This is a genomic window from Gluconobacter sp. OJA (assembly GCF_039638325.1).
GTDB classification, from domain to species: Bacteria; Pseudomonadota; Alphaproteobacteria; order Acetobacterales; family Acetobacteraceae; genus Gluconobacter; species Gluconobacter cerinus.
Genome location: NZ_JBDIWI010000007.1, coordinates 1 through 48,132, shown reverse-complemented (window position 1 = coordinate 48,132; position 48,132 = coordinate 1). Strand labels below are relative to the sequence as shown.

Below are 48,132 nucleotides of genomic sequence, written 5' to 3'. Positions count from 1 at the left end.
TTGGCAAAGGGTTGAAGCTGGTGCGCCCCTCACCTCCTGAAGCGCCATTGGCGCCTCTCGATCCTGCGCTGAACCTTAAAGAATGGCGCGCACGATACGTGCGAGGCAACTCAGCTGCCCAGCTCCGTGAGACAACTCTTCAGGCGCTGGAGGCGCAACTTGGTCGTCCCTGGCGCGGGCCCCTGGAGGCGTCGGTCGCTGAAAAATGCTTGTTCGTCGCTTTCTCGTTCTTCATCCAACGCCGGAAAGATGAGGCACAGAGTGTCCTGGAGAACCTCTCTGTGCAGCTGAAAGGCACTTTGAAAGACGGAGCGCCATCAAACTTCGCGAAAGTGTCGAAATCCTTTGTGGCTACCCTTGATAAGCAGCTGAAGAAGGAGAGCTTCCGCTCGACGCTGAAGATCGCTGAGCAACATGCCTTTACGCGACCAGCACTCCTGTCGCTTCTCCAGGAGGCACGCCTCAAGGCCGGCGTCGTCAACCCAGGGCTTTTCGCAGCCATCCAGTTCCTGGACCGCGACCTCTGGCTCGTTCTCTCCGCAGCGTCCTATCCGCGTGACGGACTCCCACCTTATGTCATGGCGATTGCCTCTTGCCCGGAAGCGGCAGCAGCACTGGCACACTGGAAAGCAGAGTGCCTTGCCGGACGCCCTCTGACGACACCCCAGATCTCCAGCCTTCTCAAGACTTTCGGCAGACCATGACTGATTCCGTAATTTTTAACCTCATGCCTGATTTCATCCGTGCGCGCATTGCGGCTTACACGCTCCGGGACTGGGTGGCAGAGCATTATGCCGTGCCAGCCCTTCAGCTCGACCGGGCGATGACACTGACGCTTGTTCAGCTCGAACATGCAGCGTCTCGCAAGACCTTCTACGGGTATGACGTTTCCAAGGCTCCTGTGTCCCTTCTTGAGCCAATTTCGCGTTACATGGACGCGCTACTGGGTGGGGTGTCGCCCGGAGAAGACCGCGAGAGCTTTCCCAAGGATCTGGTCCGGACCCACCAGAGAGTGATCCATGAGTTCGAAACACTGAACCGTCTTGGGAACAAGGCACGATGAGCATGTTGTGGCCGCACGACGGCGAGCCTTTGCGGGGCAATATGCTGGACCAGTTCCTGATCTGGTGCTCAGAGGCCGAGTGCTCCCGGATCGAAATCCAGACAGACACCCCCGTGATGGTGCGCCTTCATGGCGAAAACCATCAGGTCACGCGTGATGCCAGTCTGCCGGGGGAAGTCGAGGACGCGGTCAACTACATCTTCCGGTCAGCAACGGGAGTAACCAACCTCAAAAACGGTGATCCTATCGACGTCGGGCATACAATCTGGCCTGATCGCAAAAAAAGGCGATATCCCTTTCGGCTGAATGCCGTCAGCTCGCAGGTCGGGGCGGATGCGGGCATTTCGCTGACCTTCCGGCCCCTGGTTGACATCCCCCGCCCGCTGGAGGACCAGCACGTAGAGCCTCAACTGCTGGACGCGCTCCATGGAGAACAGGGCATTTTCCTGATCTGCGGCGCCACGGGCTCAGGGAAATCAACGCTGATTGGCGGCATCAACCGGGCCCGACTTGAAGATCCGGATATCCACTGCAACCTGATCGAAGCGTCAGCCCCCCTTGAGATCCTCTATGATCGCGTCGCACGTCGCAACTCAGCGGTCACGCAACTCGAGATTCCCCGGAACCTCCGGAGTTTTTCCGAATTTGTCCGCGCGTCCATGCGTCGCGAGCCAACCGACATCGTCGTGGGCGAGTGCCGTGATCCCCAGACCATGGAAGCGTCGATCCAGGCCGGGATCTCTGGCCACCGCCTCCTGAGCTCTCTTCATACGAACAGCTGCTCTTCCACTGTCCGACGTGTTCAGGCGCTCTGCCCCGCTGATCAGCGGGACAGCCTGACAATTTCGTTCGTCGAGAACCTCCGTCTTCTGGTGAACCAGAGGCTGCTGAAGTCGACCGACGGCAAGAGGACACCCATTCGGGAGTTCCTGCCCGTGACCCGCGCCATTCGAACCCGCCTGCTGGACGCACCCCGGGATCGCTGGCCGAACATCACGCAGGCCGCTGTCGAAGAGCACGGACAGACTTTCGCTCAATCCATCGCTGCGGCTGTGAAGCAGGGCAGAATCACAGAAGCCGTCGCCGCCGCTGCCATGAAGGAAGAAAACTGATGTGGCGCTTTACCGCGGACCCGGTCCGCCTTCTCATTATCGACGCCCGTGCGCTTGCGCCATTCGCTCTGTGGATCGCTCACATGCGCGAATGGACGTTTATCCTCGCCATAATCGGGGTCCTGTTCTTCAGCATTCTGGCATGGCTCGGCCTGACGCTTCCCGTGGCCGTGCGCATGCTCCGGGTCATCCTGTGTGGCCCGGTTCGCCCTCGTCTTCCCTCCTGGAAAAAGCGTGATTACGCATGAGCGATCTTGATGACCTGGTGCGGTGCTGCACGACCCTGATTGAGACGCAGGGATACCGCTTCGAGACGGGCATTCCAGGCGTTGGCACTTTGCCTGCATGGCGTGTCACCCAGACAAACGTGTTTCTTCCGGTATTGCTCCGGCTCGCTGAGGAGTTCTGGAGATCTGAAACAAAAGGAGCCGGCTTCGGCCTCAAGCTTGAGCCAGACACACTAAGCGTGACGGGCTACACACTGACCGGGCTCTACCATGTCCCGCTCTCGATCGCTCTTCTGGCGCTCAACGCTGTGCTCAGAACCATTGCCGATGCTGAAGGACGCATCACCCTCGAAGCTCTGACGACCTACACACAAACGGTCACGGGCTGATCCGCACTCACAAACGCCTGTCAGATACTGCACAGGCGTCTAACTTGCTGAGGTCCGCGATGATCATTTCCGTTCCACCTGAGACACAGTCTGTTTCTATTCGTCGTGAAGGGGAACGGACCATCATCGTTCTCGACCACGACACGCTTTCTGAGGGGGCTGACAGTCCGCGCCCTCTCCCGGCAGAAGAGATCGCCACTGAGCGGCAACCACAAAGAGCCAGACGTATCCCCCTTCCGATGATCGCTGGCGTCTGCCTGATTGTTCTCGGTGCCGCTGTTGGCCACCGGTTGTGGTCGCCCGCGAAAAGCAGTGGTCCACATACAGCCGACACCTTGCAGATGCCACTACTCCGCGCCCCTGAATCCGCGACACGTCGTTCCATCCCCGCCGCGCCTGAAGGCACCCCGGTACCCAACACAGCGTTCGGGCTGGAATAATCATGGCGACGATCAGACGCCGCATAGACGGTCCGCAGGATTTTCACGAACAAAAGGGTGGGCTGGCATTCCGCGACACCCGAAGCGTTCCTCACCAGGTCGCGGAAATCCTGCGATCCGGGCTCTCGTCCATCGGGCTCGTTGCAATAGCCGGCGTGGCCGTCACTGTTCCCGCGCTGACAACCGCCATCGTACCATTGGCCGTCGCCTATGCCGGCTATGTCCTGACGCGGCCGGTGACTTTGCCTCTTCGCTTGCCGGCCAACGCAAAGGGAAAGGACTACGGCAATCCTCAGCCGGACCCAAAACGACCTGGCGTCGAAATCCCGGGCAAGCCTTCTGGAGACTGGCTGATAGGCTGGGATGAAGTCACGGCCCAACAGGTCTGGCTGTCCGGCAATGATATGACGATGCATGCCATTCTGCCCGGCTCCACCGGGTCCGGCAAAACGCAGTTCATTTACAGTCTTCTGTGCAATGCCCTGGCACAGGGCGGCGGGTTTACGATTGTCGACGGCAAAGCCTCAAACAACCTTGCCTTCTCCGTTGCAGCCATGGCGAGACGGTGGGGCCGAGAGGCAGACCTACGCTTCATCAATATGATGGTGTCAGCCGGCGACAGGAAGACCAACACCTGGAACCCCTTTTCCTCTGTCAATGCTGAGGGCATGACCGAGCTTCTGCTCACGCTCTTTCTGCCGGAAGACAAAAAAGGCGGAGGGGGTAACTCCGCGCATTTCCGCGACAGGGCCGAAGCGCTTATTCGCGGCATGTCCTATGTCTTCGTCTGGGTCCGGGACAACCTTGGTATTCCGATCATGTCCGAGACGATCCGCACGATGTTCTCTGACATCGTGAAACTGCGCGATCTCTACCAGAATCAGATCTTCACCTACTATGATGCGGATGCAGCCGAGACGCGAACAGTCGAGCTTCCGCCAGAATTTGACCGGACCCTGCTGAACCCGGTCCGCGACTACGTGACGGAGACGGGTGGCTTTTCGAACACCAAAAGCGTGGGAGACCAGGATAAGGTTCGGGAGCAGCATTCCTATGTGGTGGGTGGCTTCGGCAAAACCTTTACCCAGATGAGTTCCACGCTGGGGCATATCTTCCGGTGCAATATCGGTGATGTGGACTTCCGGGACGTCATCTTCAATCGGCGCATCCTGGTCGTTCTTCTCCCCTCGCTCGAAAACCACCCGGACACGAACGCCGCCCTGGGCAAGGCCGTCATCACGGCGCTTCGTTACGCGCTTGCGGCGGCACTCGGCACCTCGATTGAGGGCGACTATGAGGACCGCGTCGTAAATCGCGCGTCGTCCTCGACGGTGCCCTATCCTCTGGTTCTGGACGAAGTCGGTCAGTTCGCGACACGCGGGATCGACGCCATGATGGCGTTGGGTCGCGAGCTGAACATTTCCCTGCTGATCTCGTTTCAGGAAGTGGGCACCCTCTACGCCACGCTCGGTAAGGATTTGACCGTTCCGCTTCTCGGCAATCCCAAGCTGAAGATCTTTGAAAATATCGAAGACTCTGGTCCAACCCGGGAGTGGATCGAACAGTCAGGTGGAACGATGCCTGTCAGCGTCCTCCCCGGCTTCGACAGTTCCAACCCTCTGGGCGTCTATGCGGACCAGCAGCGCGCAGACATCCGCGACGTCAAGCGGATCTCCTGGAGCGATGTGCAGAACCTCCGACAGGGGCAGGCCATCATTCTCTTCCGAGGAAAGCGCATCTACACGCGACTGTTCTATGCAGGCATCAAGCCAGAGGGCGTGAACAGGGTGTTCCCCACAGTTTCAGCGGCTCCCGCTCTTGAAGCCCCTGTCTCGGAGGAACCGGCCACAGAAGCAGATGACGTGGCTCAACGTCTTCAGGAAGGGCGCGATCGGATCGAAAAGGGCGATCTCCGGCCGTTGACCGGAGTTCTGGGAGATCTGTATCAGCGGCTCGGTGTCGTTCTCAACACGGAAGGCACGCCACTGCAGGACGCCCAGGAACTCCTGAACCTTCTTTTTCCGGACGAGACTTCGGCAGAAGACAAACCTTTTGCAAAGCTGTTTGAAACTCTCGTTCCTCCGTCCGCTCAGTTGCCCCGCACGACGGAATCACTTCATCCGGATCTTGACCGAGCACTCCTGACCGAGCTGGTGACGTTCGAGACGGCGCTTGGACTGGATGAGCGGGCGGCCGTCGAGGCAGTCACGCACGCCCTGAATCTCTATGCGCGTGGCAAAGAACTCGCATAGGAGTTGAGGCAGCATGTCACGTGCCGCGTCTACTTCCCAAAGGAACTTTACGGCACGCGCTTCGCCCTTTCGGGTCGTATGCCGAACTAGACGCTTTCCTTACCCGGGTTTCAGTTTGCGGTTTGCAAATGCTCTCGTTCCGGAGTTCCGCACTCACATTGCCGACCCATATGCTGACCTCAACAGCAATGTCGCTGTGCCATTGGGAACAGACCACTTGACAAAAGATACACGCAGATTTAGCCGCATCTTCGCCGGTGCCATTCTTTTGGTTGTAGCCAGGGGTAGCGTAGAACCTGCGCTTGCAACGCAGCAATCTAGCCTTGGGCCCTGTGAGAAAGCTGCCGCGAAATTAACCGGTCCGGCCTGGATTCATCTGTCACTGCAGATCACACAGCTCGCCTCGATCCGTAATGGCGGACCGAAGAGCGCATCGATCCAGTTACCGACGACGTCTAATGTAGGGTTCGACGGCTATCTACCGGCCGACGGCTCTGACATCTCCATCCGCAGTGGACGGGAGACCAATTATTTATCAAAAATATCCTCCATACACCGCGAAGGAAAGCCCTCGGAGGTATCCCTCCAGCCTGGAACCGTTTTCACAGGCGTATTCGGGACATTCCGTGCCCTTCCGTCTTTGGATGGAAAGATCGTCGTGACCCCCGACATCACACTAATCACCGATCCCACGTTGCGGGGATCCAGATCAGACAGTAGCGACGTGGAACTACCTGACTATCAAACAATCCATATCGACAAGCCTATCATCGTTGGCGGATTGCGCTGTGAGACACACGCTGATCTGGCCCCTGTAGCCGATGGATCGAAGAAAAGTCAGGCCCTTGAATTTTACGGCATCCGGGTTTCGGCTTACCGGACACAGTAGAATTATCGTACGGACCGAAGTACCTCTGAATGCTGCGCCTAGATTTCGATCCCGGCTTGTGGCGTATGGATTGACTGTGATTTTGATGGCCTCTGATTTGCAGTTTGATCAAGTCGGGAGCCATTCTTCGCAAGGCTCAGGACTCTACCCAGAAGATGACGGTTGCCGCGAGGCCGATGGCGGAGAAAAAGACGGTCGGACATCGGCAATAGCGTGTTGTGACACGCCGCCAGCCCTTGAGGCGACCAAGCATGATTTCGATGCGGTTGCGTCCTTTGTGTTTCCTTTATCGTATTTGATGGGGTTTCTGAGCGATCTCCGTCCCGGAATGCAGAGCCTGACCCCGTTTTCATCCAGAGCATCCCCGAATCAGTCAGCATCATTGCCCCGGTCCGCCAGCATCCACTGCGCCATGAAAAAGCCGTCCTGCAGAAACCCCGGTATAGTCACTGACCTGTGTGGCTGTCATAAAGAAGCTGAGCAGTCGTCCATACTGATAGGACCTGAGGCGGCATGTCCCGTGCCGCCTCCGTCTTCGAACCTACATCCCCCGTCCTGCGCCACGAACCCGCGTGCGATCGCGCTCCCGCTCTTCTGCCTGTGCGGCGGCGCGAGCCCGCTGCAGCCGGTCTTCGGCCTGTTGCGTCCTCCGACGTTCCTGCAGATCTTCAACCCGCCGCGCCGCATTCAGGGCATCCTGCGCGGCATAGCCGGCCTTGCGCAGCTTGCGACTGATATCGTCCCATTGCGCGCGCGGGACATCCCGGATCGGGGCTTCCTCAACCTGACGACGCACCTGACCGCCCGGTGACTGCCCCTTCTGACGGGTCCGCTCATTGACGTGGTTCTGCCGGATCCACCGCGTATTGGCTTCTTCGTGTGCAAGACGGGCTTTTGCCAGATCGACGGCCAGCGACTTGTAGGGATGACGCCCCATGTCCGACGCCAGACGGTCATACAGATCGTTGACCGTCACCGGCCGGATATCACCCAAAGCCCGCGAAAACGTCTCGGCTTCCCGGAGAGATCCTTCCGACACGGCCGTCCAGCAGCGATGAACATGCCGGCTTTCGGCGACATAGGAGGTAAAGCCGGTCATGGCCGAAGATCCACGCGGCATGGCGTTGATATGCTCGTCGGACGTCACACCCTGTGCTGCATCGACCGTCATGGCGTGACCAAAGCCCAGACGGACGCGTCCGGTCTTCGGGTCGGCCAGCCGGGTCCAGGGCACCAGCCCTTCCCGGCCCTTCGCATTCTGTAACACCAGCCCCTCATCGGACCAGCCTTTGACGGTCGTGAAGTCGCCATTCGAACCCAGATCACGCCAGCGGCGCCCGTGGGCCGTTTCCATCCGGACGCTGGTTTTCGCAAACAGCCGAACCCGGTCGCCAACAGCAAGAGGCAGCTCATAAGTGACGCCACGCTGATCGATGGCGGCCTTGACGATTTCCGCCTGCCCGATCTCGCCGCGCTTGCGCAACCGGTCGCGAACGGCACGGCTGAGATCCATGACGTCTTCGTTCGTCGGCGCGGACATGGTGATACCCCGCTCCGATCCGGCCTGAGTCAGCATGTCGCGGCGTCGAAGATACAGGTCAGCGATCTGCTCGACGACCTGGTCATGGTCGCCCCCAACAAGTCGGATCGTGCCGTCCTTGCGCTTCATATCGATGGCTTCACGCGCCCGGGCGATATCTGCTTTCTTCTGCTCGTCCTCGGTCTGGCTCAGATCACGGCCAGGACTGCGGAACATGCTGGCGATCTGCCGACCACGCGCGGACTTCTGGCGGATCGTGCTCAACAGCTCCGGACGCGCCTCTTTGGGCATAACCCGCAAAAGCAGTTCTACAGCGTCGCCGGCCTCGATCGCCTGGGCCTGTTCCCGGTCGCCCACCACCCGAAGGGCAAAGCCTTTTTCCTGCTGAAGCTGGAGGATCTCAAGCAGCTGACGGGGGGAGACCTGACTGACTTCATCAAGGACCAGAACCGACTGCCGATCGAGGACAATCTTTCCCTGCGCCAGACCGTCCAGAAGGGGAGTCATCGCGTAGGTCTGGGAAATGCCCGCATCCTTCAGAGCATCGGCCTGGCGCCAGGCAATGGCCGCGCCAATGACGGTGCGACCATCCTCCTGCCAGGCGTCGACCAGAGGCTTCAGAAGCGTCGTTTTACCGGAGCCGGCGACACCGATCAGGAAGCCCAGACCGCCCGCCTGACCAAGCGCATTGATGGCCGCAAGCTGCGCGGCGCCGTGGGCCGGCTCGTGCGTAAAGTCGAGACCCGACCGGGCGACGGCTGCGGCGATCTGCTCGTCACTGAGCGCACCGTCCCGCGTCCGCGCAGACAGGCCGGCAAGACGGGCCATGTCCTTTTCGAGGGCGATCTGGGCGCTTGTCGCGACCCGGAGGCGGCCGTCCTGCTCGCGCTCCAGAAAGCGGACCAGTTGACCGTCGATCTCAATGCCACGCTCCTGGATCATATCGGCAACCCGCTCCACGTCCTCCATCCCTTCAATGCCAGCCGCAATGAGACCGTGCGCGGCATGCGTCCGGAAGGCATCCCGGTCGATGACAGCGGCCGTGCGAAATTCGTCAGCCAGCATTTTGGCCGCAATCCCGTAAGCCTTCTCGAAACGCTCGGCCTGGGACAGCAGAACTGTCTTCTCATCGGTCAGGACCGTGTCATGGTGCCAGCCGATCTCATCGGCTTCTTCCCGCCAGATGTCCCGCTCATTGCGTCCGGTATATTTGTTCGACCGGTAGGTCAGATTGGCCTGATGCAGGATCTTGAACTTCTGCTCGGCACTCATGGCCTTCCAGTCACCGCCCTGCCGCTTGACGAAGGCTTTGGCCATGCGCTCGGCCTGCTTGCTCCGCTTTGAAAACAGCTCGCGGGCTTCTTCGGGAATGCCGTTCAGAACGACGGCCTTACCGCGAGCATCCACGTCCACCCGGATACCCAGCTTGCGAAGCTCGGAGGCAAGCTCGGCCTGGAAGTATCCGCCAAACATATGCGACGTCATCCCGGTCACGCGCTTGCTGTCCAGAGACCCGAGGTGCCCGCTCTCCGTGGCGACCGCGTTGAACATGATATTATGGATATGCGCCTGTGGATCCCCCGGCACCAGAACTTCCACCGCCGCCGTGGGGCCTTGTGCGCCATCCTGGATCTTCATGACCGGTCGTGCCGTGTAATGACGGAACGAGACCCAGCCAACATCCCCGCCTTCGTTGTACGAGACGCCCCCCTTTCCACGTCGTGCAATCCCGATCTCCTTGGCGATAAATGCCATGGCACGGTCATTCGCCTGATGGATGGCGGACCAGATGAGGGCCTGCTCGGCTTTCGTGGAAGCAAACTCTGCCGCAAGGGTGACGCTCTTGTCCGGGGCGGCCGTGAAATCAATCCCGGAAATCTCCCGGTTCGCATGAGCCCCTGCCCATTTCTCCCCCGTGTCAGCGCGCTTGCCCTCAAACAGACGTGCGAGGGCTTCATCGGTCGGGCGCGTCGTCACATCAATGCCGAGCTGACTGGCAATCCGTTCGCTCATATCAGGGGCCCAACTTCCGCGGGCATCGCGTCCGGTGTAATAGGAGTTCAGGCGATCACCGGATTCAAACTGGCTCTTCTCGCCGTTCCGCTCGAACCGGGCATCCTTTTCCGGCTCCAGCTGATGCTCGCGCAGATAGGCGACGATGAGCTTCCCGGCCCCGGCCGCAGAAAGCTTGCGGTAAGTGATCATGCCTGCTCGGCCGCTTCGCCGCTCCCGCGCTCAAGCCTCGCAACCTGTTCGCAGAGCTGCTCAAGGACACTGCCCTGGCGGTCCAATGCGTTCGCCATGCGAACCATGACCTCGTGCAGGCCCTCTCCCTCCTGTGGCGTATCAGGCGGGCTGACCAGCTGATGGATCTGGGCAAGCATTTCCCCGAACTGGTTAAGACGGGTCATGACAAGCAGTTCAAACTGGCTCTGCCCCGTCAGGGGGGGAGGCAGCGTAAAGTCTTCGACGTCAGACACGGATGGTCAGCTCCTTCTTACTGAAAGAGGCATTCTCCCATCCTGGATTGTGAGTGCGGTCGGCCGGGGTCAGCAGGACGCGTCAGGGATAACGGGCCACACGCCTTGCCTGCGGGAACAGGCTGCGAAACTGCTCCAGAACCGTCCGCATGAACGCCTTGCTGAACTGCCCTGTCACGGCGGACTGCCGAAGGTAATACGAGCCCTTGACCGGATCGAGATTGTACTCATCCAGCATGAGCCACTGACTGCGGTTCTGATCGAGCGCCGCACGCGGCTTCTCCGTTGCCGGGATCTCGATGGCCTGTCGTCCCTCCGCTGGCTTCTGCGTGGTGAGAGGCAGCAGCAGAACATAGTCCTGACCATCCCGGCCGACGAACAGCACGGCTACGGCGACTGGCCGGTCCTTGCGCCCCTCTGTCTCACCCTGTGCATCCTGCCAGTGCCACAGATAGGGGTAGTGCAGAACCGTACCGGGCTCGAACACGGCGCTCACGGTCAGCGCTTGTCCGGAGACAGGAACGCATCAATCGCCTGCGCGACATCCTCTGCCAGATCGGCGGGCATATCGGCTGTAGCTCCAGACACGCGGCGGTCGGGCTGCGACTGTCTGAGCGCCTCGTACTGCTCGACACTCAACACCACCAGACGGGGCTTTCCGCGCTGGCTGATGGCGATCGGCCCCTGGAGCGCGCTGGCGATAATGTCTCCCGATTTCCGGGACAGATCACTGGTTGAAAAGGTACGCATTGTCGGGCTCTCCGCTCCGTTGGACATACATCAACGCTGTTGTTGTCGTAATATACAGCAATTACAGCACGACGAAAAGCACCCTCTCAAGAGCATCGAACGGCGTCCCCAGATCCGGTTGCCTGGTGGTCCCGCAGGGACCGCACCCGAAAGGGTGCATTTGTATATGGAAAAAGAAAAACTCTGTAGCTTTCTTGTAGTTGTTGGTAGTCGATGCGTAGCTCTAACGTAGTCGATTGTAGTCGTTTCGTAGTCGTGTTAGAATGCCCCTGAGAGATGCGTAGCAGCCGCACAACGGCCACAGGAGGCAGCACATGGCAGCGACAGGTATCGGGATCAGCGGGGCCATTGGCGCACTTGAAAACGTGTCTGGAGCGATGTCGCTGCGCGTGTGGATGGAAGCGAACCGCGAAGAGCTACTGCGGGCATGGAACGGGCGTCGTTTGAACTGGCAGGCCCTGTGCGCATGGTTCAAAGACGTTGGGTTAACCAATGCTGATGGGCAGGCACCGACTGTGCGATGTGCCAAAATGACGTGGTATCGGGCAGGCAAGACATTGGCTGCCCAAAAGGACCGCACAGTGGCAGAGGCGAACGCGCCTGCTCGTGATCAGGCGGCTTGCAGGACAGTCGTGCCAACAGACAAAGCGCAGTCTGGCCCCTCCGATGAAGAGATCCTTGCGCTCATGGCTGAGGCCGATACCGAGGAGCGCCTCAACAGGGAGCGCCGTGAGCGGATCGCAGGGTATGAGGCACAGCGCAGAGCCAAGGTGGCCCCAGATCAGGCCAGCATTCAGCCGACGGTACTTGCCGAGGTCGTCGAGACCGCGCAGTCCCAGCCTGTCCCCTTAGAGACCGCCACGCGGCCCCGGGTTAAAGTCGGACAGATCGCCAAGCATGTGACGATGCTCACACAAGCCCCCCGCTATGGTGCGGACAAGGACAAGCCGCTTCCGCCGCCTTATGTTGGTCCTCGACCTGACGGAATGCCTGAGTATCTGCCGCTCGACGCTCTCATGCCCCTTGACGCGACAGGGCGTCAGCCTGATGGTCGCATCGACTACGAAGCGTTGCCGGGACTGCCTCGACGCTCGTTTTTTGAGAGAGATCGAGATTGGGCAAAAGCGTGTATTCCGATGGTGGAGGCTATCCCACATGAAGATCGATCACTGATCCTGAGAGGATTGTTGATGCGTGCACGTGATCAGATGAAGACGCTGTACTAGCCCCCTGTTCGCACTCACAAACGGCGTCCTTACACTGAAGGTCTCTCCTCTCTGAGAAGGAGAAGGAATTGAAAGTAAGGACCTGTCATGAGTGAAAAGCCTATCCCTTCCAAGTTACCCCGTAACCCTTCTGCGACAGTCAAAGCAGGCCGCGGTAATCTGGGAGGATCTACGGCTGAGGCGGCGCTTGCGGAAATTGCCATCATGCAGGGGCGCCCGCCTCTTCTTGCGGACGGGGACGCACGCAATCCCGGGCTCTCTGCGTTCAAATCAATCTATGAGCGTTATGGTCTCACGCGCCCCAAGAACGAGGATGCTGGCGTGTTACGCGAGTGGTTCTCAGAGGCATTTGGAACGGCTGCCGAGCAAAAAAAGTCTCTTCTTGTCGATGTCGGTGGCGGGGATCGGACACTTGAACTCTGGGCGAAAGAGGAAGGAATTATCGCTCTGGCGGAGAGTATTGGTCTCGAAGTCACCGGCCTGTTCATGTGCGGGCCCCAGCCCGGAGATGTCGATTACATCAAACGCCTTTGGGAAAGCGAACTCTTCCGCCCGAAGCGAGCTTTGCTGGTATTTAACGACTGGACTGTGCCCGTGGGACACGACCCGGACCGAGCTTTTGCTCGCCTAATTGAGGAGCCACTTTTCGAGCAGATGCAAGATTGCGAAGTCCGCTTTCTGAGAATTCCGAGACTAAGCGTCCTGCCCGCCATTATTGAAAGTGGGCTGTCTTTTCAACAGGTCATGGAAAGTGCGCCACGTCCTTGCGGAACACCGTTTGACGTGTTGCGTCGCGCACAGGTCAAACGCTGGTTTGACCTAATTCAAAGCAACATCATTGCTGAAAAAGTCGAAGGCTGGCTCCCATGAGTGACGCTGAAACACCTCTTTCCACCCTGCACGCGTTGCAAGACGCGGGCCGCCTGATGGAAGAGGCGGCCCGACTGGAAGGGATGGACCAGTATTCGCCGTTCGGGAAATGGGTTTCCGCCACCCGTGCCACCATGGACGCCTTCGCGCGGCTCGCTCTGTCGTGTGCGGCTGAAATGCAGGATTTCAGAGGGGAAGCCCGCGACATCATCGAGATGGCGAAGCAGGAACAGACTACCCTGCGGGACCAGTTCATCGAAAGCCGTCAGCAGGTCGAAAAGCTGGGGGAAGTCGCGGCGCGGAATGTCGAGAAACAGGAACTGTTTCGAGACCGCGAATTGCAGGCTACCCTCGGGCGGATCGTCTCTGGCGTGACCTCGGAGCTGCGCAAGGAAGTTTTCGACCAGCTGCGGACGGAAATTCCGACGCATGAGCGCCAGTTCTACAAGGAAGCGCGATGGCGCGCCTATGTGCGGATGACACTGGCTGGGGCGATGCTGATAGGGCTCGGCTTTGCATCCGGTTACACATATGACGGCTATGCTGCGCGTGTAGGCCGTTATTGCGAGGAACATCAGGCGTTCGACACGAAGGGCGCGTCATGGTGTCAGATTGTCCCGCCGCCGATCCTGCCGAAGTCCTGAGCGAACTCTTGCACACCCGGGCCAGGGCGAAGCCCTGACGCAATATACGTCACAGCCGCGCTTGCGCGGTTGTGTCCATTTTGGCGCGGTCTGACCGGACAACAAAAAAGGCGGCTCCCAGGGGAACCGCCTTTTGCGTGTGTGGACCTGGCCGAGGCCGATCAGGCGAGGCCGTTCGAGGCGGCCCGGATCTCGGCAGGGGTGGCACCAGCGGCGCGCGCGTCGTCTGCGGCCTTCTCAATGCTGGAATCGAAGCGGGTATTTTCCAGAAAGGTCATGAGGGCGTCCGCGATGGCGAAGCCACGCGCAAGGTGCTCCAGCCTCCTCAGGGGGAGGATCTTGGCGCTGGCGTCGGGGACATAGGGGGCGAGTGCGTGAGACATGGGACAGGCTCCACGACCGGGCGGGGCCGGTCGCTCTTCGATGTGCAGAGGGACAGGAAGAGGCCGCGCCCTGTGGGCGCGGCGGGCTTGACTTAGAAGCCCATGGCGTCGGCCTGAACGGCGGCGACGTCACGGGAGAGGCTGCGGCCATTGTCGCGGGTGTAAGGCTTCCACGCCTGACCCATCAGTTCCTCATAGGCGGCACATGCGCCGGAAGCGACGCAGGCCAGCGCGTAAGCCTTCGCGCCGTTTTCGGCAGCGATGCGGCGCAGGCCATCCACGCGGTTTTCTCCACCGTCCACGCCCATGCGGTCTTCGTCGCGGTCGCCGTTGGCGTAGCTGTCTGCGGCATCCTTGGCGATCATGCGGCGGTTTTCATAGAAATTCGCGGCGCCATAGGCGGACCGGATGAGACCATCCACCACGCGGTCAAGGTGCATCCGCAGACCGTTGAAATTCTGCTCGCCCCGGATATAGGTCACGAGGATGGGAAACATCAGGTCGTATTGCTCGCGCACCATGTTGGACCCTGCCCCGGTCAGTTCGTCAACGTCACCGGCTTCGACGCCGAACGCCAGCACGATTTTTCCCATCTGGTCTTCAGACGGAACGAGGCGGAGAATGTCGGCCAGACCCGGAGAGGCAAGAGCCTTGGTGCGGCGTTGGGCTTCACTGAAGCGACGGACAGCAGCGGGGGAGTAGTTGCCCTGAGAAGCGTTCTGGGACATGGTGTTGGATGCGTCGGACATGAAACTTAACCTTTCTAGTCTAGCGAAGTCCCGTTCGGTACTACCAATACCGTTCGGGGCGCTTTGTCTTGAGGGCCAATCCCTCTCGACAAGTAAAAGATAGCCTTTTTGGCTTTTTCCTACAAGAGAAAAAACGCAGAAAACCGCCATAAAACGCGCTTTATTTTTGCATGACAAGTAAAAAGATTTCTTGATTACTTCATGAGTACCTGTTGTTTTCCTAGACCCATCCTGCCCGTGCGGCGAGCACACTGACGGCGACGAGAGTGGAAGGGAGGTGGCGTTTTCCTGAGCCCATCCTGCCACCGGCCAAGACGGGCGACGGGACAGGCCGTCAAGCCCGGAGCGTCCTGAGCAAGGGGGGCAGGCTTGCGGCTGATGCGGGGTCGCGTGCGGCCCTGCATCAGACGCGGGCCTGACACCTGCCGCCGAGGGTCGTGGAGCGGCTTTACGGACTGGCACGGCGACTGTCAGACTGAACGCTGGATGCGAGGCCGCCTCCCTGTAACGTGCCTCCCCGGACGGTCCGAAGGACTGGCCGGGGAGGTTGAGGAGCCGTCTCACGAACAGATCCCCCAGACCAGGACCGTCCGTCATCGGAAAAGAACGCGGGTGAACCGTTACCCGGACGGGCCGAGACGCAGGGGCCAGACGCCCGGTTGAGGGCGGCTGGACGCTGTGGCTCGGTCGAACTTGGCGACGCAGGAGCCTAGTGAGATAGAGTGAACGAACCCTTCAGGGCCGCCCCGATCCCTCTTTTGCTTTTTTTACCTATGGCCCTGATTTCTGCCTGAAGAGTCCCGCGTGAGGAAGAACGCGACAAACCCCACGGCAAGCACCAGCAGACCTCCCCTGATGGGATGCAGAAAGCCCTGCCAGATCAGGAGAAGGATGGCGAGCTGGATGCTCAGCGCACCGACGCGGATGACTGTTTGTCGTGACATGGGGCCAGTCTAGTCTTTTTCTCTGTCCTGGCGCAGCCCCCCTGTGGGGGGCGAGCACTGGGGGCATCAAAGCTCGCGCCGGCGAGGCGCGTCCGCCTGACTAAACCGGGTGAGCGGACAAAAAAAGCGGCCCGGAGGCCGCCTGTCTTTCGGTATCAGGAAGGACTGTGCCGCTTCTGCCTCGGGGTCGAAGCGGGTAGCAACCGGCTCGCAATCCAGCCGAAAAGAGCGCAGCCACCTGCAAACGCGGCGAGCATCATCAGCAGGTTTGGGAAAAACTCATTCATCATGTTCGGTCTCCGTTGGCGTGACCTCAGTGTTCGGAATATAGCCCAGAAGCGTCCACGCGGCAATTTCAAAAGCGGCGGCGGCGAGCGCGGCTGCCAGACGCTGCCACATTGGAACGGCCGCTCCCGTGAAGAGCGGAGCCACAATCCCCGCCCCGAGGATTGCCAGCGCAAGGCTCTGGCAGCCGCTCGCGAAAAGCTTCACACGCTCGGTTGTGTGCTGCGTTGACGTGGGAGGTCTGGGAGGCAGTGTCGGCAGCATCATGGAAAAGTCTCTTCGGTGGTCATAGCGCCGGTTCCTGTGAGGAGAGTGAACGGGGACGGTCCTTTGGCAGGACCGTGCAGTGAACTGAGTACCTTAGAATGGCGCCTGATCGTCCCGTTCCTCGTCCGATTGGCCCCAGCCGCCTCCTTCGCTTCCGCGGTTGCTGTCAATCAGCACCAGTTCACCCTTGAACCGGTCAACGACAACTTCTGTCGTGTAATGCTCCTGACCGCCCTGATCGGTCCATTTGCGGGTGCGCAGTTCGCCTTCGAGATAGACCTTGCGACCTTTACGGAGGAACCGATCTGCGACGGCCCCCAGACGCTCATTGAAAATGACGACACGGTGCCATTCGGTGCGCTCACGGCGTTCGCCGCTCTGGCGATCATTCCAGGTCTCGGACGTGGCGAGTGTAAAGCTCACGACTTTGGACCCGGACTGCATATTGCGGACTTCCGGGTCTTTACCAAGGTTGCCAACGAGAATGACTTTGTTAACGGAACCAGCCATGAGAGCCTCCAAGACTTAGGGAACGTATCGACTGAACTTGCTCGGCGTTATTGCCTCTGTCCATGAATAGATAATAGGTTTTTACTTGATGACAGTCAACGAGAAACGGCTGAAATCCGCCATTTCTGAAGAAATAAAACCAGCGGAAAAGACGTTTTACTTGTTGAGTACTCAAAGGATATTTGATGTTTTCCTAGACCCATCCTGCCCGTGCGGCGAGCACTTTGACGGCGACGAGAGAGAAAGGGAGGTGGCGTTTTCCTGAGCCCATCCTGCCACCGGCCAGGACGGTCGACGGGACAGGCCGTCAAGCCCGGAGCGTCCTGAGCAAAGGAGGCGGTCTGCGACTGATGCGGGGTCGCGTGCGGCCCTGCAGCAGATGCGGGCCTGACACCTGCCGTCGAGGGTCGCGCAGTGGCTTTACGGACTGGCACGGCGACTGTCAGACTGAACGCTGGATGCGAGGCCGCCGTCGTGGAACGTGCCTCCCCGGACGGTCCGCAGGACTGGCCGGGGAGGTTGAGGAGCCGTCTCACGAACCGATCACCCAGACCAGGACCGTCCGTTCAGGGAAAAGAACGCGGGCAAGCCGTTACCCGGAAGGGCCGAGACCCGAGGGCCAGACGCCCGGTTGAGGGCGGCTGGACGTCGGGGCTCGGTGGAGCTTGGCGACGCAGGAGCCTAGCGGAATAGAGCGCGCGAACCCTTCAGGGCCGCCCCGATCCTTCTTTACCTCTGCCCTTCAAACCAGCCACGGGTCCGTGTCGAAGAGATCGAAAAGGATGTCTTTTCCCTCCCGGCTCTCCTTCTTCGCCTTCCTTTTCAGAATCTTCCGCTCCTGACGGGCCTTGCGCCTTTTCTTCTCGTCAACCTTCCAGCAGTCCCGGAGAGCCGGGCGCAATTCTTGATACTGGCCTGTAATGCGGCCGTAGGACGCGCGGCAGGAGCGCGCGAAGCCTCCGAAACGATCGACATTCTTCAGTAAAGTGGCTCTCCCCAGCCCGGGATAGAAGATGACGGCAACGCCATCCTGCGCATCGGGTGATGAAGGCAGCCGAATGAGAAGAGTGGCGAAGCCATCCGAGGTCTGAACCCATCCGGGCGCTGGCCCTGCCAGTTGCCGTAACGGCATCAGGTCAAAGTCGGGGCAGTTCTCGGCTATGGCAGCCGAGAGAGGCGGAGACCTGTGCCAGAAGCTGGCGCTACAGCCCGGCCAGTTTATTGAGGCGTCTGTCGGGAACAGGATTCCGAAGACGGTGATGAGTTCTGCCTCATAGACAAGCTGGCCGCCCTGCCATTTGGCGAAGCTCGGATCATCGAAGCAGTCGAAATATTCCATCCCCCGGATACTGACGTCGGGATACTCGTCTGACAGTCCGTCTCCATGATGAAGGAAGGGCGTGCCGATGCCGTTTTCGAGGGTCATCACCAGTGTGGTGTCGTCTTCCCAAGTCATCTGATCCGCTGCGCAGGTCCGGTAAGCGCGCTCTTCGGCGATCTGGCGCAGACGATCCTGCGGCCCGGTGAGCGTGAAGACTGTTGTGACGGAAGTAGCCACGGAAAACATCCTTTTCTCTTTTCAGATGCTCTCCCGCAAGGCGCAGACGGCTGGACGGGACAATGGCGCGCCCTCCAGGGCGCGGGCCGCGTGCGGCCGAACCATTGTGGCGGCCGGACGGCCTGTGGCTGGCCCTGTTTCTCTTCTGACCCGCGTTCTCCTCTTCGCGTCCTGACCCGCCCCCGGCTTCTCTCGTGCCGGCTTGCTGCGCGGTTGTCAGAAGGCGCGCAGATGCAGGCCATCCCACGACCCGCTCTCACATCGCGTAATGGCAGAATGCTGGGATCCATTGTCATGACCCGGGATAGCCATGCACCACCGCGTTTCCAAGTCAGCCCGTTCTGGCTGTCATCCCCACGACGAGCTTCGCCTGATCGTCTGCCTGCTTTTTGAAGATGGAACCGTCTTTGTCGGACAGAGCCTTGTCCGCACGCTGCCAACCTACCTCAAGCGCACGGGGACCGTTTTCCGCTCCGTCGGATCGTTTCAGCGTTACGACCTGCACGCCTTTACGATCGGAGATGCCCCTCCGAATGATATGGTTTTTCTCTGGGCCTACCACCTGTCGCGACACGGTGTGCGGCTTCGAACCCTGAGCGATCCCGAAGCCATCGTTGATCCGCTTGCGCCTCTGGCCTTACAGAAGCGAGAATGGACCAGTTACAGCGCCCGTACCCGGAAAGTGCTGCTCCCTGCTCTCCTGAAGCAGGCTCTCGCATCCCGGGGAGAATGGCGCGGCAACCGGATTGTTGCCTATTGCTGTATCCTGTCTCAGGGCGCATTCGTGCTTGGCAGTACACCTCTTCTCGATGGCGAACCTTTCAGGCTGGACGACTGGCTGCCCGCAGTCGGAACCCATCATCTGTGGAGCCGCGTGTATGATGCGCAGGTCAACAGTCAGGGGGCATATCAGGAGGTGGAAGCCGCTCTGAACCTCTGGCGTGAAACACTCGAAAACATGGGCGGGCGGGAGACATGGTACCGTGAGCACATGTTTTATACCGGCTTTCCGGAAACGGGAGAGCTCCACCTTCCGGATACCGAGCTTCTTCTGTCCCTGCCGCCCTCTCTTCTGGCGGGGATCTCATTCTGTCTTGAACACTGGCCCATGGGTCTCAGAGACACACGACTGCCGCTCGACAACCAGTCTGCACCCCTCGTCTTCCCCGGATTCCTCAAGTGCGAAAACGAGAACCCGAGTGACTGGGAGAGTGTGGCCCGCTCCCAGCAGGATACTCTGGAACTCATACAGACATATGTCGAGGATATGGGGGCGATGTTTGAAGGAACACTCGCCAGACAGAAAGCGCTTCATGACCAGATGAGAGTGTTGTCCAGAACTGTTCTCGAGGCCACAACGCTGATGGTCAAGCTCCATGCGGCCTCCCGCCCTGATGATATCTGATCAGCCACCCCGCACAAAGAAATTGAACTCCTCCCGGGCCTCCCCGGCCCGACACTATTCGAAAAGCGTAGCGAGGCGGGCAAGGACTTCGTCCAGCAGAGGAGCGGACAGCTCTTCCGCCCTTCGGCCGCTGCTGGCTTTGAGATCGATGACACGGGGCTGGTCACATCGCACGATTCCTGTGGTCTTCAGGCCTTCGAGCGGCACGGCGAGGCCGAGCCGTCGTGTAAAGCCGCCGCCGCTGGTGATGGGTACGGTGACTGGAAGGCCCGTAGCCTGATTGAAACTGTCAGGCGAGACGATGAGCACAGGGCGCGAGCCCTGCTGCTCATGGCCTTAGGTGGGATCGAGAGACACAACCCAGATTTCACCGCGCTTCACAGGATCTCCTTCCCGGTGGCCTCGCCCGCGACCCAGTCGCGGCTTTCAGCATCCGGCTCGGTCGGATATTCGGACACAGTGAGCAGTTCCGCCATCGTGTAACGTGGCATGCGCCTGGGCTGTACGTTTCCCTGCCTGACCCTGTCAGCTTCGACCTTGAGTGCAAAAAGTTCCCAAAAAGCCGGGTGCATTGCCCGATCGCCACTCTCCCATCGCTTCCACGTCAAAGGCGTGACGTGAACGAGAGAAGCCGCGCTCACCTGCGTCAGACCAGCATCAAGGCGGGCCTGCCTGATCGCCTGAGGGGCAATACCCTCGACGTCAGACCTCATCAGGAATCAGCCATGCCCGCTTGAAGTGACCTGCCTGTTCCAGTCCGGCTTTTGTCCGGTTGAGGCTTGCGAGCAACGTGGCGTCAGCCCGTCCCTGTGGCGAGAGATCGTAGTCTTCGGGATACTCACCAATTTTATCGAGGCAGGTAGCGTCCAGTTCACAGCGACCGTCGGGAAAGATCCAGACACCTGACAGAATACGGCTTCCTCGGATGTCCTGCAGCTCGATCCGATCTGAGTAATGAGGGACGTCATCCCGCATCGCGACTTCTCCCGTTGCTTCATGACGCAGGGAATGCTCGGTTGCGATTTCGAACCCATCATCCAGCTTCACACTGCCGACATTGCGCGTCTCACCTGTTGAGAAATGCCACCCTGACAGAGCAAGTCTGTCCACTTCGGTCTTGCCGACCGCACGAATGACCTTCGCAATATCGTCGCTCGTTGGCGCAACCCCAAGGATCGCTGCAACATCTTTCGTGACCAGCTTGTCTTCAAGCGAGAGATAGCCTCGGGATGGCGCTGCGAGAAGAAGAACCCTGCCTTCCTCGTCCCGCTGAACGCCCTCTGTCACGCGTTTGATCGCCTCGACGGTCGCGCGACGCTGCACCTCTGCTTCGAGCTGACGCATCCGGTAGGTGTCGAATTTAGGCATCGCATTGTCCTCGTTCGTGATGCCACTATCTTAGTATCCATTGGATACTCGGTGCAATCGAAATAAAGATTTATTGCTTTTTTTATTTACGCGGCCAACCGGTGACTGTCCCGTTATGCTCGGAGCACTCTTAATGACTTAACGGTTACATCCTGATGGTACTCTGCGGTATTACGCCTGCATAAATTCAGCAAGGATTCTTCATTGCTTCAGGGAGGAGAACAACGACACCTGCGAAGGGGACACCTCAACCGTCCTGTTGATCACACGGCGCCTGACGACCACCAAGTGCAGCATCTGCCTGAAGATAAAGGGCCTCAACCACACACAGCCCCTCTTCTCTCCGGTTTTCTGTAAAAAGCCTGTCTGCGACGTCGGCCAGAAGCTTCATGGGGGACGTCTCAGACGGGGCGGCATGGGCTGCGGGCGGGAGCGGGAGAGGCATCATGGCAGAGTGTTCCGAAGATTAAGGTTACGGGATGTCATGGGTGACCGGCCGGGCATGGGCTGATATCCCTGAACCGGCTGCGCAACGGTGCGGCGAATGGCGAGCAGATCATCAAAAGAGGTGATCGCGTGCCGCACCAGGTCAGGATCAAACGCGCCACCCGCCTGCTCCTGAAGAAAGGCTTTCACCTGCCGCGGAGACCGCCCTGTTTTATAGGCCCGGGCGGAGAGCAAGGCGTCGATCACGTCGGCGAGGCCGATGATGCGGGCGGCCAGGGGAATGGCTTGACCCTTCATTCCGAACGGATAGCCGTCACCGTCATAGCGTTCGTGATGCAGAAGCACGGCCTCATAAACGAGGGTCGGGATATCGGCTGACAGATGAAACAGCGCTCCGAGACCAAGCGACGGATGCTGTCGCATCACCAGCATCTGACGGGCGTTAAACCGACCCGGATAATTCAGGAGACTGTCGGGCAGGAGCAGTTTGCCTGCATCGTGCAATCGGCCCGCCAGTTCAAGCGCGCTCGACGATAATCCGCTCCCCGTCAGATGGCCGAGCAGGCCGGCGAGGCGCCCGACCCTCTGGCCATGTCCGTCATCTCCTTGGGCAATCTGTGCCAGGAGAGAAACAAGAGGCGGGCCCTGCCGCCGATAGGACGCAGGCAGTTTCACCACTTCTTTCAGGAGTGTCTGCAGTTCAGGCATCTTTCCTCTACCGGTTGTGTAAGGTCACTCTAAGCGCGGCTAATGTGAGTCCGGTCATCCCGGATGGATCAGGCCGCGGGCGAGGCCGCCAAGGGCCAGAGCCACGCAGGTGACGAGGAGCTTGATCCCGGTCGCGCGGCACGGCCCACGTCCGGACAGGATCCCGGCCGTCCTTTCGGCGAGTTTCATAAGACCAAGGGTGACGCAGGCCAGAAGCGTCCATTGCCAGAGCGACAGCGTGACGACCGGATGGCCCAGTCCGGATAGATGCCATCCCCCCTGCCCTGCAAACTGGTCCAGCCCGAGAAATCCATCCGCCGCGTTCGTCAGAAGAAACAGACTGACCCCAGCCAGACATCTGGCGCCGCAGACCCGACGCTGTACCGTCCCGACAGCGCGAGCCGGTCCCAGGGTAGAGATGTAACGAACACTGGTGACGCACGTTGGGGTCCAGTCCGTAAACAACGGTGCGGGCACGATCAGAACCCATCCGGCAAAAGTCTGGAGAGAGAAAGCAGGCAGAGCACCAGACCGAGGCTGGCAAAGACCACTCCCCGCCTCCGCTCAAGCCCGTAGTCGCGTCCATCCTCACCGATCTCGGGAACACCCGGTCCCATCATGGTTGCAACGCAGCCACCGAACATAAAAACGGGTCCCATGACAGCGCCAAGCCTGGGAACCACAAAGGCAAACAGAAGCAGGCCCACACTTGGCCAACAGACCAGAATCTCTCCAGCGGCTTCGGCGATGCGGCGGCGCGGTGGGGCATCGTGCATCAGGTCACATTCCCAGGGCACGGCGGTAGATCTGCAAAAGGGTTTCCTGAGCCTCGACCTCTGCGGGCTCCTGCTTGCGCAGCCGGATAATCGTGCGGATGACCTTGACGTCGAACCCGGCCGACTTGGCTTCGGCAAAGATGTCCTTGATGTCACCACTCAGCGCCTTGCGCTCTTCTTCCAGGCGCTCGACCCTCTCGATGATGGACCGCAGCCGGTCGGCGGCGATGCCGCCAGCGATGACACCCTGATCGTCCTGAGCGTCGTCAGGAAAAGAAACGCGTTGCAACATGGGTCAACCTTTCAGGGATCGGGGGAGAGGCAGATGGGTGAGAGGGGGCGGGGCAGATCGCGATGCCCGTCTGCCAGGGCTTCCAGCCAACGGGACTCTCTCACTGGAAGATGCCCGTGACTTGAGATCAGACGGCGAAGGGCTGTGCGATGCTCCCCCAGGCGCTCGGCCAGCACGCGCTCGGACCAGCCGATCGTGATCAGGGCACTGGTCATCGCGTAACCATTCAGCGGGGGTCGGTTGCCCACGGGAGGCACAGCCCGGGCCAGAGGATGGCTCAGTCGACGATGCAACATCCCAAGAGCTGCAAGCCACCTGAGGAAGTCCGGATCAGGAATGCTATGCCCCGATTGCCAGCGCAGGATCCGGTCCTTTGAAAAGCCGGATCGGCGGGACGCCTGACGCACGCCCCAGCCGATAACGGAGAGCTCGCCTGCGATGGACAGCGCCGCGCGCCTGTGCCCTGGACGAACGGACCGTGAATCCACATGTCCTGCCCTCGGTTGCCCACAGTGCTGTCCACTGGTTTGGGGGATAACCCGCAAACGCAACGCCTCAGCCATGCCGGGCGATATCAGTAAAGGTCCGGTCCTGTGCACCCTGGCGAATGTGTTTGGCCATATGCGGCGAGACAATCCGGTAACGGTTGGGTCGGCGCGGATCCAGTCGCTCCTCGATCAGCCCCGCCCGCTCCAGGGCCGCAAGGGAGTCCCGCACCTCACCGACGGAGAGGCCGAGCCATGTCGCGATTTCGCTGGCGGTTTCATGTTCGGTCAGGGACGCAAAGACCAGATCCTCGATCGGCGAGGTCTTCACGGTTCGCGTTGCCGGCATCCAGGGCACCCGGGCATAAACACTGTGACCCAGGGCGGCGATTTCGCCAGCCTGGGCGAGCGTCGTTAAAGCCATGGGCAGGGCCCCGGCCTGCTCGGGCGTCAGGTTCGCGCGGAGTTCAAGGACATTATACGGCCCCCGGTTGAGGCAGGTCCGGACGTGCTGGAGCACGGACTGATAGACTTCACGCTGTGTCTCGGCCTTGAGCTTGCGGAAGATCCGCGCCTTGGGTTGATGACCGCCAAATTTCACTGTGATGCCCCGTCGTCTGTGACCGTCCGGTCATTCTGCCGGAGACCGTTGTGAGTGCAGTCACGCGACGTCACCATTGGCCTGCCGCCTTCATGCAGTCATAGGCGTTCCGGAGATTGAACAGGCCGACAGCCACCCAGACCGGAACGAAGACGAGGACATGCCAGCGCGGCATGAAAGCTTTCGTCTTCCACAGGCGCATGACGTCCATCACAAGAACGGAGAAGGCCAGGGAGAAAAGGATCGCCTGCGCAAGCATGGTCCAGACCATCTGGATATCCAGCGGAAAGAGGAGCCAGCCGAACCCGAGGAGCATGGTCGCCGAGAGAACCATGCTGCCAATCATCCAGGGGGAAGACAGTGGGAGAGAAAGGGTCGGTTTGGGCAGATCTGGCTGCCCGAGAGAAAGAGAGTGCTCGGTCATACCGGGCAGTATGACGACAGCGTTTGTGAGTGCGGTTCAGGGGATCGATCGGGAGGGGTTGAAGCGACAGACCCGACTGGAGGTCCTCAGACCGTCAGCCCGAGATCTGACGCCTTGTAACGCGGGGTCGGAAGAAGCCGCACCACAGCATTTCCCTCAACATTCGAAAGATACAGCAGGCCCTCCGATGCACATCCCAGGGGACGACCATCCGCATCCAGCACAAGATGGAGGCTCTCGATCGGGCTCACCGCATAAGCACAATCCTCTTCCAGGAGAACGAAAGCGTAGTCTCTCCCCTGATCGGTCAGCGTTTTTAGCGTACCTGGAACCACACCGGCAGATCCGGTCATCAGACGCTCCGCCATGAACCGCGCGACTGCCTGGAGTTGCTCCTGGCTCAGGTCTGCATAGCGCGCAAAGACCGAGCCTCTTTGCTCTGTTGTCACGTCTCTTCTCCTTGCACGCCTTTTACCCCGTCGTCACCCTGGCCGATCTGATCCTGCCGGATGTGACCCTAACCCACCCGCCCCCCACGTGAATACAGAAGGTACGTCGCAGACCGACTTGCGTGCGTATTTACCCGTTTCTAGAGTCCTGTGATGTGGCATCCTCTTCTCATCGTCCGACATTTCTCTGAACGCAGCCGTCGGAAGAAAGCCCAGGTGGCAGTCCTCCGCTTCCTGAAAGACCTGGAAGATCATCCCTTCAAGGCAGATGCCAGCCGGGATCCGCGCGAAGAAAATGCCTACTACCGTTTGCAGCGCATGGTTGGCTTTGCCGAAGCGTTCGACAATATCCCGCTCCATCCTGCCTGTGAGCTGCTGCGCACCCTTCTCCGCGTGGGCGATCCTTACCATGCAAAAATTGATATCCGGTCGATTACCGCTGTCAGCGCGTCGAAGGGAAAGCTGGTTGCCGAACTTGACAGCCTGCCCGAGACCATGAGCTTTGATAAGTCCTATCCACCAAACTATGGTCCTTTTGATGAAGACCAGACTGCTCGGCTCCGGGAAGCGATCCTGCAGGAGTTCAATCCGTCTACAACTCGAGATCGAGAGATATTCGACGTCACGGATGTGACTTGGAGCCACGAGCGCATTGCGGGGAACTGCGGAGCCTCACGGCGTTTCAGTCTCTGGCGGCGCCTCGCAGGCAGAGGGGGGTGGCACACGGTCTGGCTTCATGCCCGGATTACACCCGTGCATCTTAATGAAGACGTGTTCGCAGACCTGCTTTCGTCGTGGCGTATTGTCAGGGTCAGCCGCTCCCGCACACTGGAGCGATCACTCTGGGGCATGCGGCAAGCATGGCCAGACGGGCCATGCCCTCTTGATTACGCACCGGCTTGGCAGCCTAACCGATCGGAGACCTGGATCATTCCTCTCCCGCACCGTGCACCCGACTTATTTCGCGACAGTTTGATCCGCGTGCATGCGGCGATTGATCGCGCCGGCATCGAGGACGTCTTACGCAGCATCAGCGAGGCACGTTGCCGCAAAACAATCGGCCGGACGCCGGGAGAGCCTGACCGCTCTTTGCGCCCAAACACCACAGGCCCCATGCAACAGCCCTTACCTGACTTCGTCTGCAGGTAAATAATCTACGAATAAATTAATTCTCGACATAACTATATTAATGAAAATAATAACTTCACTTATAAATACAACCGAAGTTAATTTCGTTATGGAGATGCACTGTGGAAGATAATATCAGGCAGGTAGATCTGTTTTTCGCGAGCTCTATCGATTATATTTTTACAGCCAAAAGTCTTATCGACGTAAAGGCGGGTGAATCCGTGAAGCATCCCCTTGCTATGTCAATGCTCATCGCTCACGGAATAGAGTGTTTCTTGAAAGCCTGGCTTGTTTCAGGTAAATACAAAGACGATAACGTGAAGAGATTTGGCCATGACCTTAAAGTTCTTCTACGAGAAGCTAAGGATGATGGCTTAGAAGATAGCGTTCACATTGACGAATTAGTAGATTTATTCGCTCACGGTCATTCAAGAGAGTCTAATTTTGCAAATCGTTATCTAAATAATGATCATCAGTATCGCAATCTCATATCTCGTGACCTCCTTGTGCTTATTAATGAGGCTATTTTGGAAATGAGATTTATTGGCTTTAGGTATGACGTATCGCCTTACTGCGGAGGCGTCTCGCAGTTCCCTTTAGATCCGGAGGAATATCCAAATGGTCTGGCGGACGTTTATGCAGAAGCTCGAAGGAATCCCTGAAAAGGGCTAGGTGCTACCGATTTTACTGACCCGAATGAAACCGATTTAGCTTTTCCCTCAGACCAAACGTACAGCTCCGCCATGCAGTCGGAGCCACCGGTAAGATCTACTGTCAATTAGAACCCCATCGCCTCTCTCTGAGCCTGCCGATTGAAAGCCGTTCCCCGTTGGAACGCGGGACGGCGCCTGAGATTGCGCCCCCAGCCGTCCCGCCGCGCCTGGAGCGGGATCTCGTCGATGAAGCAGCTCGGGTTGGCCTGCTCGCCCCGACGAAACTCGCACCAGGACACACTGACGCGCTGGCGGCCGCGGGTGAGTGCGACATAAGCCAGTCGGCGTTCTTCAGCCGGGTCGATGTTCGTGCGCGACGGAAACAGCGTATCTTCCCAACCGATCAGAAAGACATGCCCGAACTCCAGGCCCTTTGAGCCATGGATGGTCATCAGCTTGACCCGGCCAACACTGTCATCGTCGCGGCTTTCCGAACCGAGGGCCGCATGGTCGAACAGCTCCTCTACCGAGCTGAACTCGTTGGCGAGCGACAGAAGCTCATGCAGGTTTTCCAGCGCCGTGCGTCCGTCCTCCCCGGCCGCCTGGTGCATCGCGAGATACCCGCTCTCTTCGACCAGAACCCTCAGACGCTCTCCCAGACTGGGCTCGTCACTGCGGGCGCCTTTCAGAATCACGTCCAGGAAGCCGCGCAGCTTGTCAGCAGCCTTGCCGGTGCGTCCCTGCACCGTGCGCTCCGCTGCCTCGTACAGCGAGATCGCCTCCTCATCGGCGACCTGTTCGAATGTCGCCATGGCCTTGGCCCCGATCCCCCGGGCGGGCTGATTGACGATGCGGCGGAAGGCCTCGTCTGACTGCCGCTCATACGGAAAACATGTCAGACGCAGGAACGCCAGCGCGTCCTTGACCACGCCGCGCTGCCAGAAGGCGGTATCATTGACCAGCTCGTAAGGGATCTTTGCGCGCAGCAGAGACTCTTCCAGCAGCCGGGAGAGATGGTTGAAGCGATAGAGCACCGCCATGTCCTCGTAAGGTACGCCTTCCAGGGCACGACGTCCGATCTCGGCGGCAATCCCTGAGGCCTCGTCCTGACTGCCGGTGTGCCGCAGAATATCCACTGGCTCGCCATCTCCGGACGCGGTATACAGTGTTTTCTCCAGCCGGTTGGTGTCGTGAGAAATGACCGCGTTGGCCGCCGACAGGATATGACCGGTCGAGCGGAAGTTCTGCTCCAGGGCAATCATGCGTCCGGTCGGAAACTCCTTGAGAAAGCTTCGGATAATCCGGACATTGGCCCCACGCCAGCCGTAAATCGACTGCGCATCGTCGCCGACAACGAAGAGCTCGTTGTGGTCTTTGGACAGGCATTTCAGCCAGAGAAACTGGAGCCGGTTGACGTCCTGGAACTCATCGGCCAGCACGCAGTCAAACCGGTCCGCCCAGTCCCGTCTGTAGCGTTCGTCGCGGAGCATGGTCACGGTAGGCCACAGCAGCAGGTCTGCAAAATCCGCGCGATTGCTTTCGCGCAGCATCGCCTGATACGCAGGATAGAGCACGGCCGCATCCCGCCAGACCATGATGTCATCGCCTTCGGTGATGGCATCCGTCGCAATCCGTCCCTCGACCCAGGCCACGGCATCCGGGGGAAGAACCATGTTTTCCTTGAGCATGGCGATGCGCGAGCTGACGGACTTCACACGCTTGCGAAACGTCTCTCCGTCATCGGCATTCATGACGCCTGCTTCAATCGCCTTTTCCAGGAGCCTGCGCACGATCTTCGTGCTGTCTTCGCTGTCACAGACGTCGAACCCCGGACGCAGACCGGCAATGTCGGGGTCGGTCCGCAGCTGACGGCGTCCGTGCGCATGGAAGGTGCCCACCCAGTACGGGGCTTGCGCGATGTTCAGGGCCGCCGCGATCCGCGTCTTCATCTCCCCGGCCGCCTTGTTGGTAAAGGTCACGGCCAGAATGCGGTCAGGCGACATCCGGCGCTTGACGACACGGTCGACAATACCGGCCACAAGCGTCTTGGTCTTGCCGGTCCCGGCACCCGCCAGAACAACAACCGGCCCTGTCTGACGCGCGGCGTCTGCCTGGGAAGGGGTCAGTCCGGAGAGATGATTATCCACGACCACGTCCCTGCTCCCGGGTGCCATGAAGAACCTCGCACCGCGTCGCACGGCGGCCATCAAGGCTGAGGATCATGTCCGGCTCGACCATCAGGTCGAACTCCTGCCCGAAGTCCCATGTCCCGTCCGCCAGGACCGTACCCCCGACCACGAGACCGCGCAGCACGTCCCCGTCGAACGCGATTTCGGCGTAGGTCTGCGGGGAAGGCGGCTGATTGTGCAGCAGGGCCCACGTATGCCACACGCGGGTTGTCTCGGCGTCGGCATGCCAGGCGGCGGTCAGTTCTGCGATATGTCCCAGAAGTGTGACGGCGTCCGGGCGGTCAGGATGACGCGTGCTTCCGGGAACGGTGCCAATCAGGACAAGCTGCCGCTCCCCCGCCTGGCAGGTCAGGAACCCACTGTCTCCGGTCGGAGACTGAACAAACAGGACGATGCGTCCAGAGAGATCCCAGCCTGCCGCGCTCCAGCGTCCGCCAACCACGAGACCCTGACGCCGATCCGTCTCAGGACCATATTCCACCAGAGCCCAGGGAATACGACATCCGAGGTCTGGCATCAGACGCAGATAATGGTCCGCATCCGGGTGCGCCAGAAAGGCCGCTCTCAGGACGTCATTCTTTTCATGCCCGGGAAACAGAGCCTCCATTTCCCGTCGTGCCTTGTCATTCGTCATCAGTCTCTCCTCAGGCGGCGCGGGCGGCGGCCACAACAGTCTTCAGGGCGTCGTTGAAATCTTTGCAGCCACCGTGGGGAATACGGCGGATCACGCGGACACCGGCTTCGCGGCCCAGCTCTGCAAGGCGCGCGGCATAGCGGTTTCCGGCGTCATCATTATCGGTTGCAGCCACCAGAACGGCAGCCGGATCCTTTGCCATTTCAGCCAGCTCGGCCGTAAGGGCTTCGACCGTCTCCGGTCCCATGCCACCTGCGGTCGAGCAGTACAGGGTTTCGCGCGTGCGCTCGCTGTCGAGGGCGGCGTAGGACAGGGCATCAATGGCGGACTCACTCACCACCAGCCGACGGACCGTTCGGCCAAGGCCGGGCTGGAACCGGAAAAGCGTTTTGACCGTACCCGACAGACACATACCCTTGGTGTCCGGACCGCGCAGTTCCGCACCACAGATGGTTCCCTTGGCATCGCGGTGGCAGAACCAGGCGGCGTGATAGCCGTCCCGGATGCAGCCGGTCATGATGGCCCGACGCAGAACCCATTCCGGAAGGCAGCGCTCCTCGGTGAGATAGGCCCAGACCTTCGTGCCGGATTTGAGCTCCTTCCTGGCCTGCCAGCGCTCGGCCGGAGCAACGTCTGGCGTTTTCGCCTGACGCTCGCGGACGTATTCTGCCCCCTTCGGTTCAATGCCCACCAGCTGACCCAGCTCACGGCAGGCGTCGCGAAACTTCAGACCGGGCGTCAGGCGCTGGATCAGGGAGAACACATCCCCCTTTTCGTCCGATCCCGTATCCCACCAGCCACGGCCTTCATGATTGACGATGATTGTCTCGCCCTTGCCCGCACGGTATTTCAGAGCGTTCCGCGTGCTTTCGGGCTTGTCGAGAAGATAGCCATGGCGCTCTAGCAGCAGAGCACAGGAGACGCCTTTGACAATGTCGGTCCGGTCGTCGTCAGACAGTCTGAACGGCTCAAAGCGTGCCATGATCGTCATCCTTTCTCGCTTCGGGGCGGCGCAACGGTCAGAACCGGCCTCAACGCCCCTGTGATCTGGGTTTAATTTAGGAAAAATCCGCAAGTATTGCAAGTAGAAATGGCTATTTACTGCGGTTTTCATGGTTTTTATTTGTGGTCACTAGCCTATATGCGAACATCGCCACCACACACTTAATGAATACTTAAACAAGCCTTTCGTTCGACCCGTGCCGGAGGCAAAAGGGGCGAAAGCAAGCGCAGCGACGCCTTTCGTCCCGACACTGCCAGGTCCGTCACAAACGCAGCGCAGGACACGATGCCTTCTCAGGGGACCCGGCTGCACGGAGCAACCGAAGAGCGCGGAGGAAGCTGGGGTGGAAGGTCGTCTTGTCCGGAGTGAGGCTTGTGGCACTCCAGACCTTCCCGGCCAGACGCTCCCACACCTTCAGGCACAGTCCCGGTTCGCAAAAGGATTTGGAATCACGCTGTCCTCTCGAGCAACGCGCGCGCGATCCGGAAGATGGGCCGATCCTTCAAGCTCGCGGGCAATGGCGTCGATCTGAGCCTTCAGGGCCTGAATATCCTGCAGGCCGATCCGGTCCCTTCGAATTTCGAGGCGTCCGTACAGAGCGATCCGCTCAGTTCCGTTCTCAATCGTCAGGTCATCAATCCGAACACTTTCGCCTGCGTCCAGGAAAGGAATAAAACTCATGGTGTGGTCTCCAGCACAGGGCTTCCGGAAGCAGGCCGGATGCGAACAGCATAAGGACTTTTCAGGGGGCGAGGCAGCTGCATGGCCGTCTGACGGATCTCATCAGGCAGGGATGGAAAGGGGTTTACCCCCGTCGCCTGGGTCAACGCGCCGATGCTGATGATCGTACAGGTTGGTTGGCGGCTATTTTGACAGAAATACGCGCCTGCTTCGTCCTCGGCGGGATCGTAAACAGCCTTCCAGGTCGCAGAGGGCACAAAAACCCGATGCGATCCGATGGTCTTGACCGACGCTCCGAATGCCGGTCCGGTCACGACGTAAAGCTCGCCTTCGCGCTGTGCGAGACGACGCACCGCCATTTCCACACCCGTCCAGATGCCTTCATTCAGTTCCGGGGTCTGGGGAACCACATTGGCGAGCGAAAAACTCTGCTCCTGCGCCTGAAGACTGGGTTCATCCCCCGAACAGGCCATATGGCCTCGGTCATAATCCGACGCGCGGTAATCGCTCAGCTCTGCCCGGTCCTCAAAGGTCAGACGGGGATCGGCATGAAAGAACCGGACGACCCGGCCGATCTGCATGCTGCGTTCCAGGTCTTCCTCGGTCAGATGTTCTGCCGTCCACAGGGGGCCATGACTGATGCCCGAATGCAGGACAGCAAAGGCGTCATTGCACAGAAGCACGGTCTGCTGCCCAAGCGCCTCGTTGGTCAGAACCGGAAGCTGGCCGTCGCCGCCAAATTCGGCACACCCGGCCGGTGCCGCCTGACTTGCGGTGGCCCAGAACAGGGCGCTCAGGGCAAGCCCCGCTCTGTGGTGTCGCATCGCCATTCCCTTTCCTCCCGGATGCCTGTGGTGTGCATGCCAGGATGACACGGCCTGTTGTGAGTGAAGGATCAGGGCTGTCAATGGGAGACACCCAGCAGTGTGCGTTGCGCCGAACGATGGGCGGCGCTGGCATCGCGCCGCAATGCAGCCCGTAGCGCCGCGCCAAGACGGACGTCATTCGCGTCGTCAGCCAGAAGATCCGCTTCCGCGTAAAAACGCCGTGCGCGGCCAATGGTCTTGCCTGCCGAGACGGCGCGGTGAAAGACGGGCGCCTCAAGAGCGGGAAGAAAACTGGACGTAGGGGTGAGCATCTGGATCTGCACGATGCGGTTCCTTTCTTGTGTTTATTGACCGGATGCGGGCCGCGCTGCGGCCCTGATGTCAGTGGAGGAAGGAGAGGATCAGCGGGCCTGATCTCAGTCTTCCGTCCCAGGCAGGGAAGCGCGCTTGACGGCCCGACCGTCGCTCGCAAGGCATCGCTTTCCGTCGTGCATGTAGTGGTTGCGGCGAACCTTTCGATACACGGCTCCCAGCTCTGCCCCAGCCATGCGAAAGGCTTCTCCGAGTTCAAGATCTGCAAAGAGAACCGTGTCCGGCCCGAAAATCTCTGCCTTTTTACGGGCTGCTGTCAGATCTGTTTTCCTGCGCTTGGACATGCTCTGCCTCTCTCGGTTTATTTCGTTCCCGATCGGCAGCCTCGTGGGGCGGGCGGCGTGGCAAGGGCGGCGCTGTGCGCCGGGAGCGGAGCGACGCACCCTTGCTACGACGCCTGCCCCATGAGAGCCCCTTCCCTCCCTCCTCTCTCTCTTTCGCGCGCGTCTCTTTTCTGCCCCGGAGGTTTTCATGAGGGCCGAATGATTCCGGTATCTCATTGTTTTTGTTGACTTTTGTTTGTGGCGCGCTTTACGCTTGCCGCACAACGACAGGAGGACACCGATGAGTGCACAGACAGATCAGGCCGCCACGGTGATCCGCTTTCCGCAGGAGCGGCGTCGTGCGCCGACCCTGGACGCGCTCACCGACGCAATCCTGCCCGAGACGCAGTTGCGGTCGCTTGCCGAAATCCGGGCCGTGACACCGCCCCGACAGGTTGAGCGCCTCCGCGCGTTCGGACGCGAGAGGGCGCGACAGATTTTCGGAGCCACCCCCTTGCCCGACACGCGGGAGGGTCGTCAGCGCATGGCGTCTGACTGGCTGACGCTTCTGGTCGGTCGGGCACTCGCCCGGGTTTCCGACGCACGGTCCCTTACGGAACAGGCGGAGCGGCGCGAGATCGAAGATCCGCAGCGCGACGGCATCTATGACGATCTTGCGCAGGCGCTGCGCGCCGAGATCGTCGCCTGGGAGACGGCCCAGAATATTCTGGGCGGATGGGAGGTCGTTCAGGGCCTGATCGACGATCCGGACTCCTGCGCCGTCACGGACAGCGCAACGTGTCAGAGCAGACCCATCTGAACAGGCTGCTGCCGGGAAAGGGTCGCAGACAACGCCGGAGCCAGTGAGATGCGGGCTGCATGATCGGCCGGCACGCCGTGACGGTCGAGCAATCTGCGCAACAGCGCCTGTTCGCCCCGGAGCGTTTCCTGCCGCAGTTCAGCGCGGTACAGGTCGAGCACCTGATGCTCGACCAGAAGAGCCGCGATCCGGCTTTCCACGTCTGACCAGGTCCAGGCGGGATCGCCGATCCCGCCACGTGCGATGATCTGATCGAGGAAGGCGAGACGCCCCTGCGTCGAGCTGAAATACCGGCCCGCAAAGCCGTTCCGGTTAAAGCAGGCGATAAACCCCCACATCTGGCTGACGCGCTGGTACAGCGCCTTGCTGAACCCCTCCTCCGGCAATCCTTTCGCAACAAAGGCGAGGATTGCATTGGCCAGTTTCGCCTTGTCCTGCGGTGAGCTCCACTGGGTGGCCGTCAGGCCCTCGGCCTCAATGCGGACGCGCCGCAGGTGTGGCAACAGCAGGCTCATGCGGTGGCCTCCTGCGCGAGCGCGGACAGAGCCTCCGCGACAGCGCCGGCAAGATCGGGCCGCCGCGCGATCAGCCAGCCCGTCAGTGCGGTGCGATCCGCCGCGTCCACAAGGGAGACGACGCGGTCGACGTCGCAGCGTCTCAGCTGCTCCACACTGTCAGCGGCCACCGCCACGGCCGAGGCCCAGATCTGGTCTCGCGACTGCGGACCCGCCACCATGGCAGGCGTAGCATCGGACATTTTTCTTCTCCTGAAGGATTTCAAGGACGGCCGGTCAGGCCAGAAATTCGAGGGTTTCCGGGGTGATGGTCATGCGCAGTGTGTCGCCTGCGGCCTGCCTGAGGGCCTGCCGCACAAGCGTCGCCTCCAGGAACTCGCATCCGTCATCCCCGCCAAAAGCCTGGCGCTTCACGTCATAAGCCCTGCCGGCGTTCTGTGCCGGGTCCGCTTCGCGCGCATACGCGCACAGATTGGGCTTCTGACCGTCATCGGACGGCAGAAGGGGAAGCCCGTTCGACATCATGTAGATCCCGTGATCTCCAACCAGCCACAGACCCGCAGGGATCTTTGCAGGATCGACGTCGTCCTGACGGCCCCATTCGCGCGCGCCGTGCCCGGGCTTGCGCAGGCTCTTGTCAAAAAGCTGCGTCAGCGTGGCACGGCGCTCGGACGCGGCCTCTGCATGGGCGAGAAGGCGCTCGATCAGCGCGCGGTCGAAGGTGACGATCATGGGATAGTTTCCTTGGATCAGAAATGAAAAAACCCCGCACGATGGCGGGGTCTGGAGGCGTTCGGTGACGTGGAGGCTTCAGCCCCGACCATGGGCGGTGTGGGACGCGGAAGCGAGATAATGATGGGGCACCGGCCCCGCCAGAAAGCTCGGCAGGCACGTAAAGGCGAAGACCAGGGCGAGAAAACCGAAGACCCCACCGGCCAGTCCGGCAACGTCCTTGATGTCCTGAAGGGTCTGCTGGGAAATCTGCATGAAAGGTCACTCCTGTTGCCGTCATCTCTTTTCTCTGATGACCTCTCCGGCACAGGCACAGGATGGCTGCGATGGCACAGGCGCCGCGCAGCGGCGGGATCTCCACGACCCGGAGCCCGCCAGGGCGAGGACGCGTGGAGACCCACCCTTTGCCAGCGCAGACAGCCTGTGCTGCCCCTCTTTCCTTCTGCTTCTTTCCCTCTTTCTTCGTCCTGCTCTCCCTCCACCCGCCTCGCGCGGGTGACGATACGGGGTTCAGATGTGTCCATTTTGGCGCGCGGATTTCTCCTGCCCGGCCTCATCCACCAGCTGATAGGCCGTCAGGGTCAGGTGGCCCGTCCAGCGATGCCTCAGGACGATCATGGGAACACCCTCGACCGTGCCATGCTCCCCGCGGCGGCTCGCCTCGGCGATCTGGGCGCGCGTGACGCGTGGCAGCTGCGTCCGGGTTCGGAAATCCGTCTCCGCCGCCTGTCGGTCCGAATAGGGGCCGTGCCAGTGCTGGGCGGCCTCTTTCGGCCAGAACGACGTCACGCGCAGATAGACACGCCCATCCGGTGCAACGCCAAGATGGACCTTGCGACGATCCAGAAGGCAGGTCTCGATCTGGAGAAGGCTCTCATCGACCATGGAAAACTCGCTCGTTTTTTTGAACTGCAGGATCTGGCAGGGGAGACCTGGTCCGCTCCCCTGCATTGGCCTCAGGCTGCCAGTTGGTCCGCCAGTGAAGCCGCAATCAGGACGGCGGCGGCCAGGGCAGGATGCTGGTGGGCGCGATAGCGCGACACCAGAGCGTCCCGGGTCTCCCAGCCCAAAGCGGTCGCAGGCGCGCCAATGATCTCGAGACTGGCCGCGACTTCCGCGGCCCATCCCTTGAAGCCAAGATGGCCGTCGTCAGACAGGCGTTCGGCCTCGGTGAGCGAGACCTCGCGCGGCTCTGCACCGTCCATGCGGAATGGCGTGTACCGTGTTCCCCATGAGGCCACACCTGCCACGCCCTCGTGGGGAACCGGGTCTGCAATCGTGGTTTCCAGCCATTCAGAGGTGCCAAGCGCCTCTGAATCGTAAGCCGCGTCGAAGCCGCGCGGCTTACGGCTGCCACGATTGATCGTGACCATGATCTTGAAGGACCGTCCAGGGTGCTGAAAAGCGGTGTCGCGGCCGAAACTCAAGATGAGCGGCTTGAGGCCATCCACAGACTTTGCCTCGACAACGCGCCGCTCTCCCAGATGGGACATGAGCGCCATCGTGGTGCTGGTGAAATAGCCCTCGCGCTTTGCGGTAGCGGGCGTCGCACTGAGCGTAAAGAAAGCCATGTCGATCTCCAGATATGACAAAGGCCGCCTCGCGGCGGCCTGAAAGAACTGTGAAGGGGCGAGGTGGGGTCAGAAGACGTATTCGGCGCTGCCAAAGACTTCCTGCCAGGGGCTCCGGCTCGTGGAGTGACAATCGGACACCGGATCATAAGACCCCGATCTGAACTGCTTTCGGATGTTGTCGACAGTCTTCTGCGCGGCATCATCCAGCGGATTGTCGCAGTTGACCGATACGGACCCGTAAGAGGATTTGCGCACACGGAACGTGTGCTTTGGCAGCGCAGCTTTCAGGAGACGGCGGATGTTCTTTCCTGCCAGCACGCCGCTCTGGTCCGATCCCTGCTCCAGATGAGCGTATTCGGGATCGGTGCGCAGACGCTCGATTTCAGCCACATGGGCCGCCGCAGCCTGATCTTTCCGCGCCTGTTTTTCAGCACGGCATGCTTCGGCATGAGCGTGCAGCTGCGCAATTTCCTCCGGGCCAGCCTTGGGCTCATCGTGGAAGATCGTCCACTGCACACCGTGCAGAATGCTCTCGGGCAGCATCCTGCTGATACTCCCGCAGGCGAAGACGATGTCAAAGCTGGCATTGCCCCCCGCGGCAATGAAGCCGCCAGCAAGGCGTCGGATCGTCTCGGGACGAGGCGTGCCATGGACCGCATACACGACGCCCCGGCCTCTGTTGTACAGGATGGTGCTGACGCGGGTGCCCACGGTGACAGTCGGGTGTTCGGACATGCTGATCTCCTTCTCTTCATGTCTCTTCAACTGTCCTCTCCGGGGTCAGGGCCTGGCTGGCGGGGCAAGGGCGACGCGTCAGCGGCGGTCCCGCAGGCGTCAGCCGAGGACACCACCCCTTGCGGCGACAGACAGGCTCTGGCACCCGCGCCCTCTCCTCTTTCTCTCCCTTTTCTCTTCGCTTCTCGCCCTCGCGCGGACAGGCTCTTCCCCCGTGAAACAAGGCATCGTCTCACCGCACGAAAAAGGGCGGAGCCATGCTGACTCCGCCCTTGAAAATCGTAACCGGTTCGTCCAAGTTCAGAGGTGAGCCGTGAGGGGCTTCGCAAAAAACACCTCACGGCCCGGTTTACCTTAAGTGATTTACTCGGAGAGGCTCTTCAGTGCGGTGGCAACCGCCTGAAGGGTCTTCTTCGTTTTACGAAGGATCTTCGTAAACCACTTACGGTCCACCACGATCACGAAGATCATGGTTTCCCCTTTCACTTTGACGACTGTGGGCAAAGCGACCCCCGACCCACACCCGGTTACGATTTTCGGGGGCCGCGACGTCTAAACCGTAACCTGAACAGACGTTTCGTCACGCGGACTCATCAGGCAGCCCCGATCTCCTGTTGTGCCAGATCAGGCGTTACGCGCAAGCCTGGCCCGGAACCCTAGTCCGGCCCCGACCCTACCAATGTCACAGTCCTGCGTTCGGCAACGGATTTCAGCGCCTGCACAAGAGGGCTCAGTGTTTTGATTTCCTCTGACAGATCCTCCGTCCGGTCTGAGGCCGCCATTTCCAGACAAAGCACGTCGTGCGCCGTCGCGGCCATCCCGACGTCGATACGCACAGTCTCATGATCTCCACTGGCGATGCTGTCGGCCATGTCGACCAGATCGAGAGAGGCAAGACAGTCACCTGTTTCAAGATCGATGACACAGGCGCCACCACCATAACCGTCGAGGCGGGGCTTGCTACAGTCATAGCTCCACACCACAGACCACCTTCTGCCTGCACAGAGCTTTTGACGGGCACACGCCTGGACAAATTCAATCAGTCCATCGACATTGCTACCACCGTCGTCATGAACCCACAGAGGTGCCGTTCCGTCTGTCGCGGGATCCACAATTTCCACTCCAAAACGGTAGTGTTCGTCGTGATGCGGCTGTCGCTCCTCCCACTGAGCGTTGTGGGCGTCCCGGAGCGCAAGCGCACACGCGCGTGCTTCAACGCTTCGGAATGGAATCAAGGCTGAGAATTTTGAATAGTAGTCTGCCATAGGGGCTCTTTCTTCTGTCTGCTTACAACCAAGGCGGCACTCAGAAGAGCGCCGCCTGACGTCAGGTCTATTCGTGGCCGTGTGCTGGCTCAGATCCGAAGGATCTCCAGCCGGCCTCCCATGGCAGCCTGCATGGCCACCAGTTCCTGCGGCACCACGAGGTCCGGTGTTTCTGTCGGCTCATCCTCCGTGACGTCCGGATCGCCAGCGTCTTCTCCGCCCTCCTCCTCCATCACGTCGTCCAGATCCTCCGCGTCCGCACACGCCAGACCGTCTTCATCCTCGTCTTCCAGATCGTCCTTCAGGGCGGCCCACTTCGCGCGGCGGGCCTGCCTGTTTCGAACCTCTTCGGTCCAGACGCCAATCGCCTGCGCAAAGCCTGCGGCCTCCGGAACCCAGTGCCCGTCTCCCACGGCGTTCAGCAGGGCGGCCCGCATTTCCTTGCCTGTGTTGAGTGGTGCGAGCCCATGCGCCTGAACCGCTTTGGTGATACCGGGCTTGCTGTAGGTCTTCAGAAAATCCTCATCGGCCATGCTCGGCATGTGGGCATCCGCGTCGAACAGACAGCCCAGCAGTTCCGCTGCCATGCCGGAACCGGAGTGCAGGCTGACCTCGCAGTTCATGAAGCCTCCGAGGCTTTCCAGCGCGTGGCGGCGGATGAGCGCTTCATCACGCACCAGTTCGCCTTCCGGAAACAGCGCTTCCATGGCGGTCTTCACCGCGTTCTCCTGAGGCGAACTGCTTTCGCAGCCATAGATATGGACGTTGTTGGCATTCAGTGCGAGCAACAGGCCGGCCACCAGATCCCACGGATCCGCATCTTCACTTTTTGCTTCCAGCGCCCTCCTCAGCGCGAGAGTCCGCACGGAGCCGATCATCTTCAGACCCGTGCCGGAGATGTCAGCGCGCTCCTTCTTTGGGGGTGGCGTCTGCTCCACCACGCGCGGTTCGGAGCGGACGGTTTCCTCACCTACGAAGCGGAATTTCCGCTCTTCAACTTTCAGGGTACTCCGATTGAGCCAGTATCCGACAACATCGGTCTCCTGCTGGCCCATCCAGTTCGTGACGAAGTTATAGCCCTGAGGGCGGAGGGGAGACCCATACTCGTCCGTCTCGATCGCGAGCGTTCCTTCGGGACGATGCTCGGCAATCCAGTCTTCCTGCGCCGCCCGAAACGCCGTGGCATCCGTGACGTAGCGATTGTCCTCACTGCCCTGCCCGAACAGATCTTCGGTCCAGACCACGCCATGCTTTTGCGCCAGCGCATCGTCAAACCGGGCATCACGCGCATACCACTCCTCCTGACGCAGGTGCCAGGTGAAGTCACGCCAGTCCACGGTATCCTCCGGGTCTTCGGCGTTGAGACGATACCCGGCCGGGTCCTCTCCCTCCTCCACACTCTCGGCAAACATCTCGGCCCAGGCAGCGGCCTGATCCTCCAGAGACGACAGGGCCAGAGTCCGACGCTCTTTCAGGTCGGGGCCGCGGCCAATCTCGATGGCGTGCAGGATTGGCGGATGCAGCTTCGCGAGAAGGGTTAGCCCCTTGAGATAGGCCGGTGTCACCATGAGGGCCACGCAAAGCTGCTGGTCGGTATAGCCAAGCTCCTCACGCATCCGGGTCACGGCACGCCACTGGTCCGGCTCGGTCATGCCTTCGCGGATCATGTTCTCACTGGCCGCCGCAAGATCCTCAAGACCGTTGTCGACCTTCGTGACATGGACCTGAATTTCCGTCAGACCCGCATAAATCGCCGCTTCCGTCCGTCGATGGCCCGCGATGATCATCAGGCTGCCGTCCCCCAGCTCACGCACGCGCGGCGGATGGACAAGCCCGACTGCGCGGATATTCAACGCCAGCTGGCGAATGCTCGCCTGACCGGGCTTCGTCTGACGGGGATTGTTCGGGTTCGCGATCAGGGTGTTGGGATCGACAAGGCGCAGTTCGTCCATGATGGGCTCCAGTGATGTCGTAAGGGTGTCGAAAAGGTATCGTGGGGGGAGACGTCAGGCGGTCAGGCTGTGCGCGAGGTGGGAGACCACACGCTCGATATGCTCGACCTCCAGCTGTCGCGTTTCCAGCGTCAGCGCGGCCGTGCCGTAAGACCCGTCTTCATCATTGTCGTAATCGGTCTGCACGCGGCGGATAACGGTTTCGACGCAGTGCCAGACCACAAGGTCAAAGCTGTTCGGAAACAAAGGGGCAATCGTCTGGTCAGGTCCAAGCGCTGCAACGGCCTTCTCAAGGGACAGGTCTTCGAACAGATCCGGACTGTCGTCCGCGGTCACATGAAGCGTTGTCCACCAGCCTTCCTTGGCCTCGTACTCAACTTTGACTGTTTTCACGCCATGCGCCTGCATCGCGTCAAAAATCAGCGTCAGGTTTGCTCTGAGCGCCACTTCGGCCGCGGGTTGTCCTGCCGGGTCTGACACGCCTCTCTCCTTTTTTCTGTCGTGATGATCTCGGCGCGGGCACGGGGCGTGGTTTCGCGCAAGGCCGCGCGTCAGCGCGCCCGGCCTGAGCCTTGCGCGGAGCCGCGACCTGTGGCGGCTCCCTCTCTCATTTCCGCTTGTTTTCCTGCCCCCTTCTCGTCTCCCTGAGGCAGGCAAGGCGGTGGCGGTTCAGTCGTAAAAAGGCAGCGTCTCGTCGATCGACCCGTCCCGATCGAAGTGGATGTAGTGGCAGTCCTGCTCTCGCGCCTGAACCATCAGGGCGGCCAGTTCCGGAGACACGTCCTGCGGGACGTCCTCCGCCTCGGTGGGAACATAAATCATCCAGCCATAAGGCCCGCCCAGACAGCTTCGCCCTGCTGTGCCCCCGCTGCTGAGATAAAGCTCGCACGCATCGCGTTCTGCGGCCGGAAGATGCCCGGTACTGAGATCCAGGTGCCGGCAGACGAGGCCTGCGGACGTCGGAAGGACTTCGCTCATGCGCGGGCCTCCGGCCGGACAATGAACGGTGTCAGACAGGTCGCCCCTGTCCAGCGATGAAAGGCCAGAATCATCTCGCCATACTCGCGCGTCTTCGTAAGTGTCCCGTTCCGACGCCTGCGTCTGACATCCTCGGGTGTCAGCACAGGCAGCGCATGGCGGTCCACGAAGTCGGCCTCGGCCTGAGCGGCATCCGCATACGGGCCATGCCAGTCATTCCGGTTGACCGGATAGGCGTCCACGGTGCGCAGGAGCACCTCACCGCTCGGATACGTGAAAATTTCCACGCGCAGGCCGCACAGAACTTTGGAGACGGTCGTGGTTTGCGGGGACGTCTGATGGTCGGACATGCTCTCTTCCTCTGATTTCTCTTTCAACCTCTCCGCGGATGCAGGGGCTGCCCGGTGCGGCAAGGCCGCGCGTCCGCGCGCCCGGCCTGAGCCTTGCCGCACCGGGCGGGCCATGCCCGCCCCTTTCCCTCTTCTTATGCTGCCGCTTCTTCTTCCTCGCCTTCTCCCCCATTGTCGTTGACGCTCAGGCTCTCCATCGCGGCCAGGGCTTCCGCAGCATCCGCCTCTCGCCGCGCTGTATCCTCGGCCAGATCCGCCTCCAGAGACGCCATTTCCTCCTCCTTCTCCTCCAGAAGTGCGGCCTCGCGGAACGGCATCCCGTCACGGGCGCGGTAGCCGGGCAGCTTGCGCTCCGTCTCGGCAACCACACGCTGCGCATCCGCAAGCTCGCTGTCGAACCGCAGCAACGTGTTCTCGATGCGGGCGATGAACCCGAGCGGCGCAGTATCGTGATCGAAGTCGATCCCGATCATCCGGTCCTCGGCCACGATGGCGATGGTCGCGTCCCATTCCGTCTCACCCATGAACGTCGAGCTCCAGGTCTCACACACCAGCTCAAAACCGCCGATCTCGCCGAGTGTCCACCGGCCTTTCTGCTCGGCCCGTTTGGCGGTGCGCGCCTGACCCATCAGCCACCTGCCGGCATCCTGCCGCTCGGTCATCACATCCGACTTGCGCACAAGCTGGAACGCCTCGCCCCGTGTGGACTGGCGTTTCGCGATATCCGCCCGGATCTTCGGAATAACGGCTTCGGCCACCCTCTGATCACGCTCGGCCCGCTCGATCGCGCGACGCACGTTGAACTGGTCGTCGTAATGGGCGGCTTTGAGACGACGCAGACGGGCCAGCTCCGCTTCCAGTCCGGCCTTTTTCATCAGGCGTTCGTCGCCCGAGGCCAGTGCCTTCGCCATGGCAAACTGGTTCGCACTCTCGCCGATATCCTCCAGACGGCGGATCGACCGGTCTCCCGACATGGCCAGACACAGGAAGCGCTGCTTGCGCTCCAGAAGCTGCCAGTTCGTGGCATCCACCGATCCTTTCAGGGCATAGGCGTAAATCTGGATGACCGGGTTCTGGTTGCCCTGACGTTCGATCCGCCCCTCACGCTGGATGATGTCGGCCACCAGCCAGGGCACATCGAGATGGTGCAGGGCAATCAGACGCTGCTGTGCGTTCACGCCCGTGCCCATCGTCGCACTCGAACCGATCAGGATGCGTTTGCGTCCGGAATTGAGATCCCTGAACAGTCCCTGCTTGGCCGCACTCTTTTTGTAGTGCTGCATGAAGGCGATCTGCTCGCGCGGTACGCCCATCCGCATCAGCTCGTCGCGGATCCACAGATAGGCCGAGAAGCCCCGTTTCTCCAGCGCGGCTTCCGTACCCAGATCCGAGAAGATCATCTGCACGGCCCCGGGCAGGTCATACGGTTTGCCGGTATCGGGATCGGTGTAACGGTTTTCGCTCGTCGCCTTCCAGATGTCGAAGACCCTCGCGATCATGACGTTCAGCTTGTTGCCGGTGTCATTGTCCTCCCAGGATCGGACAAAGCGCAGATCAATCGCGGCGTGACGCGCATCGTTGATCACGGACAGGATGATATCCTCCCCCTTCTGCGGCTTGCCCTTGCGCTCCTCGATCACCTTGATCCGCGCTTCCAGTTCCTTCTGGTAATCGCGGAAGGCGGGTCCGCTGTCTGCGACGATGATCTGTCGGCTGCCCGTGGCGACTTCAGGCAGCTTCACATACTGGCGCAGGTCGTCCTGCTGCACGACGTCCGCAAAATGCCGGTACATGGCCATCAGATCGGCCACGTTCACGAACTCCGCAAACCGCGTCACAGGCTTGTACAGCCCGCTCGGCTGAAGCTCGAGTTCCGTGCGGGTCTCCCCGAAATTGGCGGCCCAGGCGTCGAACTCGTGCAGGCCACGCTCGATCAGGGCGTCGATCTGCTGGAAGCGCTGCACATTGTACATCTCGCCCAGAGTGTTCGTAATCGGCGAGCCCGAGGCCATCACCAGCTCGCGACCGGGGTTGAGACGGCTCAGATAGCGGGCCTTGACGTAAAGGTCCCAGGCCCGCCCGCTGCCGTTGGGATCCACCCCTTTGAGGCTGGACTGGTTCGTACCGAAGCTGAGCTTGCGGAACTGCTGCGCCTCGTCCACGAGGATCTGGTCGATGCCAATCTCGCCGAGATGCACCAGATCGTCCTTGCGGCTGGCCAGCCCCTCCAGCTTGGCCTCCATCCCTTCCTTCATGCGCTCGATGCGCTTGCGCGACACGCGATCGTCCTTGTCCACGTCGCACAGCAGGCTCTCGTAAGACGCGATCTGCGCCTCGATCATCGCCTGCTCGAACTTGGTCTCGACCGGAATGAACTTGAAGGCATCATGCGTAATGATGATCGCGTCCCACTGACCCGTGGCCGCACGGGCCAGGAAGCGCTGGCGCTTCGCCTTCACGAAGTTCGTCTCGTCCGCCACCAGAATCTTCGCGGTCGGGTAGAGCATCAGGAACTCGCGGGCCATCTGCGCCAGACAGTGTCCTGGCACCACAACCATGGCCTTCGAGATCAGGCCAAGACGGCGCTGCTCCATGATCGCCGCGCACATCGAGAAGGTTTTCCCCGAGCCCACGGCATGCGCCATGTAAGTGTTGCCCGTGGCGATGATGCGCCAGACCACCCGCTTCTGGTGGGCGCGCAGCTGGATCGTGGTGCTGGCCCCGGGCAACTGCAGATGCGAGCCGTCAAAGGCGCGGGGGACGAGGTTGTTGTAGGTGTCGTTATACAGCCGCACCAGACGCTCGGCGCGCTCTGGATCCTGCCACACCCAGGCCTGGAAGGACGTCTTGATGGCGGCGAGCTTTTCCTTGGCGGCCTCGGTCTCCTGGGCATTCAGCTGCCGGTGCTCGCCGTTCTCGTCGCGCCAGGTGTCCCAGATCTGCGGAATGGCCTGATTGAGCGCATCCTCGATCAGTTCCCCTGCGGGACGGCGTTCGGTGCCCCAGACGGACGTCGCTTCAGCCTTGCCCCGGAACGGTCCCTTGTCCAACGTCCAGGACGCCACCTCCTTGGTGTGCCACACGCCGGCTTCGACCCCGATCACCTCGGCGATGAAGCCCTCGATGTCGGCGGTTGGGATCCACGGCGCGCCCAGACGGGCCGTAATGTCACTCGGCCGCAGATCCTCGGGCTGGGCCTCTTCCAGCGCGGCCACGGTGCGGGCGAAGCGGGGATCGGTCTCAGCGGCCTTGCGGGCCTCCGCCAGCTTCGTGCGCACCGCGCCTGACAGCGCCTCGTCGGCTGGCACCCAGACATCGCGTCCGGGCTGGCTGCGTCCGGCATCGAGGTAGATGGCACTGCCCAGTTCGGCGATAACCTCGTCCTCGGACCGTCCCAGCAGTTCGGCAATGCGCGGGAGCTCCACGACACCCGTCTCATGCAGGCAGACCGCAAGGGCGTCATGGGCGCTGTGCACCTCCGGCTCCAGCGTTGCCTGGATCACACGCTCGGAGAACAGCGGCCCCTGTGTGCCGACCTGCCGGTCCTCGTCGTACTCCTCAATCGAGCTGACCAGCCAGACGTCCGGATCGTCGTAGAAGGGCTGGAGGTTCGGACGCCGCTGCGTGGTGCTCTCGTCCCCGGTCCTGGGATCAATGCGCGTGCTGGTCAGCGTCAGGTTGATCGGCCCGAACTGTCGCACAAAGGACTGATAGGCGCGCTTGAGGTCCGCCTGGAGCGCGCTGTAAGGCAGGTTCTCCACCTGGGCGCGCAGGACCGAACGGGCGGCATCGCGGACCGGGATCAGGCCTTCGATGATACGCGCGTGCTTTTGGAAAATACCGTCCTTCTGCTCGCCTTTCTTGACCTTCACCGCCACCGACTGGCCGTCAATGATCTGGTGCAGCGCGCCCTTTTCGATCAGGTAGCTGCCTTCCTTGAGGCTCGCCCCCTCCCCTGCCGTGCCGACATCCGCACGTCGGCTGTCCCGCAGCGCCTCGACGTCAAGCGTCTGCGGGACCGGGAAGCGTGCCAGTCCGGCCAGACGGGAGAGTGCGCTCGGCAGGGCGTCGTCGAGCATCAGCATCGGGTTCGCCGCGCAGGTGTATTCCGGCCCGAACTGCCCGCTCGTCCAGCCATGCCGACCCAGCACCTGCTGGCCGTTCTCCGCAAAATAGCGGTTGATGCTGAGCGGTCCCTCCCCCTCGTCGGTGTCGGACAGGTCCGCAACGTCCAGCCAGGCGGTCCCGCCCGGGCTGTCTCCGATCTCGCGACGGCGCAGGACCAGCACGTCCACGACCACGTCGGTCCCGGCATCATCGCGCATCGCGCCAGCCGGCAAGCGGACCGCCCCGACCAGGTCCGCCGTTTCGAACAGGTGCCGGCGTGCAGTGGCGTCGCGCTTGTCCATCGTCCAGCGTGACGTCACGAACAGACCCATGGCACCGGGGCGCAGGCGGGACACTGAGCGTGCGATGAAGTAGTCGTGCAGCGACAGGCCAAGCCGCCCCAGCTCGTCCGTGCCACGCACCGTGCGGTTGCTGAACGGCGGGTTGCCAATCGTGAGGTCAAACTGCTCGGCAATCTTCGCCGTGGTGAAGTCCTCAGACCGGACCCACTGGTTCGGAAACAGCTTTCGGGCGATGCGGGCCGTCAGAAGGTCGTTCTCGATCGCCGTCCAAGCCGTCTTCGGGGCAAGTTTCTCCGGGATCGCGCCCATGAACAGACCCGTGCCACAGCCCGGCTCCAGCGCACGTCCGCCACGGAACCCCATCTGCGCGACGAGATCCCACATCGCATGGACGATCAGTTCCGGCGTGTAATGGGCGTACTGCGTGGCCCGCGCCAGTCCGGCCCGCTCCTGCTGGCTCGTGAGCGTTTCAAGCTGCACCCCGATCTCTTCCCAGCCCTGACGGAAGGCTTCGCCCGGACGGGGGAACAGGCTGTTGGCCAGCTCCCCGGCTCCAAATCCCGTAAACTTCGCCAGCAAAGCCTGCTCGGACGGCGTTGCATTGCGCCCCTCGGTCTCCAGTTCGCTCACGAGACGGATGGCGGCAAGGTTGTCCCGTGCGCGCGCTTTCCAGCCCTGGGACAGGTCGCGTGTGCCACAGAGACGGAAGTCAATCTTTGGCGCCACAACCGGGGCTGCAGCGGCTTCTTTCGCGAGGGAGGCGGCCTCGTCGAGCGCACGATCTCCGGGCAGGTCGCCCCAGAACAGGGTGTTGCTGCCGCCACCAAGGGCGGAAGTGTCGAAAAAGCTGAGCTGGGTCTTGCTCATGGGAGAAACTCCGGACAAGCGGCAGCGCCCGGTCTGCGCGGGGGCAAACCGGGGGGCCGGAAAACAAACAGGATGGGTTTGGGCGAAAGGCGCTCAGGCCTTCCGGATCAGGTCACAGCGGACCGAAGCGCAGGGAGATCTGTTCGCGCTCACTGTGGGACAGACGCGACAGGGCCTCACGGTGATAGGGCGATCCCTGACGGGCCTGGCGCGCGACCTGCCACCAGGCATTCTGGTCCGAGCAGGTCACGCCGCGCAGCTGGGTGTCAGCGTGTTCCGGGCCGCAGCCTTTGAGAATGGTCCAGCCCTCGCGGTGGGCCTGAACCAGGCTGAAATTCTGTGTGGGGGTTGGGCGTGTGAGGGCCATGACGGGCATCGTCTGCTTTCTCCTTTCTGACCCTTTCCGGCGAGCGCGGCGTCGTTCTGGGCCGCAAGGGCGACGCGTCAGCGTCGGGACCGCCCGGCCCGCAGCGCCAGCGAGGACACGGACGGACCCACCCCTTGCGGCACAGGGCGATCCCGTGGTGCCTGCCCTTCTTTCCTTCCTTTTCTTTCTTCTTTTTCTTTTACGGTCCGCGTCTTCTGCGATGTGTGCTCTCACGATCAAAGAAACATGACCGTGTTTCGACGCGGCTCAGGGAACTGTTAATAT

At 60.9% G+C, this 48,132-nt stretch carries 56 protein-coding genes and 4 pseudogenes; 15 read left to right on the top strand and 45 right to left on the bottom strand.

Annotation, left to right across the window (positions count from 1 at the left end; all coding sequences use genetic code 11):
* The 8 genes and pseudogenes from ABDK75_RS17445 to ABDK75_RS17410 form a co-directional block, all read left to right on the top strand.
* Positions 1 to 704 (top strand): annotated as a pseudogene (locus tag ABDK75_RS17445) (hypothetical protein); the annotation flags it as partial.
* A complete protein-coding gene (locus ABDK75_RS17440; RefSeq protein ID WP_234931163.1) occupies positions 701 to 1,063 on the top strand; it encodes a hypothetical protein in 363 nt (120 codons plus the stop codon). The pseudogene ABDK75_RS17445 and the gene ABDK75_RS17440, both read left to right, overlap by 4 nt.
* A complete protein-coding gene (locus ABDK75_RS17435) occupies positions 1,060 to 2,175 on the top strand; it encodes a type IV pilus twitching motility protein PilT (protein ID WP_211569358.1) in 1,116 nt (371 codons plus the stop codon). Before ABDK75_RS17440 ends, ABDK75_RS17435 begins: the two co-directional genes overlap by 4 nt.
* The gene (gene icmT, locus ABDK75_RS17430; RefSeq protein WP_061929004.1) at positions 2,175 to 2,423 is read left to right on the top strand and encodes an IcmT/TraK family protein; all 249 of its coding nucleotides are present in this window, start codon (positions 2,175 to 2,177) and stop codon (positions 2,421 to 2,423) included. The genes ABDK75_RS17435 and icmT overlap by 1 nt, the downstream gene beginning before the upstream one ends.
* A complete protein-coding gene (locus ABDK75_RS17425; protein ID WP_211569359.1) occupies positions 2,420 to 2,791 on the top strand; it encodes a hypothetical protein in 372 nt (123 codons plus the stop codon). Before icmT ends, ABDK75_RS17425 begins: the two co-directional genes overlap by 4 nt.
* A 59-nt stretch (positions 2,792 to 2,850) precedes the next feature.
* Positions 2,851 to 3,231 carry a hypothetical protein gene (locus tag ABDK75_RS17420; RefSeq protein WP_211569360.1) on the top strand — a complete coding sequence of 127 codons (381 nt, stop codon included), beginning with the start codon at positions 2,851 to 2,853 and terminating at the stop codon, positions 3,229 to 3,231.
* A gap of 2 nt (positions 3,232 to 3,233) precedes the next feature.
* A complete protein-coding gene (locus ABDK75_RS17415; protein ID WP_346006575.1) occupies positions 3,234 to 5,483 on the top strand; it encodes a type IV secretion system DNA-binding domain-containing protein in 2,250 nt (749 codons plus the stop codon).
* Positions 5,484 to 5,700: 217 nt separating this feature from the next.
* The gene (locus ABDK75_RS17410) at positions 5,701 to 6,372 is read left to right on the top strand and encodes a hypothetical protein (RefSeq protein WP_346006574.1); all 672 of its coding nucleotides are present in this window, start codon (positions 5,701 to 5,703) and stop codon (positions 6,370 to 6,372) included.
* A gap of 136 nt (positions 6,373 to 6,508) precedes the next feature.
* Here ABDK75_RS17410 and ABDK75_RS17405 read toward each other — a convergent pair.
* The 5 genes and pseudogenes from ABDK75_RS17405 to ABDK75_RS17385 all read right to left on the bottom strand — a co-directional run.
* Positions 6,509 to 6,862: pseudogene (locus ABDK75_RS17405) on the bottom strand (transposase); the annotation flags it as partial.
* Positions 6,863 to 6,913: 51 nt separating this feature from the next.
* Positions 6,914 to 10,117 carry a MobF family relaxase gene (gene mobF / locus ABDK75_RS17400; RefSeq protein ID WP_346006573.1) on the bottom strand — a complete coding sequence of 1,068 codons (3,204 nt, stop codon included), beginning with the start codon at positions 10,115 to 10,117 and terminating at the stop codon, positions 6,914 to 6,916.
* Positions 10,114 to 10,392, bottom strand: a complete 279-nt coding sequence (locus tag ABDK75_RS17395; RefSeq protein WP_346006572.1) for a hypothetical protein — start codon at positions 10,390 to 10,392, stop codon at positions 10,114 to 10,116. Before ABDK75_RS17395 ends, mobF begins: the two co-directional genes overlap by 4 nt.
* 82 nt (positions 10,393 to 10,474) lie before the next feature.
* Complete coding sequence (locus ABDK75_RS17390) at positions 10,475 to 10,888, bottom strand: hypothetical protein (RefSeq protein WP_346006571.1); 414 nt, start codon at positions 10,886 to 10,888, stop codon at positions 10,475 to 10,477.
* A 2-nt stretch (positions 10,889 to 10,890) separates the two neighbouring features.
* On the bottom strand, positions 10,891 to 11,142 hold the full coding sequence (locus tag ABDK75_RS17385) for a type II toxin-antitoxin system prevent-host-death family antitoxin (protein WP_131973940.1): 252 nt from the start codon (positions 11,140 to 11,142) through the stop codon (positions 10,891 to 10,893).
* Between the two features lie 314 nt (positions 11,143 to 11,456).
* On the opposite strand from ABDK75_RS17385, the gene ABDK75_RS17380 reads away from it, so the two are divergent.
* The 3 genes from ABDK75_RS17380 to ABDK75_RS17370 all read left to right on the top strand — a co-directional run bounded on the left by ABDK75_RS17380 (position 11,457) and on the right by ABDK75_RS17370 (position 13,882).
* Positions 11,457 to 12,368: a hypothetical protein gene (locus ABDK75_RS17380; protein WP_346006570.1), complete on the top strand. Its 912-nt coding sequence runs from the start codon at positions 11,457 to 11,459 to the stop codon at positions 12,366 to 12,368.
* An 87-nt stretch (positions 12,369 to 12,455) separates the two neighbouring features.
* Positions 12,456 to 13,238, top strand: coding sequence for a hypothetical protein (locus ABDK75_RS17375; protein ID WP_346006569.1), 783 nt, complete (start codon positions 12,456 to 12,458; stop codon positions 13,236 to 13,238).
* Positions 13,235 to 13,882, top strand: coding sequence for a hypothetical protein (locus tag ABDK75_RS17370; protein ID WP_346006568.1), 648 nt, complete (start codon positions 13,235 to 13,237; stop codon positions 13,880 to 13,882). Before ABDK75_RS17375 ends, ABDK75_RS17370 begins: the two co-directional genes overlap by 4 nt.
* A gap of 161 nt (positions 13,883 to 14,043) precedes the next feature.
* Here the strand turns inward: ABDK75_RS17370 and ABDK75_RS17365 are convergent, their stop codons facing one another.
* The 7 genes and pseudogenes from ABDK75_RS17365 to ABDK75_RS17335 all read right to left on the bottom strand — a co-directional run bounded on the left by ABDK75_RS17365 (position 14,044) and on the right by ABDK75_RS17335 (position 18,587).
* Positions 14,044 to 14,265: a hypothetical protein gene (locus tag ABDK75_RS17365; protein ID WP_346006567.1), complete on the bottom strand. Its 222-nt coding sequence runs from the start codon at positions 14,263 to 14,265 to the stop codon at positions 14,044 to 14,046.
* 92 nt (positions 14,266 to 14,357) lie between these two features.
* Complete coding sequence (locus ABDK75_RS17360) at positions 14,358 to 15,014, bottom strand: hypothetical protein (RefSeq protein ID WP_211569369.1); 657 nt, start codon at positions 15,012 to 15,014, stop codon at positions 14,358 to 14,360.
* A 767-nt stretch (positions 15,015 to 15,781) separates the two neighbouring features.
* Positions 15,782 to 15,958: a hypothetical protein gene (locus tag ABDK75_RS17355; RefSeq protein ID WP_211569370.1), complete on the bottom strand. Its 177-nt coding sequence runs from the start codon at positions 15,956 to 15,958 to the stop codon at positions 15,782 to 15,784.
* Positions 15,959 to 16,113: 155 nt separating this feature from the next.
* Positions 16,114 to 16,248, bottom strand: coding sequence for a hypothetical protein (locus ABDK75_RS17350; RefSeq protein ID WP_255312278.1), 135 nt, complete (start codon positions 16,246 to 16,248; stop codon positions 16,114 to 16,116).
* On the bottom strand, positions 16,238 to 16,510 hold the full coding sequence (locus tag ABDK75_RS17345; protein ID WP_024717183.1) for a hypothetical protein: 273 nt from the start codon (positions 16,508 to 16,510) through the stop codon (positions 16,238 to 16,240). Before ABDK75_RS17345 ends, ABDK75_RS17350 begins: the two co-directional genes overlap by 11 nt.
* A gap of 132 nt (positions 16,511 to 16,642) precedes the next feature.
* Positions 16,643 to 17,020: pseudogene (gene ssb, locus ABDK75_RS17340) on the bottom strand (single-stranded DNA-binding protein); the annotation flags it as partial.
* 742 nt (positions 17,021 to 17,762) lie between these two features.
* On the bottom strand, positions 17,763 to 18,587 hold the full coding sequence (locus ABDK75_RS17335; protein WP_211569372.1) for a hypothetical protein: 825 nt from the start codon (positions 18,585 to 18,587) through the stop codon (positions 17,763 to 17,765).
* A gap of 301 nt (positions 18,588 to 18,888) precedes the next feature.
* Between ABDK75_RS17335 and ABDK75_RS17330 the strand changes: the two genes are divergently transcribed.
* Positions 18,889 to 19,983, top strand: a complete 1,095-nt coding sequence (locus ABDK75_RS17330) for a hypothetical protein (RefSeq protein ID WP_211569373.1) — start codon at positions 18,889 to 18,891, stop codon at positions 19,981 to 19,983.
* Between the two features lie 54 nt (positions 19,984 to 20,037).
* On the opposite strand, the pseudogene ABDK75_RS17325 reads toward ABDK75_RS17330, so the two are convergent.
* From ABDK75_RS17325 to ABDK75_RS17270, 12 genes and pseudogenes are all read right to left on the bottom strand, one after another.
* A pseudogene (locus ABDK75_RS17325) lies at positions 20,038 to 20,307 on the bottom strand (type II toxin-antitoxin system PemK/MazF family toxin); the annotation flags it as partial.
* A gap of 53 nt (positions 20,308 to 20,360) precedes the next feature.
* Complete coding sequence (locus tag ABDK75_RS17320) at positions 20,361 to 20,696, bottom strand: DNA-binding transcriptional regulator (RefSeq protein WP_211569374.1); 336 nt, start codon at positions 20,694 to 20,696, stop codon at positions 20,361 to 20,363.
* On the bottom strand, positions 20,686 to 21,351 hold the full coding sequence (locus ABDK75_RS17315) for a hypothetical protein (protein ID WP_211569375.1): 666 nt from the start codon (positions 21,349 to 21,351) through the stop codon (positions 20,686 to 20,688). The genes ABDK75_RS17320 and ABDK75_RS17315 overlap by 11 nt, the downstream gene beginning before the upstream one ends.
* Before the next feature lie 247 nt (positions 21,352 to 21,598).
* Complete coding sequence (locus ABDK75_RS17310) at positions 21,599 to 21,799, bottom strand: hypothetical protein (protein WP_211569376.1); 201 nt, start codon at positions 21,797 to 21,799, stop codon at positions 21,599 to 21,601.
* Positions 21,796 to 22,506 carry an HD-GYP domain-containing protein gene (locus tag ABDK75_RS17305; protein WP_211569377.1) on the bottom strand — a complete coding sequence of 237 codons (711 nt, stop codon included), beginning with the start codon at positions 22,504 to 22,506 and terminating at the stop codon, positions 21,796 to 21,798. The genes ABDK75_RS17310 and ABDK75_RS17305 overlap by 4 nt, the downstream gene beginning before the upstream one ends.
* Before the next feature lie 54 nt (positions 22,507 to 22,560).
* Positions 22,561 to 22,983 carry a hypothetical protein gene (locus tag ABDK75_RS17300; protein ID WP_211569378.1) on the bottom strand — a complete coding sequence of 141 codons (423 nt, stop codon included), beginning with the start codon at positions 22,981 to 22,983 and terminating at the stop codon, positions 22,561 to 22,563.
* A gap of 2 nt (positions 22,984 to 22,985) precedes the next feature.
* A complete protein-coding gene (locus ABDK75_RS17295) occupies positions 22,986 to 23,282 on the bottom strand; it encodes a hypothetical protein (protein WP_211569379.1) in 297 nt (98 codons plus the stop codon).
* Positions 23,283 to 23,286: 4 nt separating this feature from the next.
* On the bottom strand, positions 23,287 to 23,574 hold the full coding sequence (locus ABDK75_RS17290; protein WP_148621333.1) for a DUF2312 domain-containing protein: 288 nt from the start codon (positions 23,572 to 23,574) through the stop codon (positions 23,287 to 23,289).
* A gap of 11 nt (positions 23,575 to 23,585) precedes the next feature.
* On the bottom strand, positions 23,586 to 24,062 hold the full coding sequence (locus ABDK75_RS17285; RefSeq protein ID WP_011251393.1) for a hypothetical protein: 477 nt from the start codon (positions 24,060 to 24,062) through the stop codon (positions 23,586 to 23,588).
* Between the two features lie 67 nt (positions 24,063 to 24,129).
* On the bottom strand, positions 24,130 to 24,660 hold the full coding sequence (locus ABDK75_RS17280) for a winged helix-turn-helix domain-containing protein (RefSeq protein WP_211569381.1): 531 nt from the start codon (positions 24,658 to 24,660) through the stop codon (positions 24,130 to 24,132).
* Positions 24,661 to 24,730: 70 nt separating this feature from the next.
* Positions 24,731 to 25,084 carry a hypothetical protein gene (locus tag ABDK75_RS17275; RefSeq protein ID WP_346006566.1) on the bottom strand — a complete coding sequence of 118 codons (354 nt, stop codon included), beginning with the start codon at positions 25,082 to 25,084 and terminating at the stop codon, positions 24,731 to 24,733.
* Between the two features lie 86 nt (positions 25,085 to 25,170).
* On the bottom strand, positions 25,171 to 25,533 hold the full coding sequence (locus ABDK75_RS17270) for a hypothetical protein (RefSeq protein ID WP_346006565.1): 363 nt from the start codon (positions 25,531 to 25,533) through the stop codon (positions 25,171 to 25,173).
* Between the two features lie 216 nt (positions 25,534 to 25,749).
* Here ABDK75_RS17270 and ABDK75_RS17265 point away from each other — a divergent pair, with 216 nt between their 5' ends.
* Positions 25,750 to 26,682, top strand: a complete 933-nt coding sequence (locus ABDK75_RS17265) for a hypothetical protein (RefSeq protein ID WP_211569384.1) — start codon at positions 25,750 to 25,752, stop codon at positions 26,680 to 26,682.
* A gap of 101 nt (positions 26,683 to 26,783) precedes the next feature.
* Positions 26,784 to 27,323, top strand: coding sequence for a hypothetical protein (locus ABDK75_RS17260; protein WP_061928947.1), 540 nt, complete (start codon positions 26,784 to 26,786; stop codon positions 27,321 to 27,323).
* A gap of 116 nt (positions 27,324 to 27,439) precedes the next feature.
* Here the strand turns inward: ABDK75_RS17260 and ABDK75_RS17255 are convergent, their stop codons facing one another.
* The 7 genes from ABDK75_RS17255 to ABDK75_RS17225 form a co-directional block, all read right to left on the bottom strand.
* Positions 27,440 to 29,461, bottom strand: a complete 2,022-nt coding sequence (locus ABDK75_RS17255) for a UvrD-helicase domain-containing protein (protein WP_346006564.1) — start codon at positions 29,459 to 29,461, stop codon at positions 27,440 to 27,442.
* Entirely contained in the window at positions 29,454 to 30,137 is a 684-nt protein-coding gene (locus tag ABDK75_RS17250; protein ID WP_346006563.1) for a hypothetical protein, read from the bottom strand. Before ABDK75_RS17250 ends, ABDK75_RS17255 begins: the two co-directional genes overlap by 8 nt.
* A gap of 10 nt (positions 30,138 to 30,147) precedes the next feature.
* Positions 30,148 to 31,119 carry a DUF3991 and toprim domain-containing protein gene (locus ABDK75_RS17245; RefSeq protein ID WP_346006562.1) on the bottom strand — a complete coding sequence of 324 codons (972 nt, stop codon included), beginning with the start codon at positions 31,117 to 31,119 and terminating at the stop codon, positions 30,148 to 30,150.
* A 435-nt stretch (positions 31,120 to 31,554) separates the two neighbouring features.
* Positions 31,555 to 31,821 carry a hypothetical protein gene (locus tag ABDK75_RS17240; protein ID WP_346006561.1) on the bottom strand — a complete coding sequence of 89 codons (267 nt, stop codon included), beginning with the start codon at positions 31,819 to 31,821 and terminating at the stop codon, positions 31,555 to 31,557.
* A complete protein-coding gene (locus ABDK75_RS17235; protein WP_346006560.1) occupies positions 31,818 to 32,645 on the bottom strand; it encodes a DNA/RNA non-specific endonuclease in 828 nt (275 codons plus the stop codon). The genes ABDK75_RS17240 and ABDK75_RS17235 overlap by 4 nt, the downstream gene beginning before the upstream one ends.
* An 80-nt stretch (positions 32,646 to 32,725) precedes the next feature.
* Positions 32,726 to 32,971 carry a hypothetical protein gene (locus ABDK75_RS17230; RefSeq protein WP_211569390.1) on the bottom strand — a complete coding sequence of 82 codons (246 nt, stop codon included), beginning with the start codon at positions 32,969 to 32,971 and terminating at the stop codon, positions 32,726 to 32,728.
* 93 nt (positions 32,972 to 33,064) lie between these two features.
* The gene (locus ABDK75_RS17225) at positions 33,065 to 33,304 is read right to left on the bottom strand and encodes a hypothetical protein (protein WP_062022268.1); all 240 of its coding nucleotides are present in this window, start codon (positions 33,302 to 33,304) and stop codon (positions 33,065 to 33,067) included.
* Positions 33,305 to 33,584: 280 nt separating this feature from the next.
* On the opposite strand from ABDK75_RS17225, the gene ABDK75_RS17220 reads away from it, so the two are divergent.
* A complete protein-coding gene (locus ABDK75_RS17220; protein WP_346006559.1) occupies positions 33,585 to 34,103 on the top strand; it encodes a hypothetical protein in 519 nt (172 codons plus the stop codon).
* Here the strand turns inward: ABDK75_RS17220 and ABDK75_RS17215 are convergent.
* The 14 genes from ABDK75_RS17215 to ABDK75_RS17150 form a co-directional block, all read right to left on the bottom strand.
* A complete protein-coding gene (locus ABDK75_RS17215) occupies positions 34,085 to 34,618 on the bottom strand; it encodes a hypothetical protein (RefSeq protein WP_346006558.1) in 534 nt (177 codons plus the stop codon). The genes ABDK75_RS17220 and ABDK75_RS17215 overlap by 19 nt on opposite strands.
* On the bottom strand, positions 34,615 to 34,860 hold the full coding sequence (locus ABDK75_RS17210; RefSeq protein WP_346006557.1) for a hypothetical protein: 246 nt from the start codon (positions 34,858 to 34,860) through the stop codon (positions 34,615 to 34,617). The genes ABDK75_RS17215 and ABDK75_RS17210 overlap by 4 nt, the downstream gene beginning before the upstream one ends.
* A 34-nt stretch (positions 34,861 to 34,894) precedes the next feature.
* On the bottom strand, positions 34,895 to 35,350 hold the full coding sequence (locus ABDK75_RS17205; RefSeq protein ID WP_234931166.1) for a DUF3085 domain-containing protein: 456 nt from the start codon (positions 35,348 to 35,350) through the stop codon (positions 34,895 to 34,897).
* Between the two features lie 78 nt (positions 35,351 to 35,428).
* The gene (locus tag ABDK75_RS17200) at positions 35,429 to 35,605 is read right to left on the bottom strand and encodes a hypothetical protein (protein WP_211569394.1); all 177 of its coding nucleotides are present in this window, start codon (positions 35,603 to 35,605) and stop codon (positions 35,429 to 35,431) included.
* A gap of 255 nt (positions 35,606 to 35,860) precedes the next feature.
* Positions 35,861 to 36,235 carry a hypothetical protein gene (locus tag ABDK75_RS17195; protein WP_346006556.1) on the bottom strand — a complete coding sequence of 125 codons (375 nt, stop codon included), beginning with the start codon at positions 36,233 to 36,235 and terminating at the stop codon, positions 35,861 to 35,863.
* A 71-nt stretch (positions 36,236 to 36,306) separates the two neighbouring features.
* Positions 36,307 to 36,921: a hypothetical protein gene (locus ABDK75_RS17190; RefSeq protein WP_346006555.1), complete on the bottom strand. Its 615-nt coding sequence runs from the start codon at positions 36,919 to 36,921 to the stop codon at positions 36,307 to 36,309.
* 69 nt (positions 36,922 to 36,990) lie between these two features.
* Positions 36,991 to 37,659, bottom strand: coding sequence for an LPD29 domain-containing protein (locus tag ABDK75_RS17185; protein ID WP_346006554.1), 669 nt, complete (start codon positions 37,657 to 37,659; stop codon positions 36,991 to 36,993).
* A gap of 656 nt (positions 37,660 to 38,315) precedes the next feature.
* Entirely contained in the window at positions 38,316 to 38,924 is a 609-nt protein-coding gene (locus tag ABDK75_RS17180; protein ID WP_346006553.1) for a hypothetical protein, read from the bottom strand.
* An 89-nt stretch (positions 38,925 to 39,013) separates the two neighbouring features.
* Complete coding sequence (locus tag ABDK75_RS17175; RefSeq protein WP_346006552.1) at positions 39,014 to 40,876, bottom strand: ParB N-terminal domain-containing protein; 1,863 nt, start codon at positions 40,874 to 40,876, stop codon at positions 39,014 to 39,016.
* 54 nt (positions 40,877 to 40,930) lie between these two features.
* The gene (locus ABDK75_RS17170; protein WP_064272997.1) at positions 40,931 to 41,356 is read right to left on the bottom strand and encodes a hypothetical protein; all 426 of its coding nucleotides are present in this window, start codon (positions 41,354 to 41,356) and stop codon (positions 40,931 to 40,933) included.
* Positions 41,357 to 41,545: 189 nt separating this feature from the next.
* Positions 41,546 to 41,854: a hypothetical protein gene (locus tag ABDK75_RS17165; RefSeq protein ID WP_346006551.1), complete on the bottom strand. Its 309-nt coding sequence runs from the start codon at positions 41,852 to 41,854 to the stop codon at positions 41,546 to 41,548.
* The gene (locus tag ABDK75_RS17160) at positions 41,851 to 42,204 is read right to left on the bottom strand and encodes a hypothetical protein (RefSeq protein ID WP_346006550.1); all 354 of its coding nucleotides are present in this window, start codon (positions 42,202 to 42,204) and stop codon (positions 41,851 to 41,853) included. The genes ABDK75_RS17165 and ABDK75_RS17160 overlap by 4 nt, the downstream gene beginning before the upstream one ends.
* Before the next feature lie 134 nt (positions 42,205 to 42,338).
* Entirely contained in the window at positions 42,339 to 47,480 is a 5,142-nt protein-coding gene (locus tag ABDK75_RS17155; RefSeq protein ID WP_346006549.1) for a DEAD/DEAH box helicase family protein, read from the bottom strand.
* Between the two features lie 112 nt (positions 47,481 to 47,592).
* Positions 47,593 to 47,856: a hypothetical protein gene (locus ABDK75_RS17150; protein ID WP_346006548.1), complete on the bottom strand. Its 264-nt coding sequence runs from the start codon at positions 47,854 to 47,856 to the stop codon at positions 47,593 to 47,595.
* Between the last annotated feature and the right edge of the window lie 276 nt (positions 47,857 to 48,132).

What these genes read in the sequence shown, in the direction of transcription:
- ABDK75_RS17385 (WP_131973940.1), bottom strand. Translation starts at nt 11,142, where the DNA reads ATGCGTACCTTTTCAACCAGTGATCTGTCCCGGAAATCGGGAGACATT.
- ABDK75_RS17165 (WP_346006551.1), bottom strand. Translation starts at nt 41,854, where the DNA reads ATGAGCGAAGTCCTTCCGACGTCCGCAGGCCTCGTCTGCCGGCACCTG.
- ABDK75_RS17310 (WP_211569376.1), bottom strand. Translation starts at nt 21,799, where the DNA reads ATGATGCCTCTCCCGCTCCCGCCCGCAGCCCATGCCGCCCCGTCTGAG.
- ABDK75_RS17200 (WP_211569394.1), bottom strand. Translation starts at nt 35,605, where the DNA reads ATGCAGATTTCCCAGCAGACCCTTCAGGACATCAAGGACGTTGCCGGA.
- ABDK75_RS17380 (WP_346006570.1), top strand. Translation starts at nt 11,457, where the DNA reads ATGGCAGCGACAGGTATCGGGATCAGCGGGGCCATTGGCGCACTTGAA.
- ABDK75_RS17205 (WP_234931166.1), bottom strand. Translation starts at nt 35,350, where the DNA reads ATGATCGTCACCTTCGACCGCGCGCTGATCGAGCGCCTTCTCGCCCAT.
- ABDK75_RS17245 (WP_346006562.1), bottom strand. Translation starts at nt 31,119, where the DNA reads ATGGCACGCTTTGAGCCGTTCAGACTGTCTGACGACGACCGGACCGAC.
- ABDK75_RS17435 (WP_211569358.1), top strand. Translation starts at nt 1,060, where the DNA reads ATGAGCATGTTGTGGCCGCACGACGGCGAGCCTTTGCGGGGCAATATG.
- ABDK75_RS17295 (WP_211569379.1), bottom strand. Translation starts at nt 23,282, where the DNA reads ATGCACGATGCCCCACCGCGCCGCCGCATCGCCGAAGCCGCTGGAGAG.
- ABDK75_RS17290 (WP_148621333.1), bottom strand. Translation starts at nt 23,574, where the DNA reads ATGTTGCAACGCGTTTCTTTTCCTGACGACGCTCAGGACGATCAGGGT.
- ABDK75_RS17370 (WP_346006568.1), top strand. Translation starts at nt 13,235, where the DNA reads ATGAGTGACGCTGAAACACCTCTTTCCACCCTGCACGCGTTGCAAGAC.
- ABDK75_RS17330 (WP_211569373.1), top strand. Translation starts at nt 18,889, where the DNA reads ATGCACCACCGCGTTTCCAAGTCAGCCCGTTCTGGCTGTCATCCCCAC.
- ABDK75_RS17275 (WP_346006566.1), bottom strand. Translation starts at nt 25,084, where the DNA reads ATGACCGAGCACTCTCTTTCTCTCGGGCAGCCAGATCTGCCCAAACCG.
- ABDK75_RS17420 (WP_211569360.1), top strand. Translation starts at nt 2,851, where the DNA reads ATGATCATTTCCGTTCCACCTGAGACACAGTCTGTTTCTATTCGTCGT.
- ABDK75_RS17150 (WP_346006548.1), bottom strand. Translation starts at nt 47,856, where the DNA reads ATGCCCGTCATGGCCCTCACACGCCCAACCCCCACACAGAATTTCAGC.
- ABDK75_RS17210 (WP_346006557.1), bottom strand. Translation starts at nt 34,860, where the DNA reads ATGTCCGATGCTACGCCTGCCATGGTGGCGGGTCCGCAGTCGCGAGAC.
- ABDK75_RS17185 (WP_346006554.1), bottom strand. Translation starts at nt 37,659, where the DNA reads ATGTCCGAACACCCGACTGTCACCGTGGGCACCCGCGTCAGCACCATC.
- ABDK75_RS17195 (WP_346006556.1), bottom strand. Translation starts at nt 36,235, where the DNA reads ATGGTCGATGAGAGCCTTCTCCAGATCGAGACCTGCCTTCTGGATCGT.
- ABDK75_RS17250 (WP_346006563.1), bottom strand. Translation starts at nt 30,137, where the DNA reads ATGACGAATGACAAGGCACGACGGGAAATGGAGGCTCTGTTTCCCGGG.
- ABDK75_RS17335 (WP_211569372.1), bottom strand. Translation starts at nt 18,587, where the DNA reads ATGTTTTCCGTGGCTACTTCCGTCACAACAGTCTTCACGCTCACCGGG.
- ABDK75_RS17320 (WP_211569374.1), bottom strand. Translation starts at nt 20,696, where the DNA reads ATGAGGTCTGACGTCGAGGGTATTGCCCCTCAGGCGATCAGGCAGGCC.
- ABDK75_RS17315 (WP_211569375.1), bottom strand. Translation starts at nt 21,351, where the DNA reads ATGCCTAAATTCGACACCTACCGGATGCGTCAGCTCGAAGCAGAGGTG.
- ABDK75_RS17440 (WP_234931163.1), top strand. Translation starts at nt 701, where the DNA reads ATGACTGATTCCGTAATTTTTAACCTCATGCCTGATTTCATCCGTGCG.
- ABDK75_RS17345 (WP_024717183.1), bottom strand. Translation starts at nt 16,510, where the DNA reads ATGATGCTGCCGACACTGCCTCCCAGACCTCCCACGTCAACGCAGCAC.
- ABDK75_RS17235 (WP_346006560.1), bottom strand. Translation starts at nt 32,645, where the DNA reads ATGCGACACCACAGAGCGGGGCTTGCCCTGAGCGCCCTGTTCTGGGCC.
- ABDK75_RS17365 (WP_346006567.1), bottom strand. Translation starts at nt 14,265, where the DNA reads ATGTCTCACGCACTCGCCCCCTATGTCCCCGACGCCAGCGCCAAGATC.
- icmT (WP_061929004.1), top strand. Translation starts at nt 2,175, where the DNA reads ATGTGGCGCTTTACCGCGGACCCGGTCCGCCTTCTCATTATCGACGCC.
- ABDK75_RS17375 (WP_346006569.1), top strand. Translation starts at nt 12,456, where the DNA reads ATGAGTGAAAAGCCTATCCCTTCCAAGTTACCCCGTAACCCTTCTGCG.
- ABDK75_RS17415 (WP_346006575.1), top strand. Translation starts at nt 3,234, where the DNA reads ATGGCGACGATCAGACGCCGCATAGACGGTCCGCAGGATTTTCACGAA.
- ABDK75_RS17175 (WP_346006552.1), bottom strand. Translation starts at nt 40,876, where the DNA reads ATGGACGAACTGCGCCTTGTCGATCCCAACACCCTGATCGCGAACCCG.
- ABDK75_RS17225 (WP_062022268.1), bottom strand. Translation starts at nt 33,304, where the DNA reads ATGTCCAAGCGCAGGAAAACAGATCTGACAGCAGCCCGTAAAAAGGCA.
- ABDK75_RS17350 (WP_255312278.1), bottom strand. Translation starts at nt 16,248, where the DNA reads ATGATGAATGAGTTTTTCCCAAACCTGCTGATGATGCTCGCCGCGTTT.
- ABDK75_RS17180 (WP_346006553.1), bottom strand. Translation starts at nt 38,924, where the DNA reads ATGGCAGACTACTATTCAAAATTCTCAGCCTTGATTCCATTCCGAAGC.
- mobF (WP_346006573.1), bottom strand. Translation starts at nt 10,117, where the DNA reads ATGATCACTTACCGCAAGCTTTCTGCGGCCGGGGCCGGGAAGCTCATC.
- ABDK75_RS17220 (WP_346006559.1), top strand. Translation starts at nt 33,585, where the DNA reads ATGAGTGCACAGACAGATCAGGCCGCCACGGTGATCCGCTTTCCGCAG.
- ABDK75_RS17360 (WP_211569369.1), bottom strand. Translation starts at nt 15,014, where the DNA reads ATGTCCGACGCATCCAACACCATGTCCCAGAACGCTTCTCAGGGCAAC.
- ABDK75_RS17155 (WP_346006549.1), bottom strand. Translation starts at nt 47,480, where the DNA reads ATGAGCAAGACCCAGCTCAGCTTTTTCGACACTTCCGCCCTTGGTGGC.
- ABDK75_RS17355 (WP_211569370.1), bottom strand. Translation starts at nt 15,958, where the DNA reads ATGTCACGACAAACAGTCATCCGCGTCGGTGCGCTGAGCATCCAGCTC.
- ABDK75_RS17190 (WP_346006555.1), bottom strand. Translation starts at nt 36,921, where the DNA reads ATGGCTTTCTTTACGCTCAGTGCGACGCCCGCTACCGCAAAGCGCGAG.
- ABDK75_RS17160 (WP_346006550.1), bottom strand. Translation starts at nt 42,204, where the DNA reads ATGTCCGACCATCAGACGTCCCCGCAAACCACGACCGTCTCCAAAGTT.
- ABDK75_RS17305 (WP_211569377.1), bottom strand. Translation starts at nt 22,506, where the DNA reads ATGCCTGAACTGCAGACACTCCTGAAAGAAGTGGTGAAACTGCCTGCG.
- ABDK75_RS17215 (WP_346006558.1), bottom strand. Translation starts at nt 34,618, where the DNA reads ATGAGCCTGCTGTTGCCACACCTGCGGCGCGTCCGCATTGAGGCCGAG.
- ABDK75_RS17240 (WP_346006561.1), bottom strand. Translation starts at nt 31,821, where the DNA reads ATGAGTTTTATTCCTTTCCTGGACGCAGGCGAAAGTGTTCGGATTGAT.
- ABDK75_RS17425 (WP_211569359.1), top strand. Translation starts at nt 2,420, where the DNA reads ATGAGCGATCTTGATGACCTGGTGCGGTGCTGCACGACCCTGATTGAG.